A 41111-nucleotide genomic window follows, 5' to 3' on the forward strand; every position below is an offset into this window, starting at 1 on the left:
CGTTGCTAGTGGTCAAAGAAAAGGCGCGGCAGACCGGCTGCCGCGCCTTTGAAATTTGTCGTTTGAGACAAACCTGCCCGTCTCAGTGCTTCTTCTGAACGCCGAAGATCGGGCCTGCAATCAGGGCCAGAATGGCGGCGCCAAAGGAGAAAAGAGCGCCCATTTTCGCTGCGGCCTGCACCGGGATATCGCCGAGCATAACCTCGGCATCGAATGCGACGGAGGCCACGAAAAGTGCCACGGTGAAGCCGATCGCTGCAACGAATCCCATAACCGGCAGATCGTTCAGACGCATCCCCTCAGGCAGGCCGAGACGCATCGGCACGGCCGCCAGCCAGCCAAAGAAGGTGATCCCCAGCGGTTTGCCGATCACCAGCGCCAGCAGAACGATCCAGGTCGGGGAGCCGATGGCCGAGAACTCCACCCCTGCATTGAGCAGCCCGAAGAGGAACAAAACCACCTGCACGGGGGCTTTGATGCCATGCTCGATGGTGTTGAGCAGATCGGTCTGATGCGCTTCGTCTTCTGCGAAGATGCCAAAGCCGCGGTCGGCATGGGGGATGGTCACCACCACCGGCAAAAGACCAAGCGCGGGGTGAATACCGGCTTCCTGAAAGGCGTACCAGCTGATGGCCCCGGCCAGGGCATAGGGCCAGAAGCTCAGCTTCTCACGCACCCAGGTCGAGTTGGGACGCGCCTGGTTGCCGCGGTCCAGGCGACGCGGCAGCCAGTTGGCCAGCATGAAGACCGCAAGCGCTGCTCCGGCAGAGACCAGCAGCCATTCGGGTGCCAGCGGGGCAGAGGGGTAGAAGAGCGCAAGGATGATCAGACCCACCGCATCGTCAGCAATGGCCAGGAGCAGCAGGAAGCCCACTGCCGGATGGCCCGCACCAAAAACCAGTCGCCCGACCAGATAGGCAAAGGCGATATCCGTCGCCGTAGGCACGGCCCAGCCACCGGCCACCGCCGAGAAGGTTGCCGCCCCCATCATCGCCGCGAGGGCCAGATAGACGGCCACCGGGCCCAATACGCCGCCCGCCGTGGCAATCAGCGGCGTCAGGGCCTTTTTGCCGCGCAGCGAACCCTCGTCCAGGATGATCGCCTCCCAGACCTCTTTGGCCGCAATGGCGAAGAAGAAGGCCATCAGCAGATCATTGACCAGATAGTGCAGGGTCAGTGTGCGATGAGTGATTACCCCCTCAGCGCTGAAATTCGGCGCACCGATCGGCGCGTTGTCCCAGAGGACCAGGTGGACAAGATGGTGATAGCTGTCATGAGCCGTATTGGCCCAGATCAGCGCAATGACCGCACCGCCGATCAGCATCAGCGAATAGGTCGTGATAATATTCCAGATCCGGTACACGCGGCCTCCTGCGGGATGTAACAGTGACACCCGGGTAGCGGATCAGCCTGAACCGGGCAAGATCAAGCCTGCCAGCAGAAGGGCCTCTCTTCCGTCGTTCCGCCTCTGACCAAAGGGAGGATCTTTCGAAGGAGAGGCCCTTCGGGCATTTTCTCCGGGCCCCGCTCTGTCCGTAAGCCGCGCTGAGGTGTATGGCTGCGTCGTAATTGCCTGAACCGGAGCAGAGCCATGACGCGTCCCGTGACCCGCTTTTCCACCGCCCCTCTTTGGCAGATGACCCGCCAGCTTGCTGCTGTGGCCGGTGGCCGCGCAGCGGCCGATCTGGTCATCACCGATGCGCGGATCCTTTCGACCTATACCGACCGTATTTCCGGCCCCAAAGAGATCTGGCTCTCGGGCGGCCGCATTGCGGCGGTGAAAGAGCTCGGCGCGCATCGCGCCGCCCCCGCCCCGAATGCCGTCTATGACGCGAAGGGCGGCATCCTCGCCCCGGGTCTTGTCGATCCGCATATCCACATCGAAAGCTCGATGATCACCGCCTGCGCCTATGCCGAAGGCGCGCTGCTGAACGGCACCACCACGATCTTCTGCGACAGCCATGAGATCGGCAACGTCATGGATGTGGCCGGTGTGGAAGCCATGCTCGAAGACGCGCGCCTTGCGCCGATGTCGATCTTCCTGACCGTGCCCTCGACCGTCCCCGCCACCTCACCCGAGCTGGAAACCGCAGGCGGCGATCTGACGCCCGAGAAAATCGGCGCGCTCTTTGATGCCTGGCCCGAGGCCGTGGCCCTTGGCGAGAAGATGGATTTCGTGCCGGTCGTCATGGGCGATCCGCGCAGCCATGCCATCATCGCCGAAAGCCTGAAGCGTGGCCGCCCGGTCTCGGGCCACGTCTATGGTCGTGAGTTCATTCCGGGCTATGCGGCCTCCGGCGTGACTGACACCCATGAGGCGATCGACCGTGACATCGCCAATGATATGGCTGATGCCGGCATCTGGGTTTTCCTGCGCGGCGGCAATCCTTCCACCCCCTGGAACTCGATCGCTGAGGCCATTGGCGCGATCACCAAAGACGGTGCCTCCCCCAAGCGCTTTTGCGTCTGCACCGATGACCGCGACGCCGATGACCTGCTGACCTTCGGTCAGGACTGGGTCGTGCGCGAGGCGATCCGCCTTGGCATGGCCCCCGCCACCGCCTGGGCCATGGGCTCGCTGCATGGCGCGACGCGCTTTGGCATGGACGGCGACTTCGGCGCACTCGGCGGCGGCCGCCGCGCTGATGTGATTCTGCTCAACGACGATCTGAAGGTGCAGAACACCTGGTACGGCGGTGAGCTGATGGTCGAGGGCGGCAAAATCACCCCGCTCCTCGATCACTGCCTTGAGAGCCGCTATACCTATCCCAAAGCCGCCTATCAGACGGTGAAACTGCCCGCCGCCCGCAAACTGCTGCCTGAGCTGCCCGCAGGTCCGGTCACCGTCAATGCCATCGGGATTGAGATGCCCGGCATCGCTCTGCCGCACCGCAAAGTGCCGGTGACCCCGGGCAAAGACTGGGCCGAAACCCTGGCCGCCCACAGCCTCACCCATGTCGCCGTGATTGAGCGTCACGGTAAATCGGACGGCAATATCGCCCATGGCTTCCTGCATGACTTCACCCTGAAGGCCGGTGCGGTGGCCTCCTCGGTCGGCCATGACAGCCACAACATCATCGTGGCAGGCCTCAATGAGGCCGATATGCAACTCGCCGTGGCCGAGATTGAGAAACATCAGGGCGGCATCGCCGTGGTGCGCGACGGTGAAGTCAAAGCCTTCGTGGCGCTGCCGGTGGCGGGGCTGATGTCCGACAAGCGCGTGCATGAGGTGGCCGAGGAAACCCGCGCCCTCAAAGCCGCCTGGGAAGAGGCGGGCTGCGCGATCCCCTATATGGGCTTCAACCTGATCCCGCTCTCGGTGATCCCGGAAATCCGCATCACCGACAAAGGTCTCGTGACGGTGCCGCAAATGGCCATCGTGCCGACCTTTGAGGCCTGAGCAGCATAAAGATTCGGTCCCCGACAGGCCCGGGGCAACCCGGGCCTGTCTCTCTGCCGCTCCTGCCGCTTTTTCCTGCAGAATTCACCCTGCGCCGCGCAAAAATTTCCGTGACTGAGACACAACCCGCAGCCACAGGTGACCCCACGTCGCAGGTGCTGAAGGGGAACGCCTGTGGTTCCGCGCCGGATTTTGCGGGAAATAATTCCACGCTGCGGGATTTATGACCTGAGGTGCAGGACTGTTCTGCAATCCGGTCGCTATACCGCTTTGAAATCTCCCGATAACCTCGCCGGACTGAGATCTGGGAGGATCCCTCATGAATATTCAACGTCGCGCCATCCTGGGTGGCCTCTCCGCGCTTGCCGCCCTGCCGCTCACCTCGCGCATGGCGCTGGCCTCGAACGATCCGATCACGCTGATCGTGCCCTATTCGGCCGGCAGCGGCATCGACGGCATTTCGCGCGTGCTCGCAGACGGCCTCTCGAAAGAGCTTGGCCGCTCGTTCCTCGTCGACAACAAGCCGGGTGCCAATGGCATCATCGGCGCGCAATATGTGGCGGGCAGCAAACAGCCCAACAACACGCTCTTCGTCGGCGGCACCGGCCCGCTCTCGCTGAACGTGCTGATGCGCAAAAGCGTGCCCTTCAAACTCGAAGACTTCAAATCGGTCTCGTATATCTCGAACGGCCCGCTGGCCGTCACCGTGCCGACCTCTTCGGGCCTCAACACTTTCGAAGAGTTTGTGGCCCGCGCAAAATCGAGCGAGAAACCCCTGCGCTTCGGCACCTTCGGCCCCGGCTCGCTCAGCCAGGTCTTCGGCGCGATCCTGCAGCAGGAATTTGGCTTCAAACTGACCGAAGTCTCCTACAAAGCCACCTCGGAAGAGGTCCGCGACATCCTCGGCGGCCAGGTCGATTTCACCGTCTCCTCGCCGCTCGGCGTGCTCGGCCAGATCCAGGCCGGCACCATGAAGATGCTCGCTCTCGCCCGCGATGAGCGCATGGAGCGTCTCTCGGATGTGCCGACCTTCAAAGAGCTGGGCTATCCGCAGATCACCACCTCCTTCTGGACCGGCATCTTCGCCCCCAAAGGCATGGATGACGCGCTGGTCACCCAGATCAACGCCGCCCTCGACAAGGTGCTCGAGCAGCCCTCGACCCTCGAGTTCCTCGACAAAATCGGCCAGTTCAAAGTCGGCGGCGCGCCCTCCGTCATGGACGACCAGCTTGCCGCTGACAAAGAGCAGTTCGGCGCCGTCATCGAGGCCCGGGGCCTGAAACTCGACTGATCCCGGCAGACCTCCGCAAAGCCGCGCCCTCCCCGGCGCGGCTTTGTGCTGTCCGCGTCTCAGACAAACAAAAGCCGCAGATCCCGCCTGCGGCTTTGGCTTTTTCAAAAATACTCACGGGGGTCCGGGGGCCGTCAGCCCCCGGCGCCTGCCGCCAGGCTCACCCTTTGTGGTAGGGGCGCGGGATATGGCTCATCAGCGTCTGCGAAAAGCCGCCGTCCACGATGATCTCAGCCCCGTTCACATAGGCCGCCCGGGCGGAGGAGAGATAAACCACCGCATCGGCCAGATCTTTCGGATCGCCCACCCGGCGCAGCGGCACCACGTCTTCGCGGCGTTTGCGGTCTGCCGGATCTTGATAAAAATGCTTCGTGAGCGGCGTCACAAAAAGCCCGGGGCTCACCGAGTTCACCCGCACGCCCTCCGGCCCCCATTCCAACGCCATCTGCTGGCTCAGCATCAGGATCGCAGCCTTCCCGGTGGCATAGCCGCCCGAATTGAGTTGCGCATTGCGCCCGGCGATTGAGGCGATATTCACGATCGAGCCCGCGCCTTCCGGTCGCTGCGCCAGATAGACCTGCGCACAGAGCAGATAGCCGCCGACATTGACCTGCATCTGCCGCTCAAAGGCTGCAGGCTCCAGCGCCTTCAGCGGCGCAGGGTTCGACATGGCCGCGTTATTGACCAGCAGATCCACCGCGCCAAACGCCTCGCGCCCAAGGGCAAAAGCCGTTTCCAACGAGACCCGGTCGCTGACATCCGCGGCAGCAAAGCGCACCTTCAGCCCGGCAAATTCCGCCATGGCAGCCGTTTCATCGGCAGGCGCGCGGTCGATCAGCAGAACCTGACAGCCCGCCTCCAGAAACGCCCGCGTGATGGCACGGCCAAGGCCGCCCAATGCTCCGGTGACAGCCACGGTCTTTCCCGCCAGTCCCAGCCAGTCGCTCATCAGATCCTCCCGAAAGTGAAACGCTCCGGGGCCTTTCAGACCCCGGAGCGCGTCGCGGTTCAATAAAGGAATCCGGCGATCTGACCTGCGCAGAGCGCGGGGATCACTCCATTCCCATCCGCGCCAGATAGCTCTCAATCAGCGGCACATCGGAGGGGTTGTTCAGTTCCCAGAACGCCGCTCCAGGGGCCGAAACCTCAACCGTGCGGATCGGATGGCCGTTTTCCAGGAAGCGCAGCTGCTCCAGCCCCTCAAGGGTCTCGAGCGGCCCCGGCTCCCAGGCCATATAGGCCGCCAGCGCTTCCGGGCGATAGGCGTAAAGCCCGACGTGATGAAAAACCGGCACCTCGCCGTTCACCACGCCTTTGCCATTGGTGAAGGGAATGACCTCTTTCGAGAAGTAAAGCGCCTGGCCCACCCGGTTCGAGACCACCGTGGTCGCACCCACGCGGCCATTGGCACGGTCATTGATGAAATTCTGCACGGCCTCGGCGTCACAGCGCAGCACCGGGGTCGCCATCTGGCATTCCGGCTCGTCGATCATGGTGCGGATCAGCGCGGTGACGAAATGCGGCGGGGTCAGCGGCGCATCGCCCTGCAGGTTTACCACAATCTTCGGGGCGATGCCTGCGTTCTTCAGCGCCTCAGAAACCCGCTCGGTCCCGTTGCGGCAGCTTTCAGAGGTCATGATGACTTCAGCGCCGATCCGCTTGGCCTCATCGGCGATGCGATGGTCGTCCGTTGCCACATAAAGGGCAACATCGCCGCCGAAATCCGCAACCGCCTTACGCCCGGCCATGACCGAGCGTTCCAAAAGCGTCCGCGACACCCCTGACGCCCCCTTCAGGGTTGCCAGCGGCTTCGCCGGATAACGGGTTGAGGCATAGCGGGCGGGAATGATGATCGCGATATCAGACATGGCTCAGATCCCCTTCGCCAGGGCGTCAAAGGCGCGCAGATTAGCAATCAGAGCGCCCATCTGCTCAATCGGGATCATATTCGGCCCGTCCGAGGGCGCATTATCCGGATCCTCGTGGGTCTCAATAAAGAGGGCCGAAACACCTACCGCACAGGCCGCCCGCGCCAGAACAGGCGCAAATTCGCGCTGCCCGCCCGATGAGCCGCCAAGCCCGCCGGGTTGCTGCACCGAATGGGTGGCGTCAAAGACCACCGGCCAGCCGGTCGCGGCCATGGTCGGCAGGCCACGGAAATCGGTGACAAGCGTGTTATAGCCAAACGAAGTCCCGCGCTCGCAAAGCATGATATTGCGGTTGCCGGTGCTTTCGACCTTTTCCGCCACGTTCTTCATATCCCAGGGCGCAAGGAACTGGCCCTTTTTGATATTGATCGCGCGGCCGGTCTCGCCTGCGGCCAGCAGAAGATCGGTCTGACGGCAGAGAAAGGCCGGGATCTGCAGCACTTCGCAAACCTCTGCCGCCGGGGCGCAATGCGAGGGCTCATGCACATCGGTCAGCACCGGCACGCCGAACTCATCGCGGATGCGCGCAAGGATCTCGAGGCCCTTTTCCATCCCCAGACCGCGCTGGGTTTTGATGGAAGAGCGGTTGGCCTTGTCGTAGCTCGCCTTGAAGATGAACTTCGTGCCGGTGGGGGCGCAGGCTTCCAGGATCCGCTCGCACATCATGCGGGCGTGCTCATGGCTTTCCAGCTGGCAGGGGCCGGTGATCAGCGCGATGGGGTTTTGTCCGCCGATGGCGATATCGCGGATCCGGACGATCTCTTGGGTCATGGGTGTTTCCTGTCAGGGCTCACGCAACGCCTGCGCGCAGGCAGTCATGGATATGGAGGATGCCGAGCGGTTTTGCATCCGCATCGGTGGCAAAAAGCGCGGTGATCTTGCGGGCATTCATCACCGCCAGCGCTTCCGCCGCAAGCTGGCCGGGGCTGACGGTGACCGGGCTTCTGGTGGCCACTTCACCGGCGCTGAGATCAAAAAGCCCCGTGATATTGCGCCGCAGGTCGCCGTCAGAGATGACGCCGCACAGCCGCCCCGCCTCATCCAGAACGCCCGCAATGCCGTAGCCCCGCGCCGTCATCTCCAGGATCACCTCCTGCATGGGGGTGGCTTTTGTGACCAGCGGCAGCGGCTCTTCGCGGTGCATCAGCTGCGCCACCGTGGCCAGACGCGCGCCGAGTTTGCCGCCCGGGTGATAGGTGCGGAACTGATCGGGCCGGAAGGCACGCGCCTCCATCAGCGCCACGGCCAGCGCATCGCCAAGCGCCAGGGTCAGCGTGGTCGAAGTGGTGGGGGCCATGCCGATAGAGCAGGCCTCGGGTGCGTCAGGCAGCAGAAGGCGCAGGGTGGCAGCCGTCATCAGTGTGCTGCCTGCAACCCGGCTGATCCCGATGATCGGGATGGAGAACCGCTTACAATGCGCAATCAGATCGCCCAGCTCAGAGGTTTCCCCTGAGTTTGAGATCATCAGGCAAAGATCATCGGGCGTCACCATGCCCAGGTCGCCGTGGCTCGCCTCGGCGGGGTGCACAAAGAACGAGGGCGTCCCGGTCGAGGCGAGGGTGGCCGCGATCTTCTTGCCGATATGGCCCGATTTCCCCATGCCCGAGACGATGAGCCGGCCTTTTGCGTTCAGGATCGTCTGCACGGCAGCGGCGAAATCGCCCGGCAGCTCTGCTGCCAGCCGCTCCAGCGCTGCGGCTTCCACCCGCAGCACGCGCTGCGCGACACCGCGCGAGGCCGTTTCCGGATCGGTTCCCGACATGTTCTGATCCTTTCTGAGCGCAGCCCGTTTCCCTTTGATCTACCTCAGGCGGGAGCCGGAGGCGAGGGTCGGCTGTTTTCCTTATATCGGGTTTCCGCCTGCGCAGGGGAAGGGGCAGGGGGTCTTCTTGACAGCCAGGGCGTCATGGGGCAGCAGAAATCCGACAGGTTCACAGGCTCCGGGAGAGTGAAATGCCCCGCAATATCACCATCGCAGGCCGCGGCATCGGCCCGGACTTTCCGCCGCTCGTCATTGCCGAGATCGGCATCAACCACGGCGGTGATCTTTCGGTCGCCAAAGAGATGGCCCGTCTGGCCGCGCTGGCCGGCTGTGAGATGATCAAGCATCAGACCCATATCATCGAAGATGAGATGACGGATGAGGCGAAGTCGATCTTCCCGCCGAATGCCGATGTCTCGATCTGGGATGTGATGGCGGGCTGCGCGCTGAGCCTCGAAGATGAGGCTGAGCTGAAGCGGTATTGCGAAGAGCTGGGGATGATCTGGATCTCGACGCCGTTTTCGCGCGCGGCCTGTGACTTCCTCGAAACCCTTGACGTTCCGGCCTATAAGATCGGCTCGGGTGAGGCGGATAACCTGCCGCTCATCCGCCACATCGCACGCAAGGGCAAACCGGTGATCCTGTCGACCGGCATGCAGACCATCGACTCGGTCCGCGCCTCTGTGCAGATCCTGGAAGATGCGGGCGTTGACTATGCGCTGCTCGAATGCACCAATCTTTACCCCTCGCCGCCGGAAATCGTTTCGCTGAAAGGCGTGACCGATCTGAAAGAGGCTTTCCCCAATGCGGTTGTGGGCTTCTCGGACCATTCGATCGGGCCGGAGATGGCGCTGGCTTCGGTGGCGCTGGGCGCCTGCATTCTGGAGCGTCACTACACCGACACCCGCTACCGCAAGGGCCCCGATATCATCAATTCGATGGACCCCTCGGAACTGCGCCACCTCGTGGACCGCTCGAAAGAGATCTGGATCGCGGCCAATAACCCCAAGCAACGCACCGCGCCGGAAGAAGACGTCTACCGCTTCGCCCGTGGCTCGGTCGTGGCTGATAAGGACCTGCCCGAAGGCCATGTCATCACCGAGGCCGATATCTGGGCGCGCCGCCCCGGCTCGGGCGAAATCCCGGCCTTTGAGTTTGACCTGGTGGTGGGGAAGCGCCTGACCCGCGCGGTGACCCGTAACACCCAGCTGAAGTGGGCGGATCTGGCGTGAGCAAAGACCTGACGCGGCTGGCCGCCTGGTATATCAACCTCGACCGCTCGACAGACCGCCGCGATGCGATGGAGGCGCAGCTTGCCGCGCTCAATCTGCCTTTTGCGGTCACGCGGTTTTCGGGCGTTGATGGCCGGGCTGACGCGTCACTGGCCGGGCGCTTCGTTGATGCGTCCGCCTTCCGGCGTCAGATGGGGCGTGAGATTCTGCCCGGCGAGATCGGTGTGTTCCTGTCGCATCTGCGCGTCTGGGAGGCCTTTCTTGCCTCTGACGCCGAAGTGGCGCTGGTCATGGAGGATGATGTGGTCTTCCATGACGATTTCAAATCCGCCCTTGAGGTGGCTTTGTCGCAGCAGCCGCGCTGGGATATGCTGAAGCTGAACAAGATCCGCGCGAAGGTGCCGGTGACTCAGTTCCGCGCTGAGGGGTATGACTTCAACCTCTATATTGGTCCGGCGACGGGCTTTGGTGCTTATCTGATCACCCGCGATCTGGCGCAGAAGCTGGTGGGCCGTGTACTGCCGATCCGGCTTCCGGTTGATTATGAGGCGACGCGTTGGTGGGCGCATGATTTCCGTTTGCTTGGGCTTGAACCCTTTCCCAGCCATGTCGATGACGGCGGCGTCAGCACCATCAACGGGCGCAACTTCGAGGCGGTGAAAAAGCCGCCAAAGCATAAGCGCTGGCGCAATTATGCCATGCGTGGTGGGAATTACGGGCGCAGGCTGGCCATGATGCTGAAACTCAAACTGCTGAAGCGGATCTGAACGTCATGGCTCTGCCCTTTTGGAAAGTGAAGCGCGAGCTGAAGCGTCTGGCTTTTCAGCTGCAGGATCTGCCGCGCCGTCTGCAGAACCTGCCGGCAGTACTGCGCCATGATAAGACGCTGGCTGAGTATGAAGCGGGTTTTGATCAGGCCATCCGTTTGATTCCGGGGGCAGCGCCGATCGGCCCGAAGGTGGCTCTTCTGGTCATTTACCAGCCCGGCGGCCTTCCGCCCTCGGTCCTTCACACCATAGGTTACCTGACCCGCCACGGCTATGCAGTGCTGGCGGTTCTGAACACTCCGCTGCCTGAGGGCGATCTTGCGCGGCTGACGTCGCTCTGCTGGCGCGTGCTTGAGAGGCCGAATTTTGGTTATGACTTTGGCGGCTACCGCGACGGGTTGCGCATTCTGAGCCGCGAAGGTGTGACTGCCGAGCGGCTGATCATCATGAACGACAGCGTCTGGTTCCCTTTTCAGGGCGATCCGCTGTCGCAGCTGGAAGCGATGCTGGAGGCGGAGGGGCTTGATGCTGTGGGTCTCAACCAGGACCAGAAACTGCGGCGCGATGCCAGCGGTGCTGAGAGCTTTGAGACCCGCCAGCTCGAGTCCTATTTCTTCCTCTTTTCCGGAGAGGCAATCCACAGCGAGCCGTTTCAGGCGTTCTGGCAGAGCTATCGGATGTCGAGCGACAAATCTTATACCATCAAACATGGTGAGGTGGGCTTCTCGTCATATCTGATGGAGCGCGGCCTGCGCCTGAAGGGCATGATCCGTCGGCAGGAATTTCTGGAAGCAATGGAAGCGGCAGCTGTCGAGGATCTGCGTCTCGCCCTCGATTACGCTGCCTATGCCGATGAAACCTATGCCCGCGACGGTGCGGCGCTCCTGGCCTCTTATGACGGATCGTCTGACTGGCGTGTGAAGGCGCTGGCCCATGTGAGAACCGTTGCTCTGCGTCGGCCTTTCAATGTGGGCTTCCCGCTTGCGGCGGATCGTCTTTTCGGAACAGCCTATGTGAAGAAAAACTCGCAGGCCTTTTTCCACCGGATGCGCATGCAAATTCTTCGTGGCATCGACAACGGGCTGATCGCGCCGCCACCGCCTGAACTTCTGTCGGAGTTCAGAGCAATGGTTGAAACCTATGAGCGCAATCCTCCCGCCAATGCGGAGCGTACTCTTTGACCCGTAAAATCCTCTTTCTCACCGGCACCCGGGCTGATTTCGGCAAACTGGAGCCGCTGGCGGCGGCGGCGCGTGATGCGGGCCATGAGGTCAGCTTCTTTGTCACCGGCATGCATATGATGGAGCGCTACGGCCTGACTCGGCTGGAAGTGGAGCGGATGCCGGGCGTCAAAAGCCACGGTTTTCTGAACCAGCGGCCCGGCGATCCGCAGGATGTCATCCTGGCGAAAACGGTGATCGGATTTTCCGATTACATCGCTGAACATCGCCCCGATCTGATCGTCATTCATGGCGACCGGATTGAGGCGGTGGCGGGCGCCATGGTCTCGGCCACCAATTACATCCGCTCGGCGCATATTGAAGGCGGTGAGGTCTCGGGCACCATTGATGAGGTCTTCCGCCACTGCTGCACCAAGCTTTGCACCCATCACTTCGTATCGTCCGAGCTGGCGAAGCGGCGGGTGATGTCGCTGGGCGAGCCGGAGGATGTGATCCATGTCATCGGCTCACCCGAACTGGATTTCCACGCCCGCCCTTCAGGGGTGACGCTCGCGGAGGTGAAGGCGCGGTATGCCATTCCCTTTGAGGAGTTCGGCATTGCGATCTTCCATCCGGTGACCTCTGAGCAGGCCACCATGGGGGCACAGGCGGAGGCGCTTTTCGGCGCCCTGGTCGACTCGCGGCGCAATTTCGTGGTGATTGCGCCGAACAACGATCCCGGCTCTGACGGGATTTTCCGGGTGCTGAAGGATCTGCCGGAAGAGCGTTTCCGGGTGCTGCCCTCCATGCGTTTTGCGCATTTCTCGGAACTGATGAAAAACGCAGCCTGCATGGTCGGAAACAGCTCTGCCGGGGTGCGCGAAGCGCCCTTCTTGGGGCTGCCCTCGCTTGATGTCGGCACGCGGCAGTCAAACCGCTCGGAAGCCGGGTCGGTGACTTCGGTGAAAGCCTCTGACCGCGGGACCATCCTTGGGTTTCTGACCAATGAATGGGGCAGAAACCACGGCCGCGATGCGGGCTTTGGTGAGGGGCTGGCCTCGGATCAGTTCCTGAAAGTGCTGAATGATCCGGAGTTCTGGACCCGTTCGCTGCAAAAGGCCTTTGAGGACCACTCAGTATGAGCCTGCAGCTTGCGGCCTATCTTGCGGCCTCGCGCCTTCTGCCGCTGATCGCGCCGAAGCTTCTGACCCGTCGTCTGGCGAAGGGCAAAGAAGACGGCGCACGCTGGCGCGAGAAGCTGGGTGAACCCACTTTGCCCCGCCCGGATGCGCCGGTGATCTGGCTGCATGCGGTGGGGGTGGGCGAAGTTCTGGCGCTGCGCGGACTGATCGTGCAGCTGGCCGATCTGCGCCCGGATGTGGAGTTTCTGGTGACCTCGACCGCGCGGTCTTCGGCGGAAGTGATGGGCGGGCAGTTGCCGCGCCGCACCCGCCACCAGTTTCTGCCCGTCGATGCGCCGCAGTATCTGGCGAAGTTTCTTGACCACTGGAAACCCTGCCTCTCGATCTGGGCTGAGCAGGACCTCTGGCCTGGTGCTGTCGTGGCCGCCGATCGGGCGGGGATACCGCTGGCCATGGTCAATGCGCGGATGAATGATGCGGCCTTCACGCGCCGCGAAAAGGCGAAAAGCCTTTACGGCAATCTTCTCAAGCGCTTCCGGCTGATCACGGCTCAGGATGCGATCACCGCGGCCAATCTGAAAAAGCTCGGCGCACGGGAGGTGGAGGTGACCGGCTCGCTGAAATCTGCAGCCCCGCCGCTGGCCGCCGATAAAACCGCGCTGGAGACCGCCCGGCTCGCGCTTGAGGGGCGCAGCCCCTGGCTGCTGGCCTCTTCGCATGAGACGGATGAGGCGCTTGCCCTGAAGGCCCAGGCGCAGCTTTTTGCTGAGGATCCGTCGCGGCTTCTGGTCATCGCGCCGCGTGATCCGCACCGCGCTGGTGAGATTTCGGCTGCGGCCCGCGCCATGGGCCTGACCGTGGCGCAGCGCTCAAAAGGTGAGGGGCCGGGGCAGGCGGCGGTCTGGATTGCCGATACCTTTGGCGAGTTGGGCCTGTGGTATCGTCTGATCCCCGTGGCGCTGATCGGGGGCACCTTCTGCAAAATCGAAGGCCATAACCCCTGGGAGCCGCTGGCGCTTGGGGCGGCGGTCCTGCATGGGCCGCGCACGGCGAATTTCGCGGCTGACTTCGCGCAGCTTGATGTCTCGGGTGCGGCGCTTCCGGTGACGGAAGAGAACCTGGTCGCGGCGCTTCGGGCAGATCACACGGCGCAGCGCTCGCGGGCCTCGCAGATCGTGCATGCGGCGCGGGGCAGTCTGCGGCCGCTGGCGCGCGATCTTCTGGATCTGGTGAAATGATGCGGGCGTTTTTGCTGTTCTGGTCCGCACTCTGGACCGTCTCTCTGCCGCTGATCCGGGGCTATCTGCGCAAACGGGCGAAGAAGGACCCGCTTTACGCGCAGCACCTGCCAGAGCGGTTTGGCCGCTATGAAAACCCGCGCAAGGGGGCAGTCTGGTTCCATGCCGTCAGCCTTGGAGAAGTGCGTTCAGCGGTGCCGCTGATGCGCGCCATGCTGGAGGCGGGAGAGCATCTGCTGATCACCTGTTTCACCCCCGCCGGACGGCGCGAGGCAGAAAAGGTTTTCGCCGGTGAGGCGGTGCAGGTGGTCTGGGTGCCGCTGGAACTGGAGCGCTGTTTTAAACGCTTTTTTCAGGCTTTCGCCCCCAAACTCGGCCTTGTGATGGAGGTTGAGATCTGGCCGCGCATGGTGCAGTCGGCCCGCGACCATGGTGTGCCGCTGTTGATGTGCAACGCGGGCTATCCGCTGAACTCAATGATGCGCGACCGGGGCTTCCCGCTGCGCCCTGCCGTGATGCGCCGCTTTGCCGGGGCGCTGGTGAAGTCAGAGCTGCAGCGCGAGCGCTTTCGCGAGGTGGGGGTTGAGCCGATTTTCGTGACCGGTGAGTTGCGCTTCGATCAGCCGATCCCGCCCGCGCATTTGGAAAAAGGCGCAGCGGCGCTTGCGGCGCTGGTCAGGGGGCGTCCGGTGATTGGTCTCGCCTCAATCGTTGAGGGCGAGGAGGAGCTGATCCTCTCAGCCATCGCGCGGGCGCTGACGGAACTGACGCCGCGCCCGCTGATCGTGCTGGTGCCGCGCGCGCCTGAGCGTTTTGCCCCGGTGGCAGAGGCGCTGACGAAAATGGGCGTCAATTTCGCCCGTCGCTCAGAGCTTTTCGACAAAGATCTGACCCTGAAAGCCCCGGCAGACATCGATCTGCTGCTGGGGGACAGCATCGGCGAGATGTATTTCTACCTCTCGATGACGGATCGTGTGCTGGTGGGCGGCGGCTTCACCCCCAAAGGCTCGCACAACATCATTGAGCCGCTGGCCTTGGGTAAACCCGTGGTCGTCGGCCCCGATATCTCCACCATCGAATATCCGGCCGTTGAGGCGATCCGCGCCGGCGTCTGCCTGCAGGTCGGCCCCGAACAGGTGCTGCGTGCCTTCAGCGCTGAGGGCTGGGCAGGACCTACGCCCGATCAGATCACAGCCTTCCTGGCAGAGCACTCAGGCGGCACCCGCCGCGCCATGGAAGCGCTGCATCCCTGGCTTCAAAAATGAAAAAGCCCCCGGCAGATCGCTCTGCCGGGGGCTTTTCGCCTCAATAGCTTACCAGCCCGAGAAGCCGCCATCCACATTGACCAGCTGCCCGGTCATATAGCCCGCAGCCTTTGAGGCCAGGAAGAGCATCGCATCGGCGATCTCATCGGGCTTTGCCATGCGGTTGAGCATGATCAACTCGCCCACGCGACGCTGGAACTCATCGGAATGGCCGTTGAAGACCGCACCCGGGGCGATGGTGTTCACCGTTGCCCCCCGATCCGCCCAATAACCGGCGAGCCAGAGCGTCAGCCCGTGGATGCCCGCTTTCGACACGCCATAGGCCGAGAAATTCTTGAAGGGCATGCCGTCATAGATCCGGTGATGCGCGCCGTTCAACGCATACATCGAGGCCACGTTGATCAGCGTGCAGGGATATTTGCCGACAATATCGCGGTCCATCTGACGGGCGACCATGAAGGGCGCGGTCAGATTGGTGCGCATGGTCTTTTCCCAGTCCTTCACCTCAAGATCGGCGAAATCCGGGAAGCCCTTGCCCGCGCCCATCAGCAACTCGCCGGTGATGGCGGCGTTGTTCAGAACGACATTCGGCTCCCATCCGTCGGCCAGGATGCGCTTGAAGATCTCAACAACCTGATCTTCTTCCGAGACATCCAGCTCATAAAAGCGGAAATTCTCATTGCCGGCATGGGCTTCTTTCAGCGCCTCGGCGCGGTGGCCCGGCAGGTCTGACCCGATGACGCGTGCACCTTCATCCAGCATGCGGCGGACATAGGTGCTGCCCAGCACCCCGCCCGAGCCGGTGATGAAAACGGTGCGACCTTGAAGTTGCTCAGCCATTCTGGGCCTCTTTCAGCAGAAATTCGACAAGACGGAAATCAAACTCGCTGTCGATATCGACACAGCGCTCGGGCGGCATCAGGAAGGGGATCACACGCCCCTCCCAAAGACCTTTTGAGCGGCGCAGATAATCCGGCGAGACCACATAGGTCGAGGCCGCATGCTCATAGACCACCGGGGCCTGCTGGCGCGCGACGACGCCACCCGGCAGCGGCTTTGAGACATGCAAAGCCCCGCTGGCATCGGGTTCCACGAGGTTGAAGTAGGGGTTCTTGCGCGCCTCGCAGCAGGACATCACCATATCGGGATCCTGCTCATCAAAGAGGACCAGCGCATTGGTGATGTCTTCCGCCAGCCGCAGCGGCGAGGTGCAGTCGAGGTCCAGAAAGGCCTCAATCGGCGCATCCAGAAGCGGCTGAGAGACCTCAAGCGCATGCTGCCAGACGCCCCATTTGCCCGCACCATCGGTCGCCAGATGATCCGGGCGCAGCCCGATCTTCAGCGCACCTCTGGCGATGGCATGCTCATAGATCTCTTCGTCATCGGTTGAGACAACGACCGCATCCACCGCCGGATGCGCGAAAAGCTGATCCAGCGACCAGTCGATCAGCGGCTTGCCGCAGATCTCACGAAAGTTCTTGCGCGGCACACCCTTAGAGCCTTTGCGCGCGCCGATATGACCAAGGATCATGGCAGTTCCTTATCGATGGTACCGATGAATTCGCGGGCCTGCCAGCAGTCGGCGACCAGCCGTGCCGATGGCAGCGCCAGATCAAGCCGGGGCAGATGTTCCACATCTGACGTGGCGCGGCCCTCAACCAGGGCCAGAAAGTCGCGCGAGATCGCCATGAACATGGCGTTGCGCTCCAGCGGCCGCTCATGCTGCGTCACGCCGTCGAAAGTTTCACTGCGATAGTCCTGGGCCACGTAATCAAAGTGATGCCGCGCCCGGGTGCCGCGCAGAATGGCCTGGCGGTGCATTTTCGGCGTCAGGTAATCCATGGTGACCTCGCCGGTCACCTGCGTATTGCGCAGCGAAATCCGGCTGGCCATATCAACGCCCCGATAGCCGGCATGGCCCTGAGCCTCCACGCTCACCGGAGCAAGACCGGGGAAGAGACAGGCCGCCATATCCAGCTCGTGACACAGATCCAGCAGCACACCGCCGCCCTCCGCCTTCGCCGCATAACTCTCTGAGAAGCGCCAGTTCTGCCGCCATTGGGTGACATCATGGCCAATGGTCAGCGAAAACTGAAAGATGTCAGACAGATCCGTCTGCGCCAGCACCCGGAAAGCCGGGTGATACCGCATCATATAGCCCAGCATCGAGCGATCGGCGATCGCACCGGTCACCCGCTCAATGGCAGCCAGCTCATCGCGGCGAAAGGCCAGGGGCTTTTCAATAAAAAGCGGCTTCTCCATCCGCGCGGCCACTTCGATCAGCGGCAGGCGCAGATCGGTGGCAGTGGCCACCACCAGCGCATCATGCTGCGCCAGATCCGCCTCAAGCCCCGCCAGCCCCCAATCGCGCCAGCCCCTCAGCGTGACTTCCGCGCCCAGGGCGGCCAGGTTTTCCGCATGGCGCCGCCCGATAGAGCCGGCACCCGCAACAAGAATTTTCGTGACCATGAAGGGCCTCCTTCGGGCGGCGAGATTACGCGCTTTCCACCGTCGCCGCCAGCACCGCCAGAGAAGCCCGCGCCGAGGCCCGCAAATGATCGCGCATGATGCGGGCCGCCGCCTGGGCATCGCGTGCGGCAATGGCCGTGACCAGTTCAGCATGCTCGCGCGCCGAGCGCAGCCGCCGCCCGTCAGACCGCAGCTGTGCCCCCCGCAGCGCATCAAGCCTGCGCCGCATCTCCCCGGCGACCCGCGCCAGCTCACGATTGCCCGACATCGCACAGATCCGCTCGTGCAGCCGCAGGTTCAGATCCGGATACTCCTCTGCCGGCGCACGATCCATCACCGAAAGGAGTTCCTCAAGCGACATCACCTCCGCCAGAGTGCCGCGATGCGCCGCCATCCCGGCCAGAAGCCCCTCCATCTCCGCCAGAGCCTCAAACTGATCCAGCAGCAGATCGCTGTCGGGGCGGATCACCTCAACCCCGCGCCCGGCGCGGCGCTGCGCCAGTCCGCGGGCACAAAGCTCAGTCAAAGCCTCCCGCACGGGGGTGCGCGAACAGCCAAAGCGCTCCGCCAGGGCCACTTCCTCCAGCCGCGCCCCGGATGGCAGAAGCCCTGTCAGAATATCGGAGCTCATCTGGTCAGCCAGTCGCAGAGCAAGCGTCAGCGTCATTGCGGAGTTCCCCTTGGAATGCATACATAACCAGAGTATCAGCCTTCCTGCGTATACAACACCCGGATCATTGGGTTTGCACAGGAGAGCGCAATGTCACTCAGCCGGATCGAGAGCGCCCTGAAGCGTATCGGACTTGACCGTTACATGATGCTTCTGGTGCTGACGGTGCTTCTGGCGAGCTTCGCCCCCGCCAGCGGAGACTTCGCCGCAGTCCTGCGCCAGATCACATGGTGGGCCGTCTCGCTGTTGTTTTTCATCTATGGCGCCAAACTGTCCACTGCGACAATTGTCACCGGCCTGGCCAACTGGAAGCTGCAGCTCGGCGTTCTGCTGTGCACCTTCGCGCTTTTCCCGCTGCTTACCCTTGCGATGAAGCCGATGATCCTCATGGGTCTGCCGGTCGCCATCGGTGTGGGCTTTCTCTACATCGGCTGTATGCCCTCAACGGTGCAAAGCTCCATCGCCTTCACCTCTGTCTCCAATGGCAATGTGGCAGGCGCGGTCTGTGCGGCCTCCATCTCCAACCTGATCGGGGTGATCCTCTCACCGCTTCTTTTTATGGCGCTGATTCCCGGCACCAGCGGCTATGGAATTGAACCCTCTGCCATCTGGAAAATCGTGCAGCAGATCCTTCTGCCCTTCGCCGTCGGCCAGCTCTGCCGCCCGCTTCTGGCAAATTTCCTGAATAAATACAAAACCCCGACCATGGTGGTCGATCGCGGCTCCATCCTTCTGATCGTCTATTCCGCTTTCTCCGCCGGGGTTGTGAACGGCATCTGGCAGGTTGTGCAGCCGGCCCAGCTTCTGATGCTGATCGGCTTTTGCGCGGCGCTGCTTGCCGTCGTCATGGGCATCGCCATCACCGCCGGCCGTCTCGCGGGCATGTCAAAGGCTGATCTGCTGGCTCTTTTCTACTGCGGCTCAACCAAAAGCCTCGCCACCGGCCTGCCCATGGCCGGCATCCTCTTTGCAGGCCAGGACATCTCGCTGATCGTGCTGCCGCTGATGATCTTCCACCTGCTGCAACTCGTGGTCTGCGCAATCCTGTCGCAACGCGTCCGCGCCTGATTTTGGCTTTTTAAAAGTACTCCCGGGAGGGGCCCGGGGAGGGCAGGCAGCCCTCCCCAGCGGCCGCAGTAAAAAGCCCCCGTGCCGGTTCGGCGCGGGGGCTTTTTCAGATCAGGCGGTCATCACGAAATGCCCGGGCCCGGCTTCGCGGTAAGCCCGCACCGGCGGCACAAAGCCCAAAGGCCGCACCGGCGATTTCAGCTCATCCACCGGCGTGTTGCGGCGCAGAGCGCGACGGTCCGGATCGGGCACCGGCACGGCAGCGATCAGCTTTTTGGTATAGTCATGCTGCGGATTGCCGAAGACCTGCTCGCGCGGGCCGATCTCAACGATCTCGCCAAGATACATCACCGCAACCCGGTGGCTGATGCGCTCGACCACCGCCATGTCATGGCTGATGAACAAAAACGCAATGCCCAGCCGTTCCTGCAGATCCATCAGCAGGTTACAGACCTGCGCCTTGATCGAGACATCCAGAGCCGAAACGGATTCGTCGGCCACAATGACCTTCGGCTCCAGCCCCAGCACCCGCGCAATCGCCACCCGCTGGCGCTGACCGCCGGAGAACTCATGCGGGTAACGGTCCATCATGGCCGAATTCAGCCCGACCTGATCGAGCAGCTCCGCCGCCCGCGCACGGGCGGCCGCGCCTTTGGCAATGCCGTGCTTGATCAGCGGCTCTGCCACCGCCTGGCCCACGGTCATCCGCGGGTTCAGCGAAGAGAAGGGGTCCTGGAAGATCATCTGGATGTCGCGGCGCATGGCCTGCATCTCAGCGCCTGAGAGCTTCAGAACATCCCGGCCCTGCAGCGAAATCTCACCGTCCCGCGGGTTCACCAGCCGCATGATCGAACGGCCCGTGGTCGATTTCCCGCAGCCCGATTCCCCCACCAGCGAGAGGGTCTCCCCGGCCCAGAGGTCAAAGCTCACCCCTTCGACCGCATGAACGGCCCCCGTTGCCCGGTTCAGAAGCCCCGATTTCACGTCAAAGCGCGTCACCAGGTTTTTGACCGACAACAGCGGCGCGGCAGAGTAATCCACTGGGCGGGCCTGGGGCGGCAGCGGCGAGATCGCCCCGGTCGCCATATCCACACGCGGGAAGCGCAGCGGCTTATCCGCCCCCTCCATCGCGCCAAGCGCAGGCACGGCGGCCAGCAGGGCGCGCGAATAGGGGTGATCGGCATTGCGGAAAATCTTTTCCGTGGTGCCGGTCTCGGCCTGATCGCCGCGGAACATCACCACCGTGCGGTCGGCGATCTCTGCCACCACGCCCATATCATGGGTGATGAAGAGAACCGCCATGCCCTCTTCCTGCTGCAGCTCTTTGATCAGATCCAGGATCTGCCCCTGGATCGTCACATCGAGGGCCGTCGTCGGCTCGTCAGCGATCAGCAGTTTCGGCCGCGCCGCCAGCGCCATGGCGATCATCACCCGCTGGCGCATCCCGCCGGAGAACTCATGCGGATATTGATCAAAGCGGCGGTCAGCATTGGGGATGCGCACCCGCTCCATCATGGCGATGGCAGCGGTGCGGGCCTCGTCTTTCGACATCTCTTTGTGGCGGATCAGCACTTCGGCGATCTGCCGCCCCACGGTATAGGCGGGGTTGAGAGAGGTCATCGGCTCCTGAAAGATCATCGCGATCTCATTGCCGCGCACATCCTGCATCCCGCGCTCAGAGAGCGCGAGAAGGTTGCGGCCGTTCAGGATCACTTCGCCCTCAATCCGGCTGTTATGCGGATCGAGCAGCCGCATGATGGAAAGCGAGGTCACCGATTTCCCGGAGCCCGATTCCCCCACCACGGCCACGGTTTCCCCGGCGTGGATCTCAAAGCTCAGATTGCGCACCACCGATTTCCAGCCCTCTTCGGTGCGGAAAGTGGTGGTCAGATTGCGCACACTCAGAACGGGTTCAGTCACGATACCATACTCCTCGCAGGTCCTCAGCGGCCTGCGGCATAGGCCTGCATCAGGCGGGGGGTGGCGGCGGCACGCAGAAGGCCGTCCTCGTCACGGCGGGCTGCGGTCAGGCGACCGATATCCCAGGAACCGGAGACGGTGACTTTATGGCCGCGTGCTTTCAGATCGGCGATGGCTTCCGCACCGATGCGGTCTTCGATCATCATCACACCGGGATCCATGGTGCGCGGATAGAACGAGGCCGGGAAATGCGAGCTGTGGAAGAGCGGCCCGTCAATGACCTGCTGCAGGTTCATTTCGCTGTGCACATAGCGCAGGAAGAAGCCAAGCTGCCACTGGTCCTGCTGGTCGCCGCCGGGCGTGCCGAAGGCAAGCGTCGGTTTGCCGTCTTTCAGCGCGAGCGAGGGCGTCAGCGTGGTGCGCGGACGTTTGCCCGGAGCGAGCGAGGTCGGCAGACCCTCTTTCAGCCAGAACATCTGCGCGCGCGAGTTCAGGCAGAAGCCCAGCCCCGGAATGATCGGCGAGGACATCAGCCAGCCGCCCGAAGGCGTGGTCGAGACCATATTGCCCCAGCGGTCGATGACATCGATATGCACGGTATCGCCGCGCTTTTCGGTGTTTTTGTCATCGGCGGTGGCCAAGTGTGCCATGGTCGGCTCATAAACCGCCTGGCCTTTCTGCGCGCCAAGGATCTCCATGGCCAGCGCGACCTGGGCTTCAAAGCCCGGCACCACGCCGGGGCGCAGCTCCATCGACGCCTGATCGGTGATCAGCTTCGCGCGCTCAGCGTTATAGGCATCCGACAGCAGATGCTCCATCGGGATCTCTGCGAAGTCGGGATCGCCGTAATAGACCTCACGGTCGGCATAGGCGAGCTTCATGGCCTCGATGACGGTATGGACGAATTCCGCGCCCATCGGGTCCATATTGGCGATATTGGTATGCTTCAGGATCGCAAGGGTCTGGGCAAAGACCGGGCCCTGGCCCCAGGGGCCCTGTTTGCAGATGGTCCAGCCCTCATAGTCATAGGTCAGCGGGGCCTCGATGGTGGCTTTATAGCCCGCCAGATCTTCCGCCGTCAGCACGGCTTTGTGCTTGCTGCCGCTGGCATCCATGACCTCTGCGGTCTTGAGCCATTCACACATCTCTGCGGCGATCTCACCGCGGTAGAAGAAGTCACGCGCCGCATCGATCTGCGCTTCGCGGCCCTGAACCTTCTCGGCGGCCTCAACGATGCGGGTCCAGGTGCGGGCGAGTTCCGGCTGTTTGAAAAGCTTACCGGCCTCAGGCGCTTTGCCGCCCGGCAGCCAGTGGGCATACGAGGTCGGCCATTCTTTCTCAAAGAACCCGGCCAGATCCTTGATGGTATTGGCGACGCGCGGCAGCAGCGGGTGTCCGTCACGGGCATAGCCGATCGCGGGCTCAAAGACCTCCCGCACCGACATGGTGCCATAGTCGCGCAGCATCAGCATCCAGCCGTCGAAAGCACCGGGGATGACGGTCGACAGAAGCCCGTCGCCGGGGATCAGATCGATGCCTTCAGCCTTATAATGCGCGATGGTGGCGCCTTTCGGGGCCGGGCCCTGGGCGCAGATCACCTCAACCTTACCGGTTTTCTCGCTGTAGAAAATGGCGGGCATATCGCCGCCAAAGCCGTTCAGATGCGGCTCAACCACGATCAGCGTCAGTGCGGTGGCGACGGTCGCGTCAAAGGCATTGCCGCCTTTTTCCAGGATCGACATGCCGACGGCGGTGGCAATCCAATGGGTCGAGGTGGCCACGCCGAAGGTGCCGGTGATTTCGGGACGGGTGGTGAAAGTGCTCATCTGAAATATCCGTCTTCAGTGTTCGCGCGGGTCCAGCGCATCGCGCAGACCGTCGCCCAGAAGGTTAAAGCCAACCACAACAAGGAAAATCGCAAGGCCGGGGAAGAGCGCATAGGTCGGAGCCTGGCTCAGGAAGTTCTTTGCCGTATTCAGCATCGACCCCCAGGACGGCGCGGGCGCCTGCTGGCCGAGGCCCAGGAACGAGAGCGAGGCTTCCGCAATGATCGCAGTGGCGATGGTCAGGGCGGCCTGCACGATGATCGGCGGCACGATATTGGGCAGGATGTAACGGCCCATGATCTCAACATGGTTGAGGCCCACGGCGCGGGCGCCCTCGACATAATCTTCCGCCTTCACGGCCAGAACCTGGCCGCGCGTCAGCCGGATGATGATCGGCATGGCCGAAAGCCCGATGGCGATCATGGCATTGGTCAGTGACGGCCCGAGGAAAGCGGCAAGCGCGATCGCCATAATCAGGAAGGGCATCGCCAGCAGCGCCTCAGTAATGCGCGAGATCACCATATCGACCCAGCCGCCGAAATAGCCCGCCAGCAGACCCAGCGGCACGCCGGTGACCAGCGCAATCGCCACCGAAATGGTGCCCGCCAGCAGCGAGGCGCGCGCGCCCCAGATCATGCGCGAAAAGATATCGCGACCGATCTCATCAGTGCCCATCCAGTATTGCGCATTGGGGGCAAGGCGGATGGCGGTCCAGGAGGTGGCATTGGGGTCTGCGATAGGCAGAACCGGTGCCAGCAACGCCAAGAGTGCGATCGGCAGGATGATCAGCGCGCCGACGATGGCCGAAGGATTGCGCCTGAGCGAGCGCCAGGCCCGCGAGGGTTGCTTTTTCGGCAGGGCGGGGGAGGTGTTTGCAGCAGAACTCACAGCTGGGCCCTCAGACGCGGGTTGAGAAGGACGTAAAGCACATCGGCGATGATGTTCAGAAGGATGAAGCCTGCGGCGGTGCAGAGCACCACGCCCTGAACCACGGCGTAATCGCGGGTAAAGACGGCATCCACGATCAGCTTGCCAAAGCCCGGAATGGTGAAGATCTGCTCGGTCAGAACCGCGCCCGCCAGCAGCTCACCAAAGAGCAGCGCAGTCAGGGTGATGATCGGCAGAACCGCATTGCGGAAGGCATGGCCCAGCACGACATTGCTGCCCGCAAGGCCCTTGGCCCGTGCGGTGCGGATATAGTCAGACTTCAACACCCCCATCATCGACGAGCGGGTGTGACGCAGCAGCGTCGCCGCCAGACCCGTGGCCAGCACGAGGGCCGGCATGATCATGGTCTTCATCGAGAGCGCGAAATTCTCGAAAGGCGAGACATAGCCCGAGGCCGGCAGCCAGTTCAGGTTTACTGAGACCAGCAGGATCAGCATGATCCCCAGCCAGAAGTTCGGCACCGACAAAAGCGTCAGGGCAATGAAGTTCGCGGTGTAATCGCCTGCGCGGCGCTTGCGCACGGCGGCATAGATGCCTGCGGGCACACCAAAGAGGAAGGCAATGCCAAGCGCCATGGTGGCCAGTTGCAGGGTCACGGGCAGCTTTTGCCCGATCAGCTCCAGCACCGGCTGGCCGGTGCGCAGAGAGGTGCCGAGATCCCCGGTCAGAGCCGCCCCGATCCAGCGCAGATACTGCACGATCAGCGGATCATTGAAGCCCAGCTGTTCGCGGATGGCTTCGAGAGTGGCGGGATCGCGTTCTTCGCCCGCAAGAGCCAGCACCGGGTCACCGGGCAGCAGCTTTTGCAGAAAGAAGACGAAGACGGAAACAAGCAGAAGGGTGGGGATCGCCACCAAAAGCCGCTTGGCGAGAAAGATATGCATGGCCGGGGTCCGCACGGGCCGCTTTCGGGAGATGTCCCCCGAAAGCGGCGGGTTTCAGGATCAGTCGTTCAGTTTCACGCCCTGCAGGCGGATCATTGCATCCGGATAGGCTTTGAAGCCGTCCAGTTTCGCTGTGAAGCCGTAGAGGTATTTCTGGTGGCCAAGGGTGATGATCGGCAGCTCATCGGTGACGATGGCAGCGAATTCATCATATTTGGCTTTGCGCACAGCCGGATCGGTCGAAGCACGGGCCTCGTCGAGCAGACGGTCAACTTCGGCGTTGCTGTACTTCGGATCGTTCAGACCACCTTTCGAGTGGTAGAAGGTGTGGACGTTGCCATCCGGATCCGGGCGGCCCGACCAGTCAGAGCGGCTGACTTCATAGTCACCGGCCGACTGCTTATCGAGCAGCGTCGCAAATTCGGTCGAGATCAGCGAGATGTCAAAGCCTGCCTCGGCGGCCATGGCTTGGATCATCTGCATGGTCTGGGTGACCACCGGGTTGTTGTGGTGCTGCAGGGTGAAGGCCACGCGGTCAAAACCGGCTTCTTTCACCAGAGCCTTGGCTTTTTCGATGTCGCGCGGCTCGACCGGCAGGTTCTGGTTGTACCAGGGCGAGGTCGGCGGCCAGGGCTGGTTGCCGGCCAGAGCGCCGCCCGAGAAGACAACCTGGTTGATCGCTTCGCGGTCGATTGCATAGGAGAAGGCCTGACGCAGCGCCTTGTGCTGACCCATCGGCTTTTCGGCATTGGCGCCGTTGCCCATGTTCACATAGATGCCCATCGAGCCAAGGCCCACAGCTTCGGCATAGCCAAGCGAGGCATCGCCCTTCACGGTTTCAGCATCGGTTGCCGCAATGCGGTCCACCAGCTGCACATCCCCCGAGCGCAGGTTCGCCAGACGCACGGTGGTGTCCGGGATCGGCAGGAAGGTCACCTTGTTGAGGTGGATCTCACCGGCATTCCAGTAGTCAGCGAATTTCTCAAGAACGATGCGGTCCTGAGCGACGCGCTCGACGAATTTGAACGGGCCGGCGCAGACCGGGTTCGCGCCGAAATCCGCGCCTGCAGCTTCAGCCGCTTTCGGCGAGACGATCATACCTGCGCGGTCAGACAGCTGTGCAACCAGCGAGGCATCGGGCTTTTTCAGCGTGAAGGTCACCTGCAGCGGGCCGGTGGCTTCCACCTTTTCAATCGAGGCCAGCTCGGATTTGCGGCGGCTTTCTTTCAGGGTCATGTTGCGGTTGATGGTATAGACCACCGCTTCCGCATTCATCACTTCGCCGTCGTGGAATTTCACGCCGTCGCGCAGGTTCATCACCAGCTTCAGCCCGTCGTCCGAGAAGGCCCAGTCGGTGGCCAGCATCGGCACCAGCTCGACGTTTTCGTTCACATCAACCAGCTTGTCGCAGAGCGACGAATAGACGATCCGGCCGACGAACGAGCGCGACTGCGCCGGGTCGAGCATGTCGGGATCGTCCTGCAGTGCGATGCGCAGGTCCGCAGCCTGGCCCGCAAAGGCGAACAGGCAGCCGGCAAGGGCGGTGGTGGCAAGGGTTTTCCAGGTCATGTCGAGACTCCTCTGGGCTCAGAACGGAAGGACGGGCGGGGCGGCATTCAAAGCAGGAATGCCCAGGCTTTCGCGGCTCAGACGCCGCAGCCAGCGGTGCTGTACGTCGAGAAGGTGATCGCACATCGCCTGACCGGCGCGCTGGCTGTCGCGCGCTTCGATGGCCTCAATCAGGGCGATGTGGTGGATATTGACCTGGTCGGTCACGCCCGGCTCGGTGCGGGCGTTCTCGCGGGTCGTTTGCCAGAAGGGCTCTTCGCGGATGCGGTTCATCACATCAAAGAGCGACAGCAGAATGCGGTTGCGGGCCGCCAGAGCGATCTGGCGATGAAAGGCGCCGTCCCAAAGCTCGCAGGCTTCGGGGTCTGAAGCCTCGATGCTGCGCCGGTTCAGCTCTTTCATGCGGGCGATGTCGTCACTGGTGGCGCGCAGCGCGGCCAGCTGCGCCAGTTGCGGCTCAACCCGCAGGCGGGTCTCAATGGCTTCCTCGACCGTGGTGCCGGGCAGGGTGGCATTGATCTGGCTTTCGAGATTGCTGCGCGGCGAGCCGATCCAGGTCCCGGCCCCCTGACGGCGCCAGATCAGCCCCTCTGTTTCAAGCACCTCAAGCGCCTGGCGCAGGGCATGTCGGGTGATCCCAAGCAGGGCGGTCAGTTCACGCTCGGTCGGGAGCTTCCGGGTGCCACCCGCCGCTGAGCTGGCGATCATCCGGCGCAGCTCATTGAGCGCGAAATTCGCACCCTGGGTTTGGGACAGATCAGAAGCGCCGGTCATGGTTCAACCATTTCACTATTGGTTGCACCCCTTTTGACCGGAAATCCGGCGCAGGGGAATACGATAGTTTCAATTTTTGCCTGAAATGGGTGATTTTGTGACTATTTTAGCGCCACAATAGTCGGAATGATTGATTTTTAATCGGGGTGAGAGGGCGCGTTAAGGGGGCTGGCCTTCCTGCGGGAAATTGGTTGGAAGTGGTTGGGGGCAGTTTTCGCCGTTCCGGCTCTGGTTTTCCCGCCGGCAGCCGGGCGCGCGCTTTCAAAAATTCTGCTGAAAAATCATCCTCTTCTGAGACATTGGGGGTTTTCCGCCCCCGCAGGCTGCGGGCTTCTTTCGGTACCGCCGGAGCGGTGCTAAGCTGCGCTGCGGCGCCTGAAGGGTGCTGAACTGGTAAGCCCCTGAGGGGCAGGGGGCGATTGTGGTTTCACGTGTGATTCCGGTGGATGCATTCGATCTGGTCGTCTTTGGTGCCACCGGTGATCTGGCCTGCCGGAAGATTCTCCCCGGCCTCTACCGCCGCTACCTCGGGGGGCAGGTGACCGAGCGCTGCCGCATCATCGGGGCAGCGCGGGGGCCGATGACCCGCGCCGAGTGGCAGGCGATGATCGCTCAGGCCTTAAGTGAGCATGTCGCGAAAGATAAGCTGAAGGCCGATAAGGTTGCGGGCTTCCTTGAGCGTCTGGAGTTTGTGGCCGTCGATGCCCGGGGCGGGCAGGGCTGGGCGGATCTGGCGGCCATGATGCGCGAAGGCGTGGTGCGCGCCTTCTATTTTTCGGTCGCGCCCGATCTGTTCGGCCCGCTGGCCGAGCGGCTGCGCGCCCATAATGTGGCCGATTCCGGCAGCCGGATCGTGGTGGAAAAGCCTTTCGGACATGATCTCGCCACGGCGCGCGAGTTGAACGCCACCCTCGCGCAGCATTTCGACGAGACGCAGATTTACCGCATCGACCACTATCTGGGTAAAGAGACCGTGCAGAACCTGATGGCGGTGCGCTTTGCCAATATTCTCTTCGAGCCACTGTGGAACGCGCAATATGTCGATCACGTTCAGATCACTGTGGCCGAGACCGTAGGGGTCGCCGGGCGCGGCGCCTATTACGATCGCGCCGGCGCGATGCGCGATATGATCCAGAACCATATGATGCAGCTTCTGTGCCTGATCGCCATGGAGCCGCCCTATCATTTTGACCCCGACGCCGTGCGCGACGAGAAGCTGAAGGTGATCCGCGCGCTGGACCCGGTGCGGCCCGAAGATGTCGTGCGTGGCCAGTATGAGGCGGGTGAGGGGCTGTCTTATTCCGATGAAGCGGGCAATCCCGACAGCCGGACCGAGAGCTTCATGGCCATGAAGGTCCATATCTCGAACTGGCGCTGGAAGGGGACGCCCTTTTATCTGCGCACCGGCAAGCGGCTGAAGGCTCGGGTCTCGGAGATTGCGGTGTTCTTCAAACAGCCGCCGCATACGATTTTTGACGATGCCTCCGGCTGGCAGGAGAACCTTCTGGTGATCCGTCTGCAGCCCGATGAGGGGATGAACCTCAAGGTCATGATCAAAGAGCCGGGGCCGGGGGGGATGCGTCTGGTGCGGGTGCCGCTGGATATGTCCTTCGCGGAGGCGCTGGGGGCGGAAGGTTCGGATATGCCGGATGCTTATGAACGGCTGATCATGGATGTGATCCGCGGAAATCAGACGCTCTTTATGCGCGGCGATGAGGTTGAGGCCGCCTGGAGCTGGGCTGATCCGGTGATCGCAGCCCATGAGGGGCGTCGTCCGCTGGCCTATGCCCAGGGGTCTTCGGGGCCGCTGGCATCAGACCGGCTGATGGCGCGGGACGGACGGGTCTGGAGGGAGCTGCATTAAGATGGAATTCATCGAATACGCCGATCGCGAGATGCTGTTTTTGTCGCTCGCCAATAAAGTCGCAGGAGAGCTGGGTCAGGCCCTGCGCTCGGCGGGTCATGCCACTCTGGCGGTGGCCGGGGGCACCACGCCGCTGCCGCTTTATGACCTTCTGTCGGCGGTGGAACTGGATTGGGAAAACGTCACCGTCATGCTGACGGATGAGCGCTGTGTGCCGGAGGATCACCCGCGCTCAAATCTGGGGCAGGTGCGCCGGCGTCTGCTGCGCGCGGCGGCAGCACCGGCGAAGGTGGTGCCGCTTTATCTGCATAACGCCGGCGAAGTCGGGCGGATTGAGCGCATCGCAGAGGCGGTGACCGCGCGTCTGCCGCTGAGCACGCTGGTCCTGGGCATGGGCGAAGATCTTCACATCGCAAGCCTGTTCCCGGGCTCTCCGCAGCTTGCAGAGGCGCTGTCCCCCTCTGCCCCGGTGGTGGTTGAGGTGAAGGCTCCGGGCCAGCCGGAACCCCGTGTGAGCCTGAGCCTGCCGGTGCTGCGCGATGCCATGAATATCCATCTGGTGATGCTCGGACAGCCTAAGCGCGAAGCCTTTGAGAGTTCAAAGGGTTTACCGGCAGATCTTGCGCCGGTGCGGGCAATCGCAGACAATGCGACCGTCCATTGGGCGGAGTGATTTATGCTGAACGACCAGTCCTGGCGGGAATTATCGCAGGCCGCGCTGCACCGGAAGGACAGCTCCATTCAGGCTCTCTTTGAGGCGGAGGATCGCGCTGCGCGTTTCTCAGCGCGGCTCCCCTATACTGACGGGGGCACTTCTTCAGAGATGCTCTTTGATTTCTCAAAGACGCTGATCGACGATGAGGTCCTGGCGCTGCTGCTGCGCATGGCGGAAGACTCCGGTCTTGCCGCGCGGCGCGAGGCGATGTTCACCGGCGCGCGGATCAATGAAACCGAAGGCCGGGCGGTGCTGCACACCATGCTGCGCGGCACGCCGGACCCGTCACTGCCGCAGGCGGATATTGCCTCCATGCAGGCCACCCGTGCGCGGATGGCCGCGCTCTGCGAGGCGGTGCGCAGCGGGGCCTATTCAGGGCCGGGGGGGCGCTTTACGGATATCGTCAATATCGGCATCGGTGGCTCGGATCTGGGCCCGGCCATGGCCAGCATTGCGCTTTCGCCCTTCCGCACGGGGCCGCGGACGCATTTTCTCTCGAATGTGGATCCCGCGCATGCGAACTGGATCCTGAGCGAGATGAACCCGGCGCGCACTCTGGTGCTGATCGCCTCCAAGACCTTCACCACCACCGAGACCATGGCCAATGCCCGCATCGTGCGGAACTGGCTGCAGACGGCGGTGGCCGACCCTGCCGCGCAGATGGTCGCCATCTCATCAGATGCGGCAAAGGCGGGCGAATGGGGCATTCCGCCGGAGCGTGTCTTTGGCTTTGGCGATTATATCGGCGGTCGCTACTCGGTCTGGGGGCCGGTCGGTCTCAGCCTGATGCTGACTGTGGGGCCGGAGCGCTTTAATCAGTTTCTGGCCGGTGCGGCCCATATGGATCAGCACTTCCGGACGGCACCTATGGCGCAGAACCTTCCGGTGCTGCTGGCCTTAAGCGGCGTCTGGCACGCCCAGGGCTGTGGCTATCCCACCCGGGCCGTTCTGCCCTATGATCAAAGGCTTGCACGCCTTCCGGCCTATCTTCAGCAGTTGGAGATGGAGAGCAACGGCAAGCGCGTCGCCATGGATGGCTCGGATCTGCCCTGCGACAGCGGCCCCGTGGTCTGGGGGGAGCCTGGCACCAATGGTCAGCATGCCTTTTATCAGCTGATCCACCAGGGCACGCGGATTATTCCCTGCGAATTTCTGGTGGCGGCGAAAGGCTGCTACCCTGAGCAGCAGGCGCAGCACCGCCTGCTGGTGGCCAACTGCCTGGCGCAGGCCAAAGCCCTGATGACCGGACGCAGTCTCGAAGAGGCCCGCGCGCGGATGGCCGCAGCCGGTCTGACCGGTGCTGAGCTTGAGCGTCAGGCCCGCCACAGGGTCTTTCCGGGCAATCGCCCCTCGGTCATGCTGGCCTATCACCGGCTCACGCCCTTTACCCTCGGGATGATCCTTGCGCTTTATGAGCATCGGGTCTTCGTGGAAGGCGTGCTTCTTGGCATCAACAGCTTTGATCAATGGGGCGTTGAGCTGGGCAAAGAACTGGCGCTGACCCTGGAGCCGATGCTGTCGGGCGAGCGGCCCGACGGTGGAATCGACGGCTCAACGCAGCAAATGGTGCGCTTCATGCGGAGTGAAGCCTCAGGCTGATGGCTGAGCCGGGGTTGAAATCGGGTTATCTGCCGCTAAGGTGCCCGGCGGAGCCTCGGAGGGGATGCGGATATGGCTGTGATTTCACTGCTGGTGGCGGATGACCATCTGCTGCTGCGGGACACGCTGGTCGCTCTGCTCAGCGCGCGGGGGGGCTTTGCGCTGACCACCGCCGGGACCCTTGATGAAAGCCTTGCCGCCATCCGCAGCCATGGCCGCTTTGACGTGATTCTGCTCGACTATGTCATGCCGGGAATGAACGGCCTGACCGGCGTGGCGGAGGTGGTGGCCGCCAATGCGGGCGGCGCGGTCGTGGTGATGTCCGGCAATGTCGCACGCAGCACGGTGGATCTGGCGCTGCAGGTCGGCGCGCGCGGCTTTGTGCCCAAGACCCTCTCCCCCCTTCAGCTGGCTGAGGCGCTGGCCCGGGTGGCAGAGGGCGGTGTCTGGCTGCCGCCGGATTACGACCGCGATGCCGCGGCGGTTGTCCTGCCGGGGCTGACCCCGCAGGAAACCCGGGTGCTGCGCTATCTCTGCGAGGGGCTTTCAAACAAAGAGATCGCCCGCGAGATGGATCTCACTGAGATCACCATCAAAACCCATATGCGCTCTGTCTGTGTGAAGCTCGGCGCGAAGAACCGCACCCAGGCTGCGCTGATCGGCGCGGTCCGTCTGGCCGAAAACGACGCTGCGGGCTGAGCCCGCTTTTTTCGCCGGGTTTGATCCCGATCAAAGTCAGCCCCCGGAGGCTCTGTCACAACAGGGCCATAACCAGGAGCTGATCATGTATCATAACATTCTCGTCCCCGTGACCCAGGACCATGAAGCGACCATCGCCTCCTCGATGGCGGCGGCCCGGGCGCTTTGTGCCGAAGGGGGGAAGATCACCCTTCTGACGGTGCTGGCCGAGATCCCGGTCTATGTCTCGCAATATCTGCCGCAGGATCAGTTGCAGCAGAATCTGGCGGATGCGAAAGCGGCGCTGGAGGCGGAGTTTGCAGGCCAGGATGTCCGCGTCGAGGTGCGGGCCGGCCATGCGGCACAGACCATTCTCGATCTGGCGAAAGAGAGCGCGCATGACCTGATTGTGATCGCCTCGCACCGTCCCGGTCTGCAGGACTATTTTCTTGGCTCAACCGCGGCGCGTGTGGTGCGCCACGCGCAATGCTCGGTCCACGTTCTGCGCTGAAATCGGGCAGGGGGGCCTCAGCCCCCCTTTCCGTCCCGTGATCCTTCGGCTATCCCTGTGCCATGCGGTGGACGGTTCCGAATATCCTTACGACCCTGCGCCTGCTCGCCGCCCCCGGCGTAGCGGTGATGTTCCTTTATTTTAACCGTCCCTGGGCCGACTGGCTGGCGCTGGCACTCTTTGTGACCGCGGCGCTGACCGACTTTGTCGACGGCTATCTGGCGCGGGCCTGGAAGCAGGAAAGCCGCTACGGGGCCATGCTCGATCCCATTGCCGATAAGGCCATGGTGGTGATCGCGATCATGGTGATCACCGGCTATTCCGGCATGAACCCCTGGCTCATCCTTCCGGCGGCTGTCATCCTGTTCCGTGAGGTCTTTGTTTCGGGTCTGCGCGAATATCTCGGCGCGAAATCCTCGCTGCTGAAAGTCACGCGGCTGGCAAAGTGGAAGACCACGGCGCAGATGGTGGCGATTGCGGTGCTGTTTCTTGCCACCGGCCTTGCCTATCTCGAAGCGGGCCGCAGCCCGGTTGTGGGTGAGGGCGAGGTGCCGGCAGGCGTCAGCTATGCAGCCCTTGCCAACTGGGCCGGTCTGGCCCTTATCTGGGTCGCGGCGATCCTGACCGCGATCACAGGTTTTGACTATCTGCGCAAAGCTGCGCCCTATCTGAAAGACGATCCGCAATGACGCTCGATCTGCTCTATTTTGCCTGGGTGCGCGAACGCATCGGTGAAGCACGGGAGCGGGTGGAGACGGAAGCGGCAACGGTGGCGGATCTGGTGGCCGAACTTGCCGCCCGCGAGCCGCGCTATGCCCTGGCCTTCTCGGATCTCACGGCTCTGCGCGTCGCGCTCGATCAGGAACTCTCAGAGTTTGATGCCCCGCTTGCGGGGGTGCGTGAGGTGGCCTTCTTCCCGCCGATGACGGGGGGCTGAGCCATGTCGGTCCGTGTGCAGGCTGAGGCTTTTGATCCGGGCGCCGAGCTGAACGCTTTTACCGCAGCGGCTTCATCTTCCGGTGCGGTGGTCAGCTTTTCGGGCGTGGTCCGCGATGTTGAGGGGGGCCTCAGCGTCATGGAGATCGAGCATTACCCCGGTATGACCGAAAAGGCGCTGGAGAAGATCCGCGCAGAGGCCATGACCCGCTGGGACCTGGAGGGGGCGCTGGTTATTCACCGTTTCGGCCCGCTGCATCCGGGAGAGGTCATCATGATGGTGGCCACCGCCGCACGTCACCGGATCGCGGCCTTTGAGGCGGCGGAATTTCTGATGGATTATCTGAAATCGCGCGCGCCCTTCTGGAAAAAGGAAGTCAGCGGTCAGGGAAAATCCTGGGTCGCGGCCAAAGAGGCGGATGAACAGGCGCTGACCCGTTGGGCGGGGCCGACCGACGCTGCGTAACCCTGCAGCGTTCACGTAAACTTCACGCTTTTGCGGAAGAACCTGTCTGAAAATCCATATACACCCCCGCCGGAATATAGTTTAGCCTTAAACAAAATCTCCGGAGGGGGCTATGGAAGAAAATCGCCACGAAAATCTCCGCCAGGCGGCGCTGGACTATCATGAGTTTCCCCGGCCGGGAAAACTTGAGATCCGCGCCACCAAGCCCCTGGCCACCGGCCGTGATCTGGCCCGCGCCTATTCGCCGGGTGTGGCGGAAGCCTGCCTTGAGATTAAGGCTGATCCTTCGACGGCCGCGCGCTACACTTCGCGCGGGAACCTGGTGGCGGTGGTCTCAAACGGCACCGCCGTGCTGGGGCTTGGCAATATCGGGGCGCTGGCTTCGAAGCCGGTGATGGAAGGCAAGGCGGTTCTTTTCAAGAAATTCGCCAATATCGACTGCTTCGATATCGAGGTGAATGAGAACGACCCCTATAAGCTGGCCGAGATCGTCTGCGCCCTCGAGCCGAGCTTCGGGGCGATCAACCTGGAAGACATCAAGGCGCCTGACTGCTTTATCGTGGAGAAAATCTGCCGGGAGCGGATGGGCATTCCGGTCTTCCACGACGACCAGCACGGCACGGCGATCGTTGTGGGCGCTGCGGCGACTAACGCTCTGCATGTCGCCGGCAAGCGTTTTGAGGATATCAAACTCGTTTCGACCGGCGGTGGCGCTGCGGGCATTGCCTGCCTGAACATGCTGCTGAAGCTGGGCGTGAAACGCGAGAATGTCTGGCTTTGTGACCTGCACGGCCTCGTCCATGAGGGCCGCGAAGAGGATATGAACCCCCATAAGGCCGCCTTCGCGCAGCCCGGTGGTCCGCGCAGCCTTGGCGATGTGATCGAAGGGGCGGATATGTTCCTCGGGCTTTCGGGTCCGGGCGTTCTGACCCAGGAGATGGTGAAGAAGATGACGGCGCAGCCGATCATCTTTGCGCTGGCGAACCCCACCCCGGAGATTCTGCCCGATCTGGTGCGCGAAGTGGCCCCCGATGCGATCATGGCCACGGGGCGTTCGGATTTCCCGAACCAGGTGAACAACGTGCTCTGCTTCCCCTTCATCTTCCGGGGCGCGCTCGATGTGGGGGCCAGCGAGATCAATGATGAGATGCAGCTTGCCTGCATCGAAGGCATTGCGCAGCTTGCCCGCGCCACCACTTCTGCTGAGGCCGCCGCCGCCTATCACGGCGAGCAGATGACCTTTGGCCCGAACTATCTGATCCCGAAGCCCTTTGATCCGCGCCTGATGGGTGTCGTGGCCACTGCGGTGGCCGATGCGGCGATGCGCACGGGCGTGGCCAAACGTCCGCTCGCGGATGTCGCGGAATATAAGCAGAAGCTTGATGGTTCGGTCTTCCGCTCGTCGATGATCATGCGCCCCGTCTTTGAGGCTGCACGCACCGCCTCGCGCCGCATCGTCTTTGCGGAAGGCGAAGATGAGCGCGTGATCCGCGCCGCTCAGGCGATTTTGGAAGAAACCACCGAGGTGCCGATTCTGATCGGCCGTCCTGATGTCATTGCGCTGCGCTGCGAACGTGCGGGCCTGCCGATCCGCCCGGACCGCGATTTTGAGATCGTGAACCCGCAAAGCGACAGCCGCTACCGCGATTACTGGGAGACCTATCACCGCCTGATGGAGCGGCGCGGCGTCACCCCTGACACCGCCCGCGCGGTGCTGCGCACCAATACCACCGCCATCGGCGCGGTGATGGTGCATCGCGGGGAAGCCGACAGCCTGATCTGCGGGGCTTTCGGACAGTATCTCTGGCATCTGAAATATGTCGAGGAAGTGCTGGCCCGCGATGGTCTGCGCCCGGTCGGCGCGCTCAGCCTGATGATCCAGGATCAGGGGCCGCTGTTTATTGCCGACACCCAGGCCCATGCAGAGCCCACGCCTGCGCAGCTTGCGGATATTGTGATCGGTGCCGCCCGCCACGTGCGCCGCTTTGGCATCACGCCGAAAATCGCGCTCTGCTCCTCGTCGCAGTTTGGCAACCTGAACACCTCCTCGGGGCTGCGGATGCGTGAGGCCATGGCGCTCCTCGATGCCATGCCGCTCGACTTTGAGTACGAAGGCGAGATGACGGTCGATCTGGCGCTTGACCCGGATCTGCGCGGGCGGGTCTTCCCCTCGGGCCGAATGGAGGGCGCGGCCAATGTGCTGGTCTTTGGCTCGACCGATGCGGCTTCGGGTGTACGCAACATCCTGAAAACCCGCGGCGATGGTCTGGAGGTCGGCCCGATCCTGATGGGCATGGGCAACCGCGCGCATATCGTGACGCCTTCGGTCACCTCACGCGGGCTTTTGAACATCGCGGCCCTCGCCGGCACGCCGGTTGCGAAATACGGCTGAGGGCGCTTGCGCCTGCCGCATCTGCTGCCATCATACCCCCGCCGCATCCACGGCGGGGGTTTTTGCGTTTCCGCGCCTGCCGCCGATCAGACAGAGGACAGCCATGCGTCTTTATTACTCTCCCACCTCGCCCTATGTGCGCAAAGTCATGATGGTGCTGCATGAAACCGGGCAGCTCGATCAGGTGGATCTGATCACCGCCGGGGGCACGCCCTATGAAACGGCGGCGCGTCCGGCCTCCTCAAACCCGCTGGGCAAGGTTCCCGCGCTGGAGCGCCCGGATGGTCCTGCGCTTTACGACAGCCGCGTCATCACCCGCTACCTCGACGCCAGGGGCAAAGGCGGGCTCTATCCTGAGGGGGAGGCGCTCTGGGATGCGCTGACGCTGGAGGCCACGGCGGACGGCATCCTCGATGCGGCGCTTCTGATGGTCTATGAGGGCCGTCTGCGCCCTGAGGACAAACATGTGCCTGAGTTCGTTGAGGCACAATGGGTCAAGATCGACCGCGCCCTCTCGGCCCTTGAGGAGCGCTGGATGGCGCATCTGCAGGGGCCTTTCGGCATCGGCCAGATCGCCGTGCTGGCGGCCTTGGGTTATCTCGATCTGCGTCATGCGGCGCGCGGCTGGCGTGCGGCTCATCCCGGGTTGAGCGCCTGGTTTGACGCTCAGGCCACGCGACCCTCTTTCGCGGCCACGGCCCCCTGACGCAGCTTTTGACCGGCGCGGGCTGCAATGACCGCGCCGAGCGTGATCAGGCAGGCGGCCAGACCCACCATGGGTGTCAGCTCCACCGCGCCGGTCAGCCAGAGGCCAAAGGTTGTCAGCAGCGGCGCGGCATAGGAGGCGACGCCCAGAAGCTGAATATCGCCGCGCTTGACGCCGATATCCCAGACGTAGAAGGCCAGCCCCACCGGCCCCGCGCCAAGCACCACCACAGAAATCCAGCCGGTGCTGTTTTGGGGCCAGAGCGTTTCCTCAAACCCCAGATGCAGCAGCGCCGAGAGCACCGCTGTGCCGAGGCAGTAAACCGCCACGGCCTCGGTCGGCACCGCCGCAAGGCGGCGTGAGCCTACCGAATAGATCGCCCAGGTGATCGCCGCCAGAAAGGCCAGCAGCAGGCCAAGCGCAGCCCCGGGCTGCGTCTCGGAGGGGGCGCGGGTCAGCACGATCAGCGCAGCCCCCGCAAAGCCCAGCAGGGCGCCGAAGATATGGCCCCGCGTCAGCCGCTCTCCGGGCAGCAGGCCCGAGAGCAGCACGATCAGCAGCGGCCAGAGGTAATTGATCAGGCTTGCCTCCACCGGAGAGGCCAGCCGCAGCGCTGAGAAGTAAAGCGCGTGATAGCCAAAAAGCCCGGCCGTGCCGAAAGCAAGCGCCTGCCAGGAGAGGCCGCGCAGCTTTCCCAGCGAGCCCGAGGCCACCAGCCAGCCCATCCCCAGCACACCGCCGATCCCGAAGGTCAGCGCATTGAGAAGCATGGCCGGAACCGGCTGCGACAGCACCGTCAGCGCCGCCAGAGAGGCCCAGAGCAGGATGGCAGAGGTTCCGATCAGCGTGGCCTGGGGGCGGGTCATGGCAGTCCTTTTCAGGGCGGTTTCGCGCAGACTTTTGCCGGTTACGGGCTTGTGACTCGGCGTCCGGTTGCAACCCTCTGGCATTGCGGGCAGGGCTCGGTCAATCCTGTGTTATCGGGGATCGGAGAAAGCGCGATGGAGCAGGCAAAAATCACCTGTCTGACCTGCCGTCAGATTAACAGGCTGGCGGTTGAAAAACTTCCCGAGCGTCCGCGCTGCGGCAGCTGCGGGGACCCTCTGATCACCGGGGGCGTGACTGAACTCGACCCGGTCTCGCATGACAAGGCGATCCGCAATGATGAGGTGCCGATCCTGGTGGATTACTGGGCACCCTGGTGCGGCCCCTGCCGGACCATGGCCCCGGAGTTTGCGCGGGCTGCCAAAAGCCTTTCGCCCTGGGTGCGACTTGCGAAGCTCAACACCCAGGATCACCCGGCCATCGCCACCCGCTCGCGCATTCAGGGGATCCCGCTGCTGATCCTTTATCATCGCGGCAAAGAGATGGGCCGTCTGGCAGGGGCGCGACCGGCGCGGGACATTATGGCCTTCGTCCAGACCACGCTCGATCCGCCCAAAGCTGCGCCGAAGAAAAGTTAAAAGCGCTCCGGCGCAAAGCGGGCCAGCGGCACGGGCGGGGTCTCACCGGCCATATCTGCGGCGATCATCTGCGCGGTGATGGCCGATGTGGCAAAGCCGATGTGCCCGTGCCCCGTCGCCACCCAAAGATTTTGCGGCCCGGCCACGCGCCCGATCGCCGGAACCCCGTCGGGCAGCGAGGGCCGCATGCCGCTGCGGGCCGGGGTGATGGCGGGCGCATGAATGCCGAGAACCTTTTGCGCCGCCTGAAGCGCAAGGGTGATCTGGCTCAGATCCGGCGTGCGGCCCGGCAGGGTCAGCTCCACCCCGCTTGAGACGCGGATCCCCTCGCGCATGGGGGTCATGACAAAGCCGCGCGCCACATCACAGACCGGACGCGACAGGCGGATCTGTCCGGCGGGCAGATGCGCCGACCAGCCGCGCTCTGCCACCATGGGAAGCCGCAGACCCAGCGGGCGCAGCAGCGCCGCGCTCCACGCTCCGGCGGCGATGACCACGCGGTTGGTGCGGATCTCACCGGCGCCGGTGCGCAGAACCCAGGCCTCCCCCTCACGGTGCAGCTGTGCCATCGACGCCTGGAGGAAGGCGCCGCCAAGACTTTGATAATGGCGGAAATAACTCAGCCCCACATCCCGCGGACTGTCGACGGACATGGCGCTGTGGTAATGCAGCGCCCCCGCATAGACCGGGGCCAGATCCGGCTCAAGCGCCTGAAGATCAGCGGCACTCAGCCGGGTGACCGGCACGCCAAGGTGCTCCATCAGGCGGAGCTCGTCCTCCTGCGCCGCGCCCGGAGGGCTGCGGTAAAGCTTTGTCCAGCCGGTGCTGCGAAAGTGCGGCAGGGCGCCTGAGATCTGCGCCAGCCGCACATGCGCGCTCTGGGCGGCGGCGGTCAGCGGGGCAAGCGCCTCTGCCGTGTCGCTGACGCTGCGGGCATTGGCGCGTGCCAGAAAACGGCGCAGCCAGCCCGACATCGCCGGAAGATCGGCCAAATGAAGCCGCAGCCCCGGGTCGCGGTTCATCAGATAGCGCGGCAGCGCCCGCCAGAGGCCCGGCCCCGCCATGGGCAGAACCGAGCCGGGCGAGAGCACGCCCGCATTCACCCGCGAGGCGGCATCGCAGGGCGGCGCGGGATCCAGCAGCAGAACGTTTTCCCCGCGCAGCCGCAGCTCAAGCGCAAGGGTCACGCCGATGATACCGGCGCCTGCAATGATCACATCGGGCCGCGCAGGATGCGGGTTCATCTGGGCAGCTCCAGCCCAAGGCCGGAGGCGCGGGCGAGGCTTTCAATGCGCGCGGCAAGGGCGAGGTCGCAGAGCGGCGTTCCGGCAAAAAGCAGGGCAGACGCGCCGCCACCGCGACGGATCTTTCCGGTCAGCAGATCGCCGATCTCTCCGTCAAAAGGCCCGCCGTCCAGCAGCTTGCCCTGCGAAATCAGCGCTTCGCTCTGTTCCGTGTCATCCGTAATCACCAGCTCAAATACCCCGCGCCAGGGGGCCTGATGCCAGGAGCGCCCCAGATCCACCGCAGAGACAAAGGCTCCCTCTTTCAGCCAGCGCGGATCGAGAAAGGACCGGAACTGCGGAGCGGGCGGCACCGAGGAGACCACGACATCCATCCCCCTCACGGCCTCCTGCGGGTCAGAGGTGATCTCAGCGCGCAGGCCCAGATCCGTCACCCGCGCCGCAAAGCGCGCGCGGGAGGCCTCGCCCCGGCCGAAGATCCGCACCCGCTCCAGCCCCGGCAGAGCGAGGCGCAGAGCATCAAGATTGGCATGGGCCTGTGCGCCGCAGCCGATAAAGCCGGCCGTCGTGCTGTTCGGATCTGCCAGATATGTCGCCGCAAGCCCGCTGCAAGCCGCCGTCCGCGTGGCGGTGATCCAGCCTGCATCAAGGATCACCCGGGGCAGGCCGGTCGCCGCATCGCTGAGCACGATCACCCCATTGATTGAGGCAAGCCCCGCCGCAGGATTTTGCGCGCAGACGCCGACCCATTTGACGCCCGCCACCGCAGGCTCTGCCAGCATGCCCACCATGGCCATGGCCACATCGCTGCCCTCGAGCGCGACGGAGGTCTTCGGCGCCATCCGCGTGCGTCCGGCGGCTTTCAGGCGAAAGGCCTCCTCCACGGCCTCACGGGCCAGCCGGGCATCGGGGCGCAGAGCGGCAATCGCGTCAGAAGAAAGATAGAGAAGCGGCATCATGGCAGATCTGTCCGAAGCTGTGCTCTCTGCGCTTAGGCGAGCGGCGCGGGATTTGCGATGGCTCTCAGCATTGACGCAGCAGTTTGCAAAGCGGGTGTGACCAGCCGGGCACCGCGGCCTCTGCAAACGGCTGCTCTTTGAGGCAAAAGCCCTCGTCCGGCGCCGAGGCACCCTCAGGCGGCAGAGCAACGAAGGGGAGGAAAGAGGTGGTCGCACGAATTCGGACCAGGAGCTAAGCTTTAGCGCCTGAGGAGGAACCGGTCCG

At 63.3% G+C, this 41111-nt stretch carries 38 protein-coding genes; 20 read left to right on the forward strand and 18 right to left on the reverse strand.

The genetic code is table 11. The features are described 5' to 3' along the window. Positions 1-82: 82 nt before the first annotated feature. Positions 83-1363: a Na+/H+ antiporter NhaA gene (locus tag EP867_RS14250; RefSeq protein ID WP_128490157.1), complete on the reverse strand. Its 1281-nt coding sequence runs from the start codon at positions 1361-1363 to the stop codon at positions 83-85. Positions 1364-1591: 228 nt separating this feature from the next. Between EP867_RS14250 and EP867_RS14255 the strand changes: the two genes are divergently transcribed. Beyond that, positions 1592-3400 (forward strand): adenine deaminase, encoded by a 1809-nt coding sequence (locus tag EP867_RS14255; protein WP_128490158.1) that lies wholly within the window; start codon positions 1592-1594, stop codon positions 3398-3400. 319 nt (positions 3401-3719) lie between these two features. Further along, the gene (locus EP867_RS14260; RefSeq protein WP_128490159.1) at positions 3720-4691 is read left to right on the forward strand and encodes a Bug family tripartite tricarboxylate transporter substrate binding protein; all 972 of its coding nucleotides are present in this window, start codon (positions 3720-3722) and stop codon (positions 4689-4691) included. A 160-nt stretch (positions 4692-4851) separates the two neighbouring features. On the opposite strand, the gene EP867_RS14265 is transcribed toward EP867_RS14260, so the two are convergent. The 4 genes from EP867_RS14265 to EP867_RS14280 all read right to left on the reverse strand — a co-directional run bounded on the left by EP867_RS14265 (position 4852) and on the right by EP867_RS14280 (position 8381). After that, positions 4852-5640, reverse strand: a complete 789-nt coding sequence (locus EP867_RS14265; protein WP_128490160.1) for an SDR family NAD(P)-dependent oxidoreductase — start codon at positions 5638-5640, stop codon at positions 4852-4854. Between the two features lie 103 nt (positions 5641-5743). Further along, on the reverse strand, positions 5744-6559 hold the full coding sequence (locus EP867_RS14270; RefSeq protein ID WP_128490161.1) for a 3-deoxy-manno-octulosonate cytidylyltransferase: 816 nt from the start codon (positions 6557-6559) through the stop codon (positions 5744-5746). A gap of 3 nt (positions 6560-6562) precedes the next feature. Beyond that, positions 6563-7390: a 3-deoxy-8-phosphooctulonate synthase gene (gene kdsA, locus EP867_RS14275; RefSeq protein ID WP_128490162.1), complete on the reverse strand. Its 828-nt coding sequence runs from the start codon at positions 7388-7390 to the stop codon at positions 6563-6565. A gap of 19 nt (positions 7391-7409) precedes the next feature. After that, on the reverse strand, positions 7410-8381 hold the full coding sequence (locus EP867_RS14280) for a KpsF/GutQ family sugar-phosphate isomerase (RefSeq protein ID WP_128490163.1): 972 nt from the start codon (positions 8379-8381) through the stop codon (positions 7410-7412). Between the two features lie 191 nt (positions 8382-8572). On the opposite strand from EP867_RS14280, the gene EP867_RS14285 reads away from it, so the two are divergent. From EP867_RS14285 to EP867_RS14310, 6 genes are read left to right on the forward strand one after another with little or no spacing between them, the layout of a single operon-like run. Then, positions 8573-9613, forward strand: a complete 1041-nt coding sequence (locus EP867_RS14285) for an N-acetylneuraminate synthase family protein (RefSeq protein WP_174722335.1) — start codon at positions 8573-8575, stop codon at positions 9611-9613. After that, positions 9610-10380: a glycosyltransferase family 25 protein gene (locus tag EP867_RS14290; protein WP_128490164.1), complete on the forward strand. Its 771-nt coding sequence runs from the start codon at positions 9610-9612 to the stop codon at positions 10378-10380. Before EP867_RS14285 ends, EP867_RS14290 begins: the two co-directional genes overlap by 4 nt. Positions 10381-10385: 5 nt before the next feature. After that, a complete protein-coding gene (locus EP867_RS14295; protein WP_128490165.1) occupies positions 10386-11561 on the forward strand; it encodes a rhamnan synthesis F family protein in 1176 nt (391 codons plus the stop codon). Continuing rightward, a complete protein-coding gene (gene neuC / locus EP867_RS14300) occupies positions 11558-12682 on the forward strand; it encodes a UDP-N-acetylglucosamine 2-epimerase (RefSeq protein ID WP_128490166.1) in 1125 nt (374 codons plus the stop codon). Before EP867_RS14295 ends, neuC begins: the two co-directional genes overlap by 4 nt. Beyond that, on the forward strand, positions 12679-13920 hold the full coding sequence (locus EP867_RS14305; protein ID WP_128490167.1) for a 3-deoxy-D-manno-octulosonic acid transferase: 1242 nt from the start codon (positions 12679-12681) through the stop codon (positions 13918-13920). The genes neuC and EP867_RS14305 overlap by 4 nt, the downstream gene beginning before the upstream one ends. Beyond that, positions 13917-15185 carry a 3-deoxy-D-manno-octulosonic acid transferase gene (locus tag EP867_RS14310; protein ID WP_128490168.1) on the forward strand — a complete coding sequence of 423 codons (1269 nt, stop codon included), beginning with the start codon at positions 13917-13919 and terminating at the stop codon, positions 15183-15185. The genes EP867_RS14305 and EP867_RS14310 overlap by 4 nt, the downstream gene beginning before the upstream one ends. Before the next feature lie 48 nt (positions 15186-15233). Here the strand turns inward: EP867_RS14310 and EP867_RS14315 are convergent, their stop codons facing one another. The 4 genes from EP867_RS14315 to EP867_RS14330 are packed head-to-tail and all read right to left on the reverse strand — an operon-like array spanning position 15234 to position 18321. Continuing rightward, positions 15234-16025, reverse strand: a complete 792-nt coding sequence (locus EP867_RS14315) for an SDR family NAD(P)-dependent oxidoreductase (protein ID WP_128490169.1) — start codon at positions 16023-16025, stop codon at positions 15234-15236. Then, positions 16018-16716, reverse strand: a complete 699-nt coding sequence (locus EP867_RS14320) for an acylneuraminate cytidylyltransferase family protein (RefSeq protein ID WP_128490170.1) — start codon at positions 16714-16716, stop codon at positions 16018-16020. Before EP867_RS14320 ends, EP867_RS14315 begins: the two co-directional genes overlap by 8 nt. After that, complete coding sequence (locus tag EP867_RS14325) at positions 16713-17654, reverse strand: Gfo/Idh/MocA family protein (protein WP_128490171.1); 942 nt, start codon at positions 17652-17654, stop codon at positions 16713-16715. The genes EP867_RS14320 and EP867_RS14325 overlap by 4 nt, the downstream gene beginning before the upstream one ends. A 25-nt stretch (positions 17655-17679) precedes the next feature. Then, positions 17680-18321, reverse strand: coding sequence for a GntR family transcriptional regulator (locus tag EP867_RS14330; RefSeq protein WP_164888880.1), 642 nt, complete (start codon positions 18319-18321; stop codon positions 17680-17682). Between the two features lie 93 nt (positions 18322-18414). Between EP867_RS14330 and EP867_RS14335 the strand changes: the two genes are divergently transcribed. Further along, positions 18415-19392, forward strand: coding sequence for a bile acid:sodium symporter family protein (locus EP867_RS14335; protein ID WP_128490173.1), 978 nt, complete (start codon positions 18415-18417; stop codon positions 19390-19392). 111 nt (positions 19393-19503) lie between these two features. Here EP867_RS14335 and EP867_RS14340 read toward each other — a convergent pair whose 3' ends face one another. Genes EP867_RS14340 through EP867_RS14365 form a run of 6 tightly spaced genes read right to left on the reverse strand, consistent with a single transcriptional unit; the run spans position 19504 to position 27313 of the window. Then, positions 19504-21315 carry an ABC transporter ATP-binding protein gene (locus EP867_RS14340; RefSeq protein ID WP_128490174.1) on the reverse strand — a complete coding sequence of 604 codons (1812 nt, stop codon included), beginning with the start codon at positions 21313-21315 and terminating at the stop codon, positions 19504-19506. 20 nt (positions 21316-21335) lie between these two features. Further along, a complete protein-coding gene (locus EP867_RS14345) occupies positions 21336-23138 on the reverse strand; it encodes a gamma-glutamyltransferase family protein (RefSeq protein WP_128490175.1) in 1803 nt (600 codons plus the stop codon). Positions 23139-23153: 15 nt separating this feature from the next. After that, positions 23154-24026 (reverse strand): ABC transporter permease, encoded by an 873-nt coding sequence (locus tag EP867_RS14350; protein WP_164888881.1) that lies wholly within the window; start codon positions 24024-24026, stop codon positions 23154-23156. Then, positions 24023-24970 carry an ABC transporter permease gene (locus tag EP867_RS14355; protein WP_128490176.1) on the reverse strand — a complete coding sequence of 316 codons (948 nt, stop codon included), beginning with the start codon at positions 24968-24970 and terminating at the stop codon, positions 24023-24025. The genes EP867_RS14350 and EP867_RS14355 overlap by 4 nt, the downstream gene beginning before the upstream one ends. A gap of 60 nt (positions 24971-25030) precedes the next feature. Beyond that, entirely contained in the window at positions 25031-26539 is a 1509-nt protein-coding gene (locus EP867_RS14360) for an ABC transporter substrate-binding protein (RefSeq protein ID WP_128490177.1), read from the reverse strand. 18 nt (positions 26540-26557) lie between these two features. Beyond that, positions 26558-27313: a FadR/GntR family transcriptional regulator gene (locus EP867_RS14365; protein ID WP_128490178.1), complete on the reverse strand. Its 756-nt coding sequence runs from the start codon at positions 27311-27313 to the stop codon at positions 26558-26560. A gap of 421 nt (positions 27314-27734) precedes the next feature. On the opposite strand from EP867_RS14365, the gene zwf reads away from it, so the two are divergent. The 10 genes from zwf to EP867_RS14415 all read left to right on the forward strand — a co-directional run bounded on the left by zwf (position 27735) and on the right by EP867_RS14415 (position 37180). Then, a complete protein-coding gene (gene zwf, locus EP867_RS14370) occupies positions 27735-29177 on the forward strand; it encodes a glucose-6-phosphate dehydrogenase (RefSeq protein WP_128490179.1) in 1443 nt (480 codons plus the stop codon). A gap of 1 nt (position 29178) precedes the next feature. Continuing rightward, positions 29179-29850 (forward strand): 6-phosphogluconolactonase, encoded by a 672-nt coding sequence (gene pgl, locus EP867_RS14375; RefSeq protein WP_128490180.1) that lies wholly within the window; start codon positions 29179-29181, stop codon positions 29848-29850. 3 nt (positions 29851-29853) lie between these two features. Continuing rightward, positions 29854-31491 carry a glucose-6-phosphate isomerase gene (gene pgi, locus EP867_RS14380; RefSeq protein ID WP_128490181.1) on the forward strand — a complete coding sequence of 546 codons (1638 nt, stop codon included), beginning with the start codon at positions 29854-29856 and terminating at the stop codon, positions 31489-31491. A gap of 72 nt (positions 31492-31563) precedes the next feature. Next, a complete protein-coding gene (locus tag EP867_RS14385; RefSeq protein WP_128490182.1) occupies positions 31564-32190 on the forward strand; it encodes a LuxR C-terminal-related transcriptional regulator in 627 nt (208 codons plus the stop codon). 85 nt (positions 32191-32275) lie between these two features. Continuing rightward, complete coding sequence (locus tag EP867_RS14390) at positions 32276-32680, forward strand: universal stress protein (RefSeq protein ID WP_128490183.1); 405 nt, start codon at positions 32276-32278, stop codon at positions 32678-32680. A gap of 62 nt (positions 32681-32742) precedes the next feature. Beyond that, positions 32743-33369 carry a CDP-diacylglycerol--glycerol-3-phosphate 3-phosphatidyltransferase gene (gene pgsA, locus EP867_RS14395; protein ID WP_128490184.1) on the forward strand — a complete coding sequence of 209 codons (627 nt, stop codon included), beginning with the start codon at positions 32743-32745 and terminating at the stop codon, positions 33367-33369. Next, positions 33366-33617, forward strand: coding sequence for a molybdopterin converting factor subunit 1 (moaD, locus tag EP867_RS14400; RefSeq protein ID WP_128490185.1), 252 nt, complete (start codon positions 33366-33368; stop codon positions 33615-33617). The genes pgsA and moaD overlap by 4 nt, the downstream gene beginning before the upstream one ends. A gap of 3 nt (positions 33618-33620) precedes the next feature. Next, positions 33621-34082, forward strand: coding sequence for a molybdenum cofactor biosynthesis protein MoaE (locus tag EP867_RS14405; RefSeq protein ID WP_128490186.1), 462 nt, complete (start codon positions 33621-33623; stop codon positions 34080-34082). Positions 34083-34194: 112 nt separating this feature from the next. Continuing rightward, on the forward strand, positions 34195-36474 hold the full coding sequence (locus tag EP867_RS14410; RefSeq protein ID WP_128490187.1) for an NADP-dependent malic enzyme: 2280 nt from the start codon (positions 34195-34197) through the stop codon (positions 36472-36474). A 103-nt stretch (positions 36475-36577) separates the two neighbouring features. Further along, positions 36578-37180, forward strand: a complete 603-nt coding sequence (locus EP867_RS14415) for a glutathione S-transferase (protein ID WP_128490188.1) — start codon at positions 36578-36580, stop codon at positions 37178-37180. On the opposite strand, the gene yddG is transcribed toward EP867_RS14415, so the two are convergent. Next, positions 37141-38046, reverse strand: a complete 906-nt coding sequence (gene yddG, locus EP867_RS14420) for an aromatic amino acid exporter YddG (RefSeq protein WP_128490189.1) — start codon at positions 38044-38046, stop codon at positions 37141-37143. The two genes, EP867_RS14415 and yddG, sit on opposite strands and share 40 nt — an antisense overlap. Before the next feature lie 135 nt (positions 38047-38181). Here yddG and EP867_RS14425 point away from each other — a divergent pair, with 135 nt between their 5' ends. Continuing rightward, a complete protein-coding gene (locus tag EP867_RS14425) occupies positions 38182-38643 on the forward strand; it encodes a thioredoxin family protein (RefSeq protein WP_128490190.1) in 462 nt (153 codons plus the stop codon). Here EP867_RS14425 and EP867_RS14430 read toward each other — a convergent pair. Both EP867_RS14430 and EP867_RS14435 read right to left on the reverse strand, forming a co-directional pair. Beyond that, positions 38640-39887 carry an NAD(P)/FAD-dependent oxidoreductase gene (locus EP867_RS14430; protein WP_128490191.1) on the reverse strand — a complete coding sequence of 416 codons (1248 nt, stop codon included), beginning with the start codon at positions 39885-39887 and terminating at the stop codon, positions 38640-38642. The two genes, EP867_RS14425 and EP867_RS14430, sit on opposite strands and share 4 nt — an antisense overlap. Beyond that, positions 39884-40846, reverse strand: coding sequence for an ornithine cyclodeaminase family protein (locus EP867_RS14435; RefSeq protein ID WP_128490192.1), 963 nt, complete (start codon positions 40844-40846; stop codon positions 39884-39886). The genes EP867_RS14430 and EP867_RS14435 overlap by 4 nt, the downstream gene beginning before the upstream one ends. Between the last annotated feature and the right edge of the window lie 265 nt (positions 40847-41111).

Source organism: Falsigemmobacter intermedius (assembly GCF_004054105.1).
In the GTDB taxonomy this organism is placed as follows: Bacteria; Pseudomonadota; Alphaproteobacteria; order Rhodobacterales; family Rhodobacteraceae; genus Wagnerdoeblera; species Wagnerdoeblera intermedia.

What these genes read in the sequence shown, in the direction of transcription:
- EP867_RS14255 (WP_128490158.1), top strand. Translation starts at nt 1,592, where the DNA reads ATGACGCGTCCCGTGACCCGCTTTTCCACCGCCCCTCTTTGGCAGATG.
- EP867_RS14260 (WP_128490159.1), top strand. Translation starts at nt 3,720, where the DNA reads ATGAATATTCAACGTCGCGCCATCCTGGGTGGCCTCTCCGCGCTTGCC.
- EP867_RS14265 (WP_128490160.1), bottom strand. Translation starts at nt 5,640, where the DNA reads ATGAGCGACTGGCTGGGACTGGCGGGAAAGACCGTGGCTGTCACCGGA.
- EP867_RS14270 (WP_128490161.1), bottom strand. Translation starts at nt 6,559, where the DNA reads ATGTCTGATATCGCGATCATCATTCCCGCCCGCTATGCCTCAACCCGT.
- kdsA (WP_128490162.1), bottom strand. Translation starts at nt 7,390, where the DNA reads ATGACCCAAGAGATCGTCCGGATCCGCGATATCGCCATCGGCGGACAA.
- EP867_RS14280 (WP_128490163.1), bottom strand. Translation starts at nt 8,381, where the DNA reads ATGTCGGGAACCGATCCGGAAACGGCCTCGCGCGGTGTCGCGCAGCGC.
- EP867_RS14285 (WP_174722335.1), top strand. Translation starts at nt 8,573, where the DNA reads ATGCCCCGCAATATCACCATCGCAGGCCGCGGCATCGGCCCGGACTTT.
- EP867_RS14295 (WP_128490165.1), top strand. Translation starts at nt 10,386, where the DNA reads ATGGCTCTGCCCTTTTGGAAAGTGAAGCGCGAGCTGAAGCGTCTGGCT.
- EP867_RS14305 (WP_128490167.1), top strand. Translation starts at nt 12,679, where the DNA reads ATGAGCCTGCAGCTTGCGGCCTATCTTGCGGCCTCGCGCCTTCTGCCG.
- EP867_RS14310 (WP_128490168.1), top strand. Translation starts at nt 13,917, where the DNA reads ATGATGCGGGCGTTTTTGCTGTTCTGGTCCGCACTCTGGACCGTCTCT.
- EP867_RS14315 (WP_128490169.1), bottom strand. Translation starts at nt 16,025, where the DNA reads ATGGCTGAGCAACTTCAAGGTCGCACCGTTTTCATCACCGGCTCGGGC.
- EP867_RS14320 (WP_128490170.1), bottom strand. Translation starts at nt 16,716, where the DNA reads ATGATCCTTGGTCATATCGGCGCGCGCAAAGGCTCTAAGGGTGTGCCG.
- EP867_RS14325 (WP_128490171.1), bottom strand. Translation starts at nt 17,654, where the DNA reads ATGGTCACGAAAATTCTTGTTGCGGGTGCCGGCTCTATCGGGCGGCGC.
- EP867_RS14330 (WP_164888880.1), bottom strand. Translation starts at nt 18,321, where the DNA reads ATGACGCTGACGCTTGCTCTGCGACTGGCTGACCAGATGAGCTCCGAT.
- EP867_RS14335 (WP_128490173.1), top strand. Translation starts at nt 18,415, where the DNA reads ATGTCACTCAGCCGGATCGAGAGCGCCCTGAAGCGTATCGGACTTGAC.
- EP867_RS14345 (WP_128490175.1), bottom strand. Translation starts at nt 23,138, where the DNA reads ATGAGCACTTTCACCACCCGTCCCGAAATCACCGGCACCTTCGGCGTG.
- EP867_RS14355 (WP_128490176.1), bottom strand. Translation starts at nt 24,970, where the DNA reads ATGCATATCTTTCTCGCCAAGCGGCTTTTGGTGGCGATCCCCACCCTT.
- EP867_RS14360 (WP_128490177.1), bottom strand. Translation starts at nt 26,539, where the DNA reads ATGACCTGGAAAACCCTTGCCACCACCGCCCTTGCCGGCTGCCTGTTC.
- EP867_RS14365 (WP_128490178.1), bottom strand. Translation starts at nt 27,313, where the DNA reads ATGACCGGCGCTTCTGATCTGTCCCAAACCCAGGGTGCGAATTTCGCG.
- pgl (WP_128490180.1), top strand. Translation starts at nt 29,179, where the DNA reads ATGGAATTCATCGAATACGCCGATCGCGAGATGCTGTTTTTGTCGCTC.
- pgi (WP_128490181.1), top strand. Translation starts at nt 29,854, where the DNA reads ATGCTGAACGACCAGTCCTGGCGGGAATTATCGCAGGCCGCGCTGCAC.
- EP867_RS14385 (WP_128490182.1), top strand. Translation starts at nt 31,564, where the DNA reads ATGGCTGTGATTTCACTGCTGGTGGCGGATGACCATCTGCTGCTGCGG.
- EP867_RS14390 (WP_128490183.1), top strand. Translation starts at nt 32,276, where the DNA reads ATGTATCATAACATTCTCGTCCCCGTGACCCAGGACCATGAAGCGACC.
- pgsA (WP_128490184.1), top strand. Translation starts at nt 32,743, where the DNA reads ATGCGGTGGACGGTTCCGAATATCCTTACGACCCTGCGCCTGCTCGCC.
- moaD (WP_128490185.1), top strand. Translation starts at nt 33,366, where the DNA reads ATGACGCTCGATCTGCTCTATTTTGCCTGGGTGCGCGAACGCATCGGT.
- EP867_RS14405 (WP_128490186.1), top strand. Translation starts at nt 33,621, where the DNA reads ATGTCGGTCCGTGTGCAGGCTGAGGCTTTTGATCCGGGCGCCGAGCTG.
- EP867_RS14410 (WP_128490187.1), top strand. Translation starts at nt 34,195, where the DNA reads ATGGAAGAAAATCGCCACGAAAATCTCCGCCAGGCGGCGCTGGACTAT.
- EP867_RS14415 (WP_128490188.1), top strand. Translation starts at nt 36,578, where the DNA reads ATGCGTCTTTATTACTCTCCCACCTCGCCCTATGTGCGCAAAGTCATG.
- yddG (WP_128490189.1), bottom strand. Translation starts at nt 38,046, where the DNA reads ATGACCCGCCCCCAGGCCACGCTGATCGGAACCTCTGCCATCCTGCTC.
- EP867_RS14425 (WP_128490190.1), top strand. Translation starts at nt 38,182, where the DNA reads ATGGAGCAGGCAAAAATCACCTGTCTGACCTGCCGTCAGATTAACAGG.
- EP867_RS14430 (WP_128490191.1), bottom strand. Translation starts at nt 39,887, where the DNA reads ATGAACCCGCATCCTGCGCGGCCCGATGTGATCATTGCAGGCGCCGGT.
- EP867_RS14435 (WP_128490192.1), bottom strand. Translation starts at nt 40,846, where the DNA reads ATGATGCCGCTTCTCTATCTTTCTTCTGACGCGATTGCCGCTCTGCGC.